Genomic DNA, 57,671 nt, shown 5'->3' with positions numbered 1-57,671 from the left:
TTTGCAGACGGGGTCGAACCCGGAGAGACAACGCGCATGGGCCAGCCATTTGCGAAATTGACTCAGGAACAACAAGACGCAGAATAAACGTCTTCATTTCATCACATATCCTAAAGCCGTATTTTGTTAAGATACGGCTTTATTTTTTAGCGGCTTGTAACTCATACGTTAAACATGACTTTATTTCATATAAATTCAAACAAAAGCCACATGTTATAGCCCCCTGCAACACCAAAAAAATAGAATATAATTTAGTAAATTTGTTACCATAACCAGACTCCAATCTGAGCCAAGTATTATGTTACGTTTAGCGTCTTCTTTACTGTGTTTTATCATTATCAACATCGTGTCGGCATCGACGTATGCCAACACGCCTATTACTCTAGATAAACGTCTTGGTCTGAACACTCAAGCTGATAATCAGCCATTGGATATTCAAACACAGATTGCTGAGCTCGAAAGCAGTATTAACGAGCTGCAAATTGAACAACAAACTTACAATAACGTTGAGCGTTCAAACACCGAAACCAAACTGTCGCTCAATCAACAATTACGCGATGCGCAAACAACACTTAAGCTCGACGCAGATATCGACCTTAATCAGCAAGCGTCGATGGCGTATTTTCACCTCTCTGAACTGAAAGAAACCGAGTCGTATTTAAATCAGCAGTTAAGGTTAATTACTCAGCGTCAAATCCAGTTACCAGACTTAATCGTCCAAGCTGAAAATGCATTATCACAACACAATAAAACCCAGCAAGCACCGGCAGATACACCGCTTGGTAAACGTAATAAGTTACAAGCTGAGTTACTGACTCAACATATTGCCACCTTGCAAGCTGAGCGCTTAGCCAATCCAAAGCAACTGGAAATAGCCCAGCTTCAACAACAAGTTAATCGATTATCATTAAGCCAACAAGAAAGCTTTATTGAATTAATTAATAAACACAATATTGAACATCGTCAGCAACAAACAGCCGATACCATTGCTAATAACTTAATTGATGAACAAGAACTAGCCGACCCATTATCGCAAGAGTTAAGTCAAACAAATCAACAATATGCGCAGCAATTACAAAGTTTAACCAGTAATCACAATTTGGTCATAGAGCGCCAACAACGGATTGAAAAACGCTATCAATCGCAAAATGCTCAGCTGTCAAATGTGCTTGAGCAAATTACGTGGGTTAAAACTAACTCTGCTTTTGGCGATCGTTTTTTACAAATGTTGCAGTCGTTACCTAAACCACCAAGCCTAGATAAACTGCAAACGGAACTTGCCGATGCACGGCTTAAACGTTATCAGTTAGAACAGCAGCAAGCGTTAAATACCCAGCAACTTGATAACAGTACCCTATTTAATGAAACCCAAGTTAAGTTGTTACAATCACAACAAATATTAATAGAACAACTGCTGCAAGGTTACGATCAATACCTCGCTGAATTTGCCAAATTACGTATTGGATATGAACAATTAAACCAACTGCACAACACCTTAAAAAACACCCTCAACGAACATCTTTTTTGGGTGCCAAATGCGCCTAGCATTGGAGGCTTATGGTTAATAGACCTAAGCCAAAGCAGCGTATGGTTAGTGCAACCTAGTCAGTATGAGGCGATTCAACAAGCTTGGTCTAGTCAAAGTCATTTATGGGCTTGGTGGGGTATTTTATTACTGTGCTGTTTAATGGCACAAGACATGCTAACGCCTAAGTTTAATCAAGCTATCGGGCGTTACTCGGTGTTTGTGGGTAACGTTACTCAAGACAAATTTAAGTACACTATCAAAACACTGATCATCAGCCTTGTTTATGCCTTAATTAAACCATTGCCGGTCATTATTGCCGGCGTTATTTTTATGCATTCTGAACAAAACGTGGTTTATGCAGTCGGTTCTGGTGTTACAGCGATAGGGATAAGCTACCTTATTTATCGTTTTTTCTACTTACTAACTGTCGATAAAGGTATATTAATTAGCCACTTTAGGCGACCGAAAAAAATTGTCCAACAAGCTCAAAAGACCATGGCGTCATTTGTGATGATTTCAGCACCGTTAATCGGATTAATGGGCTTTACAGAAGCACTAGACACCTCGCTGGTGCGTAATAGCCTTGGTCGTGGCGCGTTTATCATTTTTTGTGTGGTGCTGTTTGTACTCTACAAAGATATGATGTTATTAATTGGCCAATATCGTAAAAACAAACCGAATGCGAATAACCTTGAAATAGTACAAAAAGCAGTATGGGCAATACTCATTGTTACGCCTCTATTTAGCGCTATATTGGCGTGTATTGGTTATTATTTTACCGCATTCCAACTGTTGTTACAGTTACAAATATCTGTACTTTTAGGTCTAGGTTTTTTACTGACTTACCAGCTAATAAAACGTTGGATGCTAATCGAGCGTCGCTTAATTGCTTTTGATCGCGCTAAAGCCAAACGTGCAGAACGCCTAGCACAGCGTGAACGGGGCGAGCTTAATAATGAACCGATTGAAACTTACGAAGAACCTATAGTTGACTTAGAAACAATCTCGAGTCAATCGTTAGGATTAGTGAGATCCATTTTGATTTTGGCTTTTTTTGCTAGTTTGTTGGGTATATTGGCGCAAACTCATACTGCAGTCTTTTCATTTTTAGACGGCATCACATTGTGGACCACCACCAGCACGCTCAATGGCATTGAGCAACAAGTGCCCATCACCTTAAAGTCGATTTTATTTGGTATTGTTTTAGTAGGCTTCTCTGCAGTTATCGCTAAAAACCTTCCCGGCTTACTCGAACTAATGCTCTTACAACGACTTGATCTATCACCTGGTACTGGCTTTGCTATCACAACCATTAGCAGCTACTTAGTCGTGTTTTTTGGTATGTTGTTTGGCTTTTCGACATTGGGGATGGAATGGTCTAAATTGCAATGGTTAGTGGCTGCACTGTCGGTAGGTTTAGGTTTTGGTTTACAAGAGATTTTTGCTAACTTTATCTCTGGTTTGATTATCTTATTTGAGAAACCTATCCGCATTGGCGATACCGTGACCATTCGCGATCTTACCGGTACTGTGAGTAAAATTCAGATCCGCGCAACGACAATTGTCGACTGGGATCGAAAAGAAATCATTGTGCCCAATAAAGCCTTTATTACTGAGCAATTAGTTAACTGGTCTCTATCGGATCCAATTACACGAGTCATTGTTACTGTATCAGTCTCGCGCGATGCTGATCCAGCAAAAGTCGAAACGTTACTACATCAAGCTGTTCGTGAATGTGAGTTATCCCTTTCGACTCCAGAACCCGAAGTCTGGTTTGCAGGTTTTGGTCAACATACCCAAGATTATGAAGTACGCTCTTACGCTAAAGATATGTCTGTTCGTTGGCCACTTCGTCACAGCTTGCATAAGCAAATTAGCCAAAAATTAAAAGAAAACCATATTGAACTAGCGTATCCACAAATGGAAGTTCATATCAAACACGATTCAAGGGACTCATCAGAGCTCGTTAAAAGTTAATACAAGGAACTGCTATGCTTGTTTTTGCTCACCGCGGCGCCAGTGGCTACGCACCAGAAAACACATTAGCCGCAATGGATAAGGCTATAGAGTTAGGCTCAAAAGCCATAGAATTAGACGTACATTGTGTTGAAGGTGAATTAGTGGTTTTTCATGATCGTCGCCTAGAGGGCAAATCGACTGGACATGGCCTCATTCATCTCAGCACTAAAGCTGATTTGGACAAAATATCGGTGGGCGGGCAACCCATCCCTAGCTTGTGGGATGTTCTGGCGCGTATAAATACTGTCGCACAGGGTGACTGCACCGTAAACATTGAGCTCAAAGGCGTAGGTTGTGTTGCACCTTTTGTTGCAATGTACCCGCGAGTACTTAACGAGCTTGGTTTTAGTAATCAACAACTGTTGATATCATCATTTAATCACTTATATTTAAGCCAAGTAAAACAACACCTACCTCAGGTATTGATTGCGCCGTTGTTAGGAGGGATTCCATTAGATTTAGCGCAAGTTGTAACCGATTTGCAGGCTTACTCGTTGCATCTTGATGTGGCATTCATTAGCCAGGCTATTGTTGATGATGCTCATCGTCGTAACGCAAAGGTGTATGTTTACACGGTAGACAATAGTGATGATATCCAAACTTTAAAGGCTATGGGCGTTGATGGGATTTTCAGTAATTACCCAGATAAAGCCATCGTAGCAGCGACTTTACCCTTAACCAACACTCCGTTAGTTTGGTTTGATTAACACCAAGGTGACTTGTTAACAAGTATGAAAAATACACTGTTATTACTCACTCAACATAATCAGCAATACCGAGAGTTATTGGCGCACAAGCAACTGCCCAATTTAACCATTTTAGCTGATAGCGATAACCAACAACAGTATGTACAACAAGCTAATATTTGGCTCGCTGAACCTCATTTAGCCGCACCTTATTTGACATTACCCACAGCAAGCACAGCAAGCACAGCAACGAACACACTAACACTTAAATGGTTACAGTCTACCTTCGCCGGTGTTGACGCATTAATGTCACCACAACTCAGACAAGACTATGCTCTAACTAACATTCGTGGTGTATTTGGCCCACTAATGAGTGAATATGTGTTTGGTTATTTACTCAGCCATTATCGCCATCATGCGCAATATCAACAGCAACAGACACTTCAACTGTGGCAGCCCAAACCATTTTGCAGCTTACAAGGGTTGAATATGCTGATTTTGGGCACTGGCTCAATTGCCCTGCATATTGCCAGCACCGCCCGCCATTTTGCAATGTCAGTAACAGGACTTAATCGGCGTGGCCATCCTATTGATCAATTTGACCATGTTGATAACATCGATACTTTAAATGAACACTTACCTCTTGCAGATGTAATTATTAGTGTATTACCCAAAACGCCGCATACCACTCACCTATTGAACGACACCAACCTGCCTTTATTACGCCCTGCGGCAATGTTATTCAATATTGGTCGTGGCAATGCCATTGAATCTAATGCTTTACTAAGTGCATTGCGCCTATTCCAACAACGCCGTGCAATATTAGATGTCTTTGAGCAAGAACCATTACCGCCACAACATCCTCTATGGCATTGTCCAAATGTGATCATCACTCCTCATATTGCAGCCCCAAGTTTTCCAACTCAAGTTGTCGATATTTTTAGCCAAAACTATTTGCGATGGCATCAATCAGAGTCTCTACAGTATCTGGTAGACCCGGCTCAAGGCTATTAATCTAGTGGCTTAATTGAGAAGCTTTAACCAATACTTAACAATGAATTTGGCGACTAAAGATGCGAGACAGATCAAATCGCAGTAAAAATAATCAATATAATGACAAAAAGTAATTGCCAATGATAACTGTTTTCATTTAGAATTAGATTACTTTCTTTAGCATTGAAACTTTTGAGCGAAGAGGCTTTCTTTATGTACGTTTGTCTTTGTCATGCCATTACTGATTCTCAAATCAAAGCCGCTGTTAGCTTAGGTGACAGTTCATTGGCTGATGTAAAAAAACGTCTTGGCGTTGCCGATCAATGTGGTAAATGCGCACGTATGGCCAATCAAATTATTCAAACACAGCTTGAGTATGAACCTAATTTTTATGAAGTTGCGTAAGTATTACTTAAATATATTTAGGTGTTTAATCGCTTTACGCTTCATAAAAAAATGCTGCTCATTGAGCAGCATTTTTTTATCCAAACTAAACTAAGAGCTTAGCGACTTAATCTTGAGTCTCGATATTATCATCTTGAATAACATCATCGGCTAACGCCCCAAGTTCAACATCAACGCTGTCAACACGTTGCAACCCTCTTGGTAATTTTGCACCTCGTCTGCCACGTTCACCGCGGTAATGCTCCAAATCACTTGGTTTTAAGGTTAGCTTACGCTTACCAGCCCACAAGGTTACAGCCGTATTGTGCGGCACAACATTAAGATGCAGCAGCAGCTCTTCACGATTTTTTGCACGCTCTGTCGGAATACCAATAATCTTATTGCCCTTACCTTTTGATAACTGCGGTAATGCATCAACGCTAAACATTAGCATTCGCCCTTCCGAGGTAATCGCTAATAAAGACTGTTCACTGCCTTTGCTAATTAGCTTAGGCGTTAATGCCAGTGCGTTAGTCGGCAAGCTTAATAATGCTTTACCCGCTTTATTACGGCTGACCATATCTGGGTAAGTACAAATAAAACCATAACCTGCATCTGTCGCCAATAAGAAAAACTGCTCGTCGTTACCCATCAACACATGTTGCATTGTTGCGCCTGGCGCCATATTAAAGCGTGTAGTAATCGGCTCACCTTGGCTTCGTGCAGACGGCAGCGTATGGCTGTCGGTGGCAAAGGCGCGGCCTGTAGAGTCTATAAATACCGCAGCCTGGTTACTTTTACCCATCGCGCTGCACAGGTAACTGTCGCCCGATTTATAAGACAAGCCCTCGACATCGATATCGTGACCTTTGGCACAGCGTACCCAGCCTTTGTCAGATAACACCACGGTTACCGATTCTGTAGGGGTAAGTTCTTGCTCTGTTAATGCCTTAGCATCAAAACGTTCAATGATAGGTGAACGACGATTATCGCCATAGGTTTCACCATCTTGAAGTAACTCTTTTTTCACTAATGTCTTTAAGCGACGATCTGAACTCAGCAATAATTCTAACTTGTCACGCTCAGCGGCTAACTCGTCTTGCTCAGTCTTAATCTTAAATTCTTCAAGCTTAGCTAAATGACGAAGTTTTAACTCTAAAATCGATTCAGCTTGCTTATCTGACAGATTAAAGCGCGCCATTAGCTCCGCTTTAGGCTCGTCATGAAAACGAATAATTTCAATTACTTCATCAATATTTAAAAACGCAACCATTAACGCTTCTAGAATATGTAACCGTGCTAATACCTTGTCTAAACGATACTGCAAACGGCGAGTCACCGTGCTTACTCGGTACTCTAACCATTCTGTTAATAACGTTTTCAGGCCTTTAACTTGTGGGCGGCCATCTAAACCCAGCACGTTTAAATTAACTCTAAAGCTTTTTTCTAAGTCGGTTGTGGCGAATAAATGCGTCATTAACTGTTCACAGTCAATGCGGTTTGAACGCGGCACAATCACTAAGCGAACAGGGTTTTCATGATCAGACTCATCACGTAAATCTGACACCATAGGCAGTTTTTTAGCCTGCATTTGGTTAGCAATTTGCTCTAAAATTTTACCGCTACTGGCTTGATGTGGCAAAGAAGTGATAACGATTTCGCCCTGCTCTTCTTTAAACACCGCGCGCATTTTAATCGAGCCTTTACCGCTTTCATAAATCTTTTCGATGTCAGCCTTTGGTGTAATAATTTCAGCTTCTGTTGGGTAATCAGGGCCTGGTACCAACTCCATTAACCGGCCTAATTCGGTTTTGGGGTTATCTAATAGTTCAATACATGCAGACACTAATTCACGCACGTTATGCGGCGGAATATCGGTTGCCATACCCACGGCAATACCGGTAATACCGTTTAGCAAAATATGCGGTAATCTCGCTGGTAAAGTTTTAGGTTCTTTCATGGTGCCGTCAAAATTGGCGCCCCACTCAACCGTACCCTGGCCTAATTCAGACAGTAATACTTCAGAAAATTTAGATAATCTTGCTTCGGTGTAACGCATCGCCGCAAACGATTTAGGATCATCGGGGGCTCCCCAGTTACCTTGACCATCAACTAGCGGATAACGATAAGAGAATGGCTGCGCCATCAGTACCATAGCTTCATAACAGGCGCTGTCACCATGTGGGTGATATTTACCTAAAACGTCACCAACAGTACGAGCAGATTTTTTATGCTTAGATTGAGCCGACAAACCCAGTTCACTCATGGCATAAATAATACGACGTTGAACCGGTTTTAACCCATCACCAATATGCGGTAAGGCGCGGTCCATAATGACGTACATTGAATAATTTAAATAAGCCTCTTCGGTAAAGCGCCTCAGCGGCATTTGCTCTACGCCATCAAGGCTTAATTCAATCGAATCACTCATTTAGTTAGATTCCTGTGATTGTTCGGGTGCGTTATAAAACAAGCGGTAAACATTACCTTTTAAGTCGTCTGATATGTACATTGCACCATCTGGCGCATTGATCACATCAAACGGACGAGCGACGGGAAATTCTCCGTCCAAAAAACTCACCACAGTTTCACGTTGATTAATTTTGTTGTTTTCAATGTCGAGCATCACGATTTGATAACCCACTTTACTAGAGCGATTCCACGAACCGTTTTCTGCGACAAAAATTTTATGTTGATAACGCTCAGGGAATTGCTGCCCACGGTAAAAACTAAGCCCTGTTGGAGCAACATGTGCTGGTAATTCAAACTCAGGCACTATGACGTTCAAATTTTTAGGTTTGTCGTAAGCGGGCTCAACTACGTCGGTGCCATGCAAGTAGGGAAAACCAAAATGGCTGCCTTTAATATCAACACGGTTGATCTCATCCGCGGGGATATTATCGCCCATCCAATTACGGCCTAAGTCAGCAAACCATAATTTTTTATCGTCTGGTGCCCAATCAAAACCGGTCACACTGCGTAAACCAAACGCGATTTGTTCGCTGGCGCCTGTATCGACATTGATGGCAACAATACTACCAAAAGGTGATGATGCTTCACACACGTTACACGGAGATCCAATTGACACATATAAGCGACCATCGGGACCAAACCGCATTGAGCGAGAATACTTTTTATCTAAATTGGGTAAATTTGAATACACTTCACGTGCCCGGCTAGGGCGGCGTAAACGAGACTCAATGTCTTCGAAGCGAATAATACGATCTTCTTCAGTGACATATAGAGCACCATCATGAAACGCTAACGCTTCAGGGTATTCTAAACCGCGGGCGATTAAATAACGTTTGTCTACTTGGCCATTTTGATCGGTATCAACAAGCGCGTACACAGTGCCGCTTTTTTGTGACCCAACAAATAACGTGCCGTTGTCACCCATCGTCATTTGTTTAATATCACCTAAATCAGAGGCATATAAGCTAAGCCCAAAACCTTTAGTGACGGTGATCATCACCGACTGAGAGGCTAGCGCTATCGAAGCAGGAAACAGCCCTAAAAGCATCATTCCGACAAATGCCAACTTATTGCCTATATTCAAATAAGATCGGAGTTTGAAATACTGCATGTTAATTCTCTTTTGCCTTATCTTCATATCGTTATTGGCATTTAACTGCGTGTCTTGTTGATAATTTGCTTAAAGTAATGCTAAATCACCTTTGCTTTCTAACCAAATTTTTCTGTCTGACGCACGTTTTTTTGCCAAAAGCATATCCATTAGTGACCATGTTTCATCGGCATCATCGATTGTCAATTGCACTAAGCGGCGCGTATTTGGGTCCATCGTAGTTTCGCGCAATTGCAATGGGTTCATTTCGCCCAGACCTTTAAATCGTGTAACTTGCACTTTGCCTTTTTTATTTTCAGCGGCAATTCGATCTAAAATAGCGTTTTTTTCTGCTTCATCTAACGCATAAAAAACTTCTTTACCAAGATCGATACGAAACAGTGGCGGCATGGCGATATACACATGACCTTTTTCAACTAACACACGGTAATGTTTCAAAAATAATGCACATAACAACGTGGCAATATGTAATCCATCCGAGTCAGCATCGGCTAAAATACATATTTTGCCATAACGCAGTTCTGAAATATCTTCACTGTCGGGATCACAACCAATCGCAATTGAAATATTATGCACTTCTTGCGAGCCAAGTACCTGTGAAGCATCGACTTCCCAAGTATTTAAAATTTTGCCACGTAGCGGCATAATGGCCTGAAACTCACGGTCTCGAGCTTGTTTCGCACTGCCACCAGCAGAGTCTCCTTCTACGAGAAATAACTCTCCACGCATTGGATCTTGACCACTGCAATCAGTTAATTTCCCTGGTAAAGCTGGGCCGGACACGACTCTTTTACGAGCAATTTTCTTAGCGGCTTTTAAACGCCGCTGGGCATTATTAATACATAATTCAGCTAATTGTTCGGCTAATTCGGTGTTTGAGTTCAACCACAGAGAAAAAGCATCGCGGACAATACCAGACACAAAGGCAGAGCTTTGACGGCTAGAGAGCTTTTCTTTAGTTTGTCCGGCAAATTGAGGGTCTTGCATTTTGATCGATAAAATAAATGCTGCGCGATCCCAAATATCATCTGGCGATAATTTAATACCACGGGGGATCAAGTTGCGGAATTCGCAAAACTCACGCATAGACTCAAGTAAGCCTTGTCTAAAACCATTAACGTGAGTTCCACCAAGTGGAGTAGGAATTAAGTTTACATAGCTTTCATTGAGGCTTTCACCCCCTTCAGGAAGCCAAGTAATCGCCCAATCTGCTGCTTCTAAGTCGCTTTTGAAGCTGCCGACAAAAGGCTCTTCTGGCAACATTATTGAGTCTTTAACCGCTTCTTGCAGATAATCAGTTAAACCGCTTTCATAAAACCATTCATGGACTTCACTGGTGTGCTTATTGGTAAATTTAATTCGCAAACCTGGACACAACACAGCTTTGGCACGCAGTAAATAAATCAGCTTACTGACTGAAAAATTAGGTGAGTCAAAATAGCTCACATCTGGCCAAAAATGGACTCGTGTGCCAGTATTGCGGCGCCCACACGTTCCTGTTACCACAAGTTCTTCAACTTTAAAGCCATTTTCAAATGCCATATCGTACACTTGAGCATCGCGGCGTACGGTAATTTCAACACGCGTAGACAAGGCGTTCACAACAGAGATACCGACCCCGTGCAAACCACCAGAGAACTGGTAATTTTTGTTTGAAAACTTACCACCGGCATGCAGCTTAGTTAGAATAAGTTCTACTCCAGGAATGCCTTCTTCCGGGTGAATATCCACAGGCATACCACGGCCATCATCGGTCACTTCCAATGAGTTGTCAGTATGCAGAATCACTTCGATTTTAGTTGCATGGCCAGCCAACGCCTCATCGACGCTATTATCAATTACTTCTTGCCCAAGGTGATTTGGTCTGGTGGTGTCGGTATACATACCAGGACGGCGCTTTACCGGGTCAAGTCCGTTAAGGACCTCAATAGCATCTGAAGTATATTGGTTGGTCATAGTCCACACATTTGGAGTTAAATGGAGCCAAAGTTAGCTCAAATTGATCATTATTTATAACGTAAAACGTTACAGCTGAATAAAATTACAAATTTTGTCTAATTGTTGTTCATAGCCGACAAAACTGTGATCGCCATTGGGCTCTAGATGTAATTCGCAGCTGTGGTACTTATGTAATGCTTGTCGATAATCTAACACTTCGTCGCCAGTTTGCAACAGCACTAGAAAACGATCAGGGTGTTGAATCACGTTAGTATCAAACAGCGCAACATCCTCTCGATGTTGAGGCAACACCTGATAATGTTCATTGGTATAGGGATTATATTGAGGCCCGATAAACTGTTCAAATAATTCGAAGGGTTTTACTGCAGGATTAACCAAAACAGCCTTACCGCCATAGGTTTCGGCTAAATAACTGGCAAAATAGCCACCCAAAGATGAACCAATAAAGCGTAATACTTGCCCTTGTCGCTTAGCTTGCTCGGTTAATTCACATAAAAGTGTCATCGCGGCGTGCGGTGAAGAAGGCAATTGCGGTTGATGAAAGGCGACGTTTGGGTAATGTTGATTTATATACTGAGCGGTTTGAACGGCCTTATCCGACTGCGGAGAACTATTAAAACCATGTATATAAAGCAGCATATTTCCTCGCGAGTCGGTAAATTACATCTTAATTAGTACCCACTCGCTTCATTATCTGGCGAAAAGCGATTTCCAGGCACACGGTAAACGTTAGTACGAATGCTACCATCGCCTGCCAACTCCAGCAAACGATAACCGGGTTGTACTTGGTCTAATGCAAAATAAGATGAAAGCGGTTTAAATTGAATACACGTAGAAGGTGTTGCCATTAATGGGATATCACCATGCGGTCCAACATGAACTTTATCGACTTGCTGATGAACATGACCCCATAATATGCCTTTGACTTGCGGATAGCGGCTGGTACGCGCTAAGAAGTCAGCACCATTCATCATGCAATGCTGATCAAGCCACGCGCATTCCATCATTATTGGATTATGATGCATCACTAACAGTACATGTTTGTTTGGGTGAGCTTTTATGGCCGCATCAATCAGTGCAAATTGTTGCTCGCCCATATAACCACCGGGTTTGCCACGCACTGTAGAGTCGAGCATTAAAATAATCCATGGGCCTACTACAATAAGCTGTTGACCAAAGACTCTCTCACCTTGCATACGCACGGCCATTAAACGAGGGTCATCATGGTTACCGGGTAAATAATGACAAGGAAGATTAAGCGCCTCAATTCTATCAACGAAATGTTGATAAGACTCAGGCGAATAATCTTGGCTGATATCACCCGTAGCAAGTAATAAATCAGCGGGATATTTGGTTGCCATAAACGTATTTAACACTGCTTGAAGACTATTTGTGGTGTTAACACCTAATAGCTGACCTTCAGGATCGGCAAATAGATGCGGATCAGTCACTTGGACTAATCGCACAGGTTCATTTTCAGCAACAGAATAATGTACTGCGTCTTTAAGCACTAAAGATCCCTAACACAATAAAATAGTAAATAAACTATGATTGGCAAGCCACTCTCCGAGCGCCAATCTTCAATAAATCTTCAAGGAATGCATTCACTTGAAATTTCTCATCGCTATGATGCATATGTATATTAGGATAATCATACACTGGCTTTAATCGATAAATCTGTTGGCTAGTTAACACTTCTGCTAATTGAGCATCATGGTAGATGCGTACAAGTGCTTTTGGGCATTTAAAAAAATGTCCATTTGGTATAGGGCGAGAAATTTCGACTAACTGGGTATATTTAGTGTTTTCTATAATATTGACTAACAACGTGCCAAATTCACCCTCAACCTGCCAAGGCTCATTAAGGCTAAACTGTTCTGGTAACCATTTTAAAATATGTGCGTAATTACGACCGCATACAGCCAAAAAAGTGCTGACATTCGGTTGATACTTTTGCTTTTTATTGTGGTTTGACACTGTCACTCAATCGTTCCTATCTGTAAATCTCTGTCTCTAATACGGTTAAAGTGTATTGCGGATCATTTGGTAGTTCAGCATTAACCACTGAATACCCAGTACTGTAGAGGCATTGTCAATACGGCCATCGTTGACCCAATCGTAGGCTTGCTGACGACTAACAACGTGCACACGGATATCTTCATCTTCATGATCTAATCCATGTACCCCTGATGCTTTAGTTGCATCAACGTGTCCCCAAAACAAATAAAATCGCTCAGTAGTACCGCCAGGACTGACTAAGTAACTGTTTATTGGTGTTAAACTTTGTAACGTTAAGCCAGCTTCTTCTGCCAATTCACGTGTTGCTACTTGCTCTGGTGATTCGCCGGGCTCAATCATACCCGCCACTAACTCAAGAAGCCAGATTGATTTAGTAGTTGCTAATGCTGGTAGGCGAATTTGTTCAATTAACACGACTTCGTCACGAATAGGGTCATAGGGAAGCACAACAACCGCATTACCACGTTCAAAAACTTCACGGGTAACTTCACCGCTCCAGCCACCTTTAAATAATTTATGTTTAAAGGTGTACTCATCTAATTGAAAAAAACCTTTATAAAGCACTTTTTTAGCTATCAGTTCAAAATCGGAATCGGCATTAAAAGTCGATGTACTAGGATGGTCAGACATAATGTTCCTTGTCGCTTAAACAAATGCTTATATAAGCGTATTTTAACAGGTTAAATTCACATAATTAATAACTAAACGACACACAGATTACTTACACAAACGGATTTAAATAAAATAAAATCTGTTACACTTCAAATTTGACTTGAAAAACAAAAAATCAATACTATTTAGAATGCATGGTAGATATAAAAATAGTGCACAATGCAATTGAGTATTGTGGAGTATTTTTACAACATTGAGCATTGAAAATATTGAGCACTAAGCTCCGACAGATTGCTACGTTAAGTTTGCTTTACTATCTACCTTAAACTTTACCGTGCGACATGACCAAATTAATCAGTTATTTAACACCTCAAATTGATGAGGCATTGTCTAAAAGGGCAGCAAATGAAATTCAAAATTGGTTCATTATACGCAGCATTAGCTTTTGCTATTGCCGCACCAGCAGCACAGGCCGACGATTTATTGCAAATTTATCAGCAAGCGCTGACTAGCGACCCTATCGTTTTACAAGCCAAAGCACAACGTGATGCGCTTTACGAAAGTATCGAGGAAAATCGTGCACCATTACTACCGACTATTAGTGCTAATGTCGGTTACGCAAAAGCATGGAACGATCCTGCAGATGACACCGACGGACTCATTGGCGGTGTTAGCTTAACCCAAGTGATATACGATCATAGTGCATGGGTTGGTTTAGATTTGGCTGAAATGGCGGCATCACAAGCCGATTCAGCTTATGCTTCAACCTTACAATCACTGATTACTCGTGTCACTAGTGCATACTTTGATGTATTAACGGCTAAAGATAACTATGAGTTCCAGGGTGCAGAAAAAGCTGCAATTGAACGCCAACTTGAGCAAACTAAGCAGCGCTTTGCTGTAGGCTTAACAGCCATTACTGACGTACATGAAGCGCAAGCACAATATGATCTAGCCTCTGCACTTGAAATCCTTGCGCAAAATACTCTAGACAACAGCTATGAAGCATTACGTGAAATTACAGGTATCGACCACAAGTCAATCAATGTACTAGACACCAACCGTTTCTCTGCGGGCTCTCCTGCACCTACATCATCAGCTGAATGGTTGAAAATGGCAGAGACCAACAGCATTGATTTAATGACTCAGCGTATTGCTAAAGATATCGCTAATGAAACTATTAGCTTGTACAAAGCCGGTCATATGCCGTCTTTGAACTTTAATGCGGGTTATAATAAAGGCATGGACCAAACTCCAGGTCCAGATTATGACAACACCAACATTGGTGTGACATTAAGCATTCCATTATTTGAAGGTTTTGCGGTTTCTTCACAAGTTAAGCAAGCGCAATTTGCTTATGTTGAAGCAAGCGAGTTGTTAGAACAAACTCACCGTAGTGTAACTAAAAATGTCCGTAATAACTTCAATAACGTTACCGCATCGATTAGCTCTATCAAAGCATATGAGCAATCAGTTATTTCATCTGAAAGTGCATTAAAAGCGACTCAAGCAGGTTTTGAGGTAGGTACTCGTACCATCGTTGACGTACTTAACCGTACTCGCGACTTATACGATTCAAAACGTCAGTTGTCTGAAGCGCGCTATGGCTACATTAACTCAATCCTAGCGCTAAAACAGGCTGCAGGGACGTTAAATGAAGATGACGTTATTGCAATTAACAACGGCTTGATTGCACAATAATCACTTTTTGTTAGCAATAAAAAAACCGCCGAAAGGCGGTTTTTTATTAGCAATAGTTTTTCATATTGACAAGATGATTGTTTCAACTTAGAAACGCAGTTCAACCCCAGCAAAAGCGCCTTTAAATTGAGTGTTTTGAGACACATCAGAAAAGTCACTTACATCAAAGTTAAAATCACGGTAGCCCACACGTACTAAGGTATCGACGGCTAGATTGTCAAATTGCCAACCTAAACCTACGCCGTAGTCGTAAACATTAGACTCATCAACACCGAACAATACGTCAGCAAAACCAAATAGACCTAAGCCAACCATGCCGACTTGCGCACTGGCATAACCCATAAAAATACCACTATCAATATCAACTTGCTCAGGATGACCCGAGTCAGCAACACGTAACGAGCCATTCATTTTCTTATAGGCGGCACCTAAATCAACCGACACTAAATCGTTGTCTAAAATTTCGTAATACAGCACAAAATCAGTGTTATTTAGCTCGTTGGTTACTGACACTTCACCTTCAAATGCATTACCATTGAACGTAAAATCGACATTATCTAAACCTGAACTTGATTCTAAACGGTTTTCACGAATTTTGACGTTAGGTACAAACGGGAAAGGATGCTCAACCGCAATCCAAACACTGCCCTGGGACGAGTCGTCAGAAAAACTGTGCGCGACACCATCGTCATCATTAAATGAGTTCGTGGTGTCTGCTAACCAATAATCAGCACCGACTTTAAAACCCACAACAGTTGCCGCATGTGCAGATGACATGCTTAATAACCCCACTACAGCGGTGGCAAGAAGAGTCTTTTTCATCATTATCCTTGAGAAATTAAGTTTGTTAAATCAATAACCGCAGCGTTAGCACGCGAGATATAATTCGCCATCACTAACGAGTGATTAGCCACTAAACCAAAACCGTTTCCATTGAGCACAATTGGGCTCCATACTGTCTGCTGAGTCGCTTCTAGTTCACGAATAATTTGACGTAAACTTACTTCAGCATTTTTCTTTTCTAACACATCAGCAAAATCAACTTCAATCGCGCGCATAAAGTTCAGTAATGCCCATGCAGAACCGCGGCTTTCATAAAATACATCATCAATTTTCCACCAGCTCGTTTTAATTTCGCTACTAGATGCACCTGGGGTTGATTGACGAGCAGAACTATCGCCTGCTAGATCAGTATTCAAACGTTCTTGACCAACACTCGCTGATAAACGCTGTGACATACTGCCTAAACGCTTTTGCACTTCTTTAAGCCATTCGTTTAGGTTGTCGGCACGAGCATAAAACTGCGCGTTATTGTTGTTTGGGTCACTAATCTTAGCACGGTAAAGCTTCAGTAATTTGACCGCCTCACGGTATTCACCCTCAGCACTAGGGACAAGCCAGCTGGTGTTTTCGATATTCAACTTAGAATGCGCAGCGAGCAGGTCGTTATCAGCAGTCGATTGAGACTGTGAGCGGCTAAACTCTTTACGCATAATTAATGCTAAATCACGTACTTGCTCTAACGCACCAAATTCAAATGCTGGCATGTTATCCATCATCAATGACGGTGGCATAACATCATTTGATAACCATCCACCAGGTTTATCTAGCAAAGCTTCCATGGTTAAAATTAATGAGCTTGTTGTACTGTAACCGATAATTTTTTTGGCATTATCCGTTTGCGCAGAAACCGGTTTGATTGGATCGGGCTCAATACTCCACCAAACACTCACAAAATAAAGTACTAAAGAAAGTACTCCAACCACGCCTAATATTTTATTCCTTGTAAATTGCATCAATATCACTCCTTAATGATGGTGATGATGGTCAGCTTGCTCACCTTCTTGAGGAGCAGCCTGCTTTAAGACAGGTAACTCAATCATAAGTTGCTGACCATCTTCAAAAATTAATTCTAATGGTACTTTATCATCAACTACTAATGGGGCTGTTAACGACAATAACATGACATGGTCGCCAGTAGGTTGCAGTGTTAACGAGCCATGAGACGGTATTGAAAAACCGTCAACTTGGCGCATTTTCACCATGCCATTTTCTTCAATGATCGTATGTAACTGTGCTTCTTTAGCTGCGCGAGTATTGACCGCAACTAACTTCACTGCGTTTGCTGTATGGTTTTCTAGCGTAAAATAAGCTGCAGTATTTGGCACACTCGCAGGCATAGCTCTGACATGTCCATCAACAAGAACAATGCTAGCAGATGCCGCGAATGACAATGATGATAACACTAAAAAGTTAAACAGGTGTTTGAATATTACTTTCAATGTCTTAAACTCCATGTAAACCACACTCGCATTCACTATAGGAAATCACGAATGAGTTATATTCAGGTAAGAGATGATCAAGGCGTACGTATCATAGGTTTTAATCGTCCAGAAAAACGTAATGCCTTCAATCTAGAAATGTATCAACAGCTAACAGAATACCTGATCCAAGGTGAAGCCGACAACGACATTCGTGCCTTTATGTTTCATGGTACTCATGACTGCTTTACTTCTGGTAATGATATCGTAGATTTTCTGCAAAGTGGTGCATTAGATGATAATCATCCAACGGTTAAATTCTTGTTTTGTTTACTGGATCTGAAAAAGCCAGTCGTGGCTGCAGTAACAGGAGCCGCAGTCGGGATCGGTACTACTTTATTGCTGCATTGTGACTTAGTGTATGCCGACAATAAAGCGAAGTTCCAAATGCCTTTTGTCAATTTAGCCTTAGTACCAGAAGCGGCTTCAAGTATATTGTTGCCACTGATCGTTGGCCAACACAAAGCCGCTGAATTAATTTTATTAGGTGACGCATTTGATGCTGAAACAGCTGCAAAATTAAATTTGATTAATCGTGTGGTTGCCGCAGATGAATTAATTAGTTTCAGTCTAGCCCAAGCAAAAAAATTGGCGGCTCAACCACCTTTGTCTATGCAAGCATCAAAACAATTGTTACGTCATAATCAGGCTCAAGTAAAAGCTCAAATGAAATTAGAACTCGTGCAGTTTGCCAAGCGTTTACAAAGTGATGAGGCTAAACATCGTTTTAAAGCCTTTTTAAATAAATAACCATCAATCAGAGCGCGGGGTTAATTACTCCGCTCACCCCATACAACTTAACAAGGGGTGAACATTAAAAGCGTGAAGTTTTTTGGCTCATCACTACAGCCACAATAAAGTACGCAGCTAAGCTAATGCTCGGATTAGTTACAACTAAGCCAATGGTCACAATACGAGTCCATAATAGCGACCAACCGTATTGCTTTGCTAAGTTAGCCGATACACCACACACAATCCGTGCTTCATCTTGTAATCGACTGATTAAACGATTCATATTTTTATCTCCTGCAACATTGCCTATTGGCACATTGATATTCTGTATTGGTTTTATTGACCACTTTCATCATTTGCGTATGGCTAATAAAAGACTTCTCTTACTGCTATCTCTTAAGCTTGGTCATTAATATCTGGCCATATCAGCCCGCTGACTCACACAGCCGACTAACGTAGCAAACAATGCAAAACTGATTACCGGCATTAATAGCAACAACATTAACGGCAGCACCAAGCCTATATTTAACACCCAATCCATTACTTGTTCTCTGCAGTTTGGCCTGCAATTGCCGTTTTGTTCAATTCAGGTTCAGCAAATGTAACTTCTGCAAAGCTTGAGTTGATTTCAAAAACTTGCTGTGCAATTTGAGTCTGCACAGACAACATAAACTCATGCTTAGCTGTTGAAATCATTTCTTGGCTTGCTTGAGTGATATTTTGCTCAAGTGCATTAAGAGTATTATTTACCGAAATCTCATCTGCTTGAGCCGATACACTTGCAGTAGCCAGTACAACAGCAGCAATAGATAATTGAACAGTACGACGAACTAATTTATTTGAAGTTAATGTAAACATGATGGCATCCTTTCTTGTGTTGGTTAATGGCAACTAAACACCCGTCTAGTTGATTACACTAAAGGTATTACAATCTACGTGCCAACTTTAAAAACACAACAAAAACCATTGAAAAATAAGTACTTTCACATTTAAAGCCAAATATAAAAGATAAAAGCGTCGAGAGCAAAAAACCAACAGATAGTAAAAATAACCACCAAGTTGGCGAAAATGACTAGTACATTTAATCAACAAGAAATGTAAAAGAGAAAACAATATTAATGACGAATAATCGAAAGCAAAAAGCGCCTAAATAAAGGCGCTTTTAAAGGAGAGTTGAGCAAATGGGTAATCGAATTAAGCCTGTGACTCTGCTAATGCTTGGGTATCCACAAATTCAGCTGCATTTAGCACTACATTAATATCAGCGTTAGGTTTATGGGCATTTTCACTTAAATGACGACGCCAACCACGAGAACCTGGCAACCCTTGGAATAAACCAATCATATGACGGGTAATATGGTTTAAACGACCACCTTGGGTTAAATGTGCCTCAATGTAGGGGATCATCTGCTCAATTACTTGTTCGCGCGTAATAATAGGACTATCAAGGCCACACAATTGTTGATCTACCAACGCCAAAATATATGGATTTTGGTACGCTTCACGACCAACCATCACACCGTCTAACTGCGTTAAATGTAACTTTGCTTCTTCAAGTGTTTTAATTCCGCCATTAATACTAATATTCAGCTGCGGATAGTCACGCTTTAATTGATACACACGCTCATAATCCAACGGAGGAATTTCACGATTCTCTTTTGGGCTTAGCCCCTGTAACCATGCTTTGCGTGCATGAATCGTAAAAGCAGTACACCCTTTAGCATTTACTGTCTCGATAAAATCGGTTAAAAATTGATAACTATCTTGCTCATCAATACCAATACGGGTTTTGACGGTAATAGGGATATCAGTAGCCTGCTTCATAGCATCAACACACTCTGCAACTAATGAAGGTTCGGCCATTAAGCAAGCCCCAAAACGACCATTTTGAACTCGATCTGACGGACACCCTACGTTAAGATTGACTTCATCATAACCGCGATCAGCAGCCAATTTGGCACATGCGGCTAAATCTACAGGATTTGACCCGCCCAATTGTAAGGCTAATGGATGCTCAGCAGTGTTATAGGCTAAGTAATCGCCCTTACCTTGTAATATCGCACCAGTTGTCACCATTTCAGTATAAAGTAGCGCCTTAGCAGACATTAACCGCGCAAAGTAACGATAGTGACGATCAGTCCAATCCAGCATCGGCGCGATTGAAAAAGTACGATCGAGGGTATCTGTTGAGGTCATTATCTTAGGCGTTGTATTCACTGAATTATTTTACTCGTAATTTGGGTTGTTTTTACACGTTTTTAATTGCATGGGGAAACCTTAAAGGCACCATAAAGTATTGAGCTACAGTATATAGAGCATCGGTGAATGAGCCCTAATCCTTTGATGTGAGATTATACACAGGACAACGATTCTTTACCAAAGCGATAAACACACAAACCTTAATGGAGCAGATTAATTAACATAAACCAAGTGCTGATAATGTCATTTCAGCCCAAAAACCTTAATTAGATATTCTTCTGATAAGGATGTGTTTATCATCTCAGCAACGACTTATAATCTTGGTTTGCTCGTTCTCACTTTCAATAGATGAACATGGAACTGACAGGTCTTTACAACATTAAATCCCTGTATAAAAATTGCTTTTACGAGCAATGTCTCTTTCAATTTCATTTTTGTGTTCTAAGCTTTAACGTGTATTTAACTTTACTGATATAGTGTGTATTCACTTGAATTAGCCTAAATATTGTTCGGTGCATATTTAACCTAATATGCAGATATAATACCGGGTAAACACCGATAATTAACATTAAACTGATTTAGTATTTTTAATCTAGAAGGACATCTTTGCCTATGAACGTTGAATTCATTAACCCATTTCTTGTTTCTTTGATCAATGTAATCTCAACTATGGCGACAATGGATCTTAAACCCGGTAAACCCCAACTAAAAAATCATGATCTTGCTAAAGGCGATGTATCTGGCTTGATTGGTATGGTGGGACCTAAAACCCGTGGCTCGCTGTCTATTACTTTTGAGCAAAGCTTAATTCTTGAAATTATGAATAAAATGCTAGGTGAAAAACCTAATATCATCAATGATGAAGTCACTGATTTAGTTGGTGAAATCACCAACATGGTGACTGGCGGTGCTAAGAATCTACTAAGTGAAAAAGGTTATGATTTTGATATGGCAACACCTGCTGTGGTGTCAGGTAAAAACCATACTATTTCTCACAAAGCACGTGGCAAAAAAATTATGATGCCTTTTACGCATGAGCACGGTAATGCTTTTATTGAAATTTGTTTTGAAGATGCTAAATAACGCCAACTAGCCCACGTCCAGCTTAAGTATTGTATTAACACATACACCTTAAAGAACGCATAAAAACGCCCAACTATTGCTATAAGTTGGGCATTTTTTATAACATTTATGTGCTTATTTACGCTAAAAACAACAATCAACAGCTAATCGAGCAACTCAACCAACACTCTTGGGGTTAATTTAGTCACTAGCTCGTATGCAATAGTGCCAATATGCTCAGCAACTTCTTCAACTGCCAATGCTTTACCCCATAATTGTACGCTGTCACCTACTTTATCTTGAGCATCAGCACCAAGGTCTACCGTTAACATGTCCATAGACACGCGGCCAACAATTGGCACTCTACGGCCATTAATCCAAACGGGTGTGCCTTCTGGGGCATTACGTGGGTAGCCATCACCATAGCCAATTGCAACGACACCCAATCGAGTATCTTGCTTGGCGGTCCAAGATGCACCGTAGCCAACGCTGTCACCGGCCTTGTGCTCACGCACTGCAATAATATTAGACACTAACTCCATTGCCGGAATAAGCCGATGATTTGTGCCTTTATCGCCAACAACAGGAGATACACCATAAAGGGCGATCCCAGGTCTAATCCAATCTGCCTGGCTCGATGGCCAAAATAATGTACCTGCTGAATTAGCCAAAGTACGATCACCGTCTAAACCACTTATGAGCTCTTCAAACGCATTCATTTGTGTTTGCGTCATCTTGTTATCTGGCTCATCTGCGCAGGCAAAATGAGTCATTAAGTGAATAGGCTTAGCCACCTGTGGACATTGCAATAAACGTTGATAAATACTGTCAAATTGATCCAGCGTAAAACCAATGCGATGCATGCCAGTATCAATTTTTATCCACACGGTTACCGGTTTATCAAGCTTAATTGTCTCAAGCATTTGCAACTGTGATTCGTGATGAACCACAGTATCAATATTATGAGTGACCAGTATTGGCAAGTCGGATTGACGAAAAAAGCCTTCCAATAATAGAAGTTTACCTTCAACACCGCCTGCTCGCAGCTGCAATGCTTCTTCAAGTCTTGCTAAACCAAAACCATCTGCACCACCATGATATTTGCCAACGCTTTCGACAAAATTCAATATACCGACGCTTTCGGCCACATTTAACAAACCATGGCCATAACCATTGGCTTTTACAACCGCCATAATTTTACTTTTAGGGGCGATAAGACGCAGCTGCGCCAAATTACTTTGTAATGCGCAACGGCTGATTTCTGCACGAGGAAACGGTTTCAATAGGGAGCCTTATTTAAACAATAAAAACATGACGCTGGTTACGAGTAAAATAAAATATTATATCGCTAACTGAAGATCGTAAATAACCGCGAAGTAAAATTAAATATTTGATAATCAATAATTAATCTTCTTCAAACTGAGGCCCTGCATAGTTATCAAATCGTGAGAATTGCCCTTGGAATACTAACCGCACACGACCAATAGGGCCATTACGCTGCTTACCAATAATGATTTCAGCAGTGCCTTTATCTTCAGAGTTGTCGTTATACACTTCATCGCGATAAATAAACATAATTAAGTCGGCATCCTGCTCAATCGCGCCAGATTCACGTAAGTCTGAGTTAACAGGACGTTTATCTGCACGTTGCTCTAACGAGCGGTTAAGCTGTGAAAGTGCAATAACTGGAATTTCGAGCTCTTTTGCTAATGCTTTTAACGAGCGCGAGATTTCTGAAATCTCTAACGTACGGTTATCTTTTAATGATGGCACCTGCATTAACTGTAAATAATCGATCATTATCATCGACAAACCGCCATGCTCTCGGGCAATACGTCTAGCGCGACTGCGCACTTCGGTTGGGGTTAATCCTGAACCATCATCGATGTACATTTTACCTTGTTCAAGCATAATCCCCATGGTTGATGACACACGCGCCCAATCCTCGTCATCCAATTGACCTGTACGGATTTTTGTTTGATCAACACGGCCAAGTGAAGCCAGCATACGCATCATAATTTGTTCTGACGGCATCTCGAGACTGAAAATAAGCACAGGCTTATCTTCATTCATTGCGGCTTGTTCACACAAGTTCATCGCAAAAGTGGTTTTACCCATAGATGGACGAGCCGCAACAATGATTAAATCGCCCGCTTGGAAACCAGCAGTCATTTTGTCTAAATCGCCAAAACCACTTGATACGCCAGTGACACCATTATGTGGGTTGTTGTAAAGCTGTTCGATTTTATCGACGGTTTTTTCAAGAATACTTTTGATGTTTTCAGGGCCTTCATTAGCGTTTGTACGCATTTCGGCAATTTTGAAAACTTTGCTTTCGGCTAAATCTAACAACGCACTTGAATCTCGACCTTCTGGGTTATAACCGGCATCAGCAATTTCATGTGCTACCCCAATCATATCCCGAACAACGGCTCGTTCACGCACGATATCAGCATAAGATAAAATATTACCGGCACTAGGGGTGTTTTTAGCGATTTCGCCTAAATAAGCAAAACCGCCAGCGTCGTCTAATTGGTCTTCTATTTCGAGCTGCTCAGATACGGTAATTAAGTCGAGCGGCTGCCCAGACTCCATTAACTTTTGCATCGCATTAAAAATCATTCGATGTGAGCGAGAATAAAAATCTTCAGGCACAACCGCTTCAGAAACACGGTCCCACGCTTCAGCATCGAGCATCAAGCCGCCCAAAACGGACTGTTCAGCCTCAATCGAATGTGGAGGCAGTTTTAATGCATTTACTTCTGCATCTTTTTGCCTATTTCTGGCTTTAAAAGCACCTTGTTGTGACATTAACGCTCCCAATTTACAACGACTTTATAAAATATGGTATAACACCGTGTCTAAGCTTAAATTGCTGTCATTTAGAATGAAAACGACACCTCAGTCAACGGTTAATAAATTATTAATTTAAGGAAAATACATGCGTATCGCACTTGTTGCAGCATTAATGCTGACATCCTGTTTTGCTTATGCTGATGAAGGACAGTGGCAGCCTTACCAGATGCTGTCTATTGCCGACAAATTACAACAACGTGGCATTGATATTCCTGCATCTCAGCTTGCAGATTTAGGACAATACCCAATGAACGCCGTCGTTAGCTTGGGCTATTGTACCGCCAGTTTTGTATCGCCCCAAGGCCTAGTTGTCACAAACCATCATTGTGCCTATCGTGGTATCCAATATAACAGCAAAAAAGAACATAATTATTTGGCAAATGGCTTTCTAGCGCACACCCAAGCAGAAGAGCCATCGGCGGGGCCGAATGAACGCCTTTATATTACTGAAGAAGTGACCGACGTCACGGAAAAAGTGCTCGCTAATTTAAGTGATGAACCGTTAACCCGTTTCGAACAGATCCAAACTAATAGCAAAGCATTAGTGAAAGAATGTGAAATCGACAGTAACTACCGCTGCGAAGTCGATGACTTTCACCATGGCCTCGAGTATTACCTCACAAAAAAACTGATTATTCGCGATGTACGGTTAGTTTATGCCCCGCCAGAAACGGTCGGTGGGTTTGGTGGCGACATCGACAATTACGAATACCCACGCCATTCAGGTGATTTTACCTTTTTACGCGCTTATGTCGGTAAAGACGGTAAGCCAGCTACGTTTAATAAAGATAATGTGCCATATCAACCTAAAAGCTACCTAAAAATTAACGCCGACGGCGTTAAAGCTGGTGACGGTATTTTTGTAGCTGGTTACCCAGGCTCAACCAGCCGTTATAACCTTACCAGTGAATTGCAATTTGCCAGCGATTGGATTTACCCTACTTACGCTAAACGCTATCAATTACAAATTGATACCATCAACTTTATGGGTGCGATTGATAAAGACATAGCCTTAAAATATGCCGGTACGATGGCATCAATGGCCAATCGCATGAAAAAGTTCAATGGCCTATTAGACGGATTTAATGCAACCGATATTGTCGGTATTAAACAACAACGTGAAAATGACTTTTTAGCCTGGTTAAAAAAAGACCCTACCGCCAACCAAGATTTGATTAGCAATCTTGAAGCATTACTTGCTGAACAACACGAACAATCACAAACAAATTACTTCTTTAAAAATGCCCAATCAAGCGAAATGCTCAATACCGCAAGTAAGCTTTATCGCTTAGCAAAAGAAAGAAAGAAACCCAACGACAAACGCGAACCAGGATATCAGCTTAGAGACATGAAAATGTTTAAAGCAGCGCTAAGACGTATTGATAGCAGCTTCGATCCTGCTGTTGATAAAACGCTCTGGTTACAAGATTTACAAGCGTATGTAAGACAGCCGCTGAGAAATGAAGTGTTTGATAGCGCACTAAGTATTACCGACAACTTTGAAGCCCTAGAAATTAAAGTTGAAGCCTTGTATGCATTAACAGAGCTCACAGACCAAACCAAGCGTCTTGCTTGGATGAAAAAAACAGCCTTAGATTTTGAAACCAGTGAAGATCCATTTATCCGCTTAGCTGTTGCAATCTACGACACCAATATGGCGTTAGAGAAACGTGAAAAAATACTCGACGGTAAGCTCTCATCTGCACGCCCTGAATACATGAAAGCTATTATTGACTATTACAAGTCTAATAATTGGCCGGTTTACCCAGATGCAAACCGAACCTTACGTATCACTTATGGCATGGTTGATGGTTATCTGTCTAAAGATGCCACCTATAAACAACCTTTTACCCGCTTAGAAGGGTTAATGGCAAAGCACACCGGTAAAGAACCTTATAATGTTCCAGCTAAATTATTGGCCGCCATTAAATCAGGTGATTTAGGTGATCATCGTGTCACATCTGTATATAAGCAACAGAGCAGCTGTCAGTTTATGTCGTGTTTAGACAAACCAGCAGATTTCAACTCTGTGCCGGTTAACTTTTTATCCAGCGCAGACACTACCGGTGGTAACTCAGGTTCGCCAGTATTTAATGGTAGAGGTGAATTGGTCGGGCTTAACTTCGACTCAACCTACGAAGCCATCACTAAAGACTGGTTCTTTAACCCAACCATCACCCGCGCGGTTCACGTCGACATTCGTTACATACTATGGATGATGGACAAAGTAGACCACGCAGATAACTTAATTAAAGAATTAGCACTTACAAGAAACTCAGACATACCAGATGTGACGACTACGACCACTATCATTGCGACAGAAATGATAACGGAAACACCAATTGAAGCTTCACTAGAAGCTCAAACCGAAAACACAATAGAAGAGCCTACCGGCGAGCCAACTGAAAATGCTATCGAAGCACTAACTGAAGTTGCTATCGACACATCAACTGAAGCAGCAGCCAAAGCGCCAACTGAAGCAGCAGCCAAAGCGACAACTGAAGCAGCAGCCGAAGCGACAACTGAAGCAGCAGCCGAAGCGACAACTGAAGCAGCAGCCGAAGCGACAACTAAAGCAGCAGCCGAAGCGACAACTGAAGCAGCAGCCGAAGCGACAACTAAAACAGTAGCCGAAGCGACAACTAAAACAGTAGCCGAAGCGACAACTAAAACAGTAGCCGAAGCGACAACTAAAACAGTAGCCGAAGCGACAACTAAAACAGTAGCCGAAGCGACAACTAAAACAGTAGCCGAAGCGACAACTAAAACAGTAGCCGAAGCGACAACTAAAACAGTAGCCGAAGCGACAACTAAAACAGTAGCCGAAGCGACAACTGAAGCAGCAGCCGAAGCGACAACTGAAGCAGCAGCCGAAGCGACAACTGAAGCAGCAGCCGAAGCGACAACTGAAGCGACAACTGAAGCAGTTACCGAAGCGAAAACTGAAGTTGCAGCCGAAGCGCCAAAAAAAGTCGTTACTAACAAAGCCGTTAATGTCACATCAGATACTTCATCTACAACCGACATTTCTACAGAAAAAATTACTGAAGAGCTAACTACAGTAGAAACCGAAATATCTAATGAAGTAACAGTTGAATCCTTAACTGGTAATACGACTGAAGCCACAGCTCAAGCGGACAAACAAAAGAAAGCTGATACCGAAATATCTACAAGCAATTTAAAGTTAAAAGCAAAACTTAAAGTTGAAGAAGATAAAGTATCGAACCAAGCGGTAAATGATGCTGAAGAAAAGCAATTATCAGAAGTCGAATGATCGATAAACAATCTATATGGAATGAGCATCGCAAGGTGTTCATTTCAATAAAAAGTATAGCCATACCGTGAAAATCACTTTATTGAAGCGATAAAAGATTGAAGGAAATAATTGTTAGTTTTTCTACACTAAAGCCTATTAACAATGGCATCGTAGGCGTTAAAAAACTAAACATAGCAATTCTGACATTGAATAGTATAAAAATCGCCCATAAAAAAACACCGCCCTGAGGCGGTGTTCTTTTATGGAGCTAAAGGTAATTAAGCTTCTGCAACAACAGAAACTTTAACTACTGCTTTAACTTCTGCGTGTACTTGTACTTCAACTTCGAAGTCACCAGTAGTGCGTAAAGCACCTAAAGGTAAACGGACTTCAGATTTAGCAAGTTCAACGCCAGCTGCAGTAACTGCATCAGCGATATCACGGTTGCCAACTGAACCGAATAATTTACCTTCATCACCTGCTTTAGAAACAATAACAACTGATTCTAATGCAGTTAATTTTTCAGCACGTGCAGTCGCAGTAGCTAATTCAGCAGCTAATTTAGCTTCTAATTCAGCACGACGAGCTTCAAATACTTCAGTGTTTGCTGCGTTTGCTACAACCGCTTTACCATATGGTAAAAGGAAGTTACGAGCATAACCAGCTTTAACAGAAACTTGGTCGCCTAAGCTACCTAAGTTTGCAACTTTATCTAGCAGAATAACGTTCATTATCAAATCCTCTTTATTCGATTAGGAATTAATACTGCAATATTACTGATGTAAATCAGTATATGGCAGTAGAGAAAGATAACGAGCACGCTTGATAGCGCGAGCTAGTTGGCGTTGGTATTTAGCACTAGTACCAGTGATACGGCTAGGAACAATCTTGCCGCTTTCAGTGATGTAGTTCTTTAAAGTAACGATATCTTTGTAATCAATCTCTGCAACACCTTCAGCGGTGAAACGGCAGAACTTGCGACGACGGAAATAACGTGCCATTTTGACAGTCTCCTAAGTTTTCAATTCGACATTTTCAGCATGCAAAACTAAACGGTTTTGACCATTTCGTCCTTGTTGTAGTGAAAGAAACCCTTCTACTTCAACTTGCACACCTGCTTGTAATTTATCTGTTACGCTATTAAAGCGTGGACCACTTAAAATCACCTGTATAATGCAGTATACGTTTCGTAATAACTCTGCTTCATAGCGTTGTGATTTATGCTCTACCGTAATAACCGTATGGTTTATCCCGCTAGGGCTGTTTAATCGTTTAGTTCGGGTAACCGTACCAAACAAGGTTAAGTGGTTATTCACAGAATAAATTATTCAGCGTTTTCTTCAGCGCTTTCTTCTTCATTGCTACGGTCATCAGAAGGTGAACGACGTGAATCACGTTCGTCTCTTGCTTTAGCCATAGGAGAAGCTTCAGTAACGGCAACTTTAGTGCGCATTACCATGTTACGCAGAACAGCGTCGTTGAAACGGAAAGCTGTTTCTAACTCTTCGATAGACTCTGCAGATGCTTCTACGTTCAAAAGAACATAGTGAGCTTTATGTAGGTCTTGAATTGGGTATGCCAATTGACGACGGCCCCAATCTTCTAAACGGTGAATTGTACCGTTAGCAGCGGTGATAACACCGGTGTAACGCTCAATCATACCTGGGACTTGTTCACTTTGATCTGGGTGAACCATAAATACGATTTCGTAATGACGCATTTATTGCTCCTTACGGTTAAGTAGCCTCTTTTCTGGCTCAGTCAGACCAATGTGGAGGCAAGGAACGAATTAAAGTGACTGATTTGAGCGCGCGATAATACATAAACATAGACTGAAACTCAAGTAATAACTCTCTTTTCAGCAAACTTGATTGCAGGTATGATGTCGGCAGTCAAAAACCTTGCGTTTACGCCATCACAGAATAAAGCAATTTAATGATGACCATAAAAAATTTAGTTACTACATGCTTCCTCTTCTTATTGTCTGCTCCAGCATGGGCTTTAGTTCCACCTGATTATCAAGAACCGACGACGAGTTTTAATGCCGAGGTTGAAGCTGGTTTACAACTAAACAGCGGTAACAACGAAACTAAAAACTTCAACGGCCGTACTTATTTAACTTATGACACGTTAAAAACAAAGCAAGAGGCGACAGTCAAAGCTTACTATGCAGCCGATGGTAGTGAGTCGACCGCAGAAAAGTATGAACTGTTTTTACAGTCAAACTATAAGTTAGACCGAGGTTATGTATTCGGCCGTGGCGAATTTACTTGGAACGAATTTGGCTCATATACTCGTATTACCACTATATCAAGCGGTTATGGTTTTGATTTAATTAAAAACAACAAAACTAAACTCAGCCTTGAAGCTGGCCCCGGTTATCGTTACGACCAACCCCAAGCGAGTACCGAAGAGCCTTTTCCAGATGAAAATCGTGATGTCATTATCCGTTCAGCAGCAAAATACACAGTAAAATTGCAAGAATATACCAGCTTTAATGCCGACGTGACTGCCGAAACCGGTTTAGACAACAATACGTTAACCCTTGATATGAGCTATAAAAATACCTTTATTCAAGATTGGGCATTTAAAATTGGCATGAACATCAAGTACACTGAGGTGGTCCCAGAAGACAGTAAAAATACCGATACAGTGACGACTTTCAACTTGTTATATACGTTTCAATAATTATTTAACCTAACCTGAGAAAAGGGATGAGTTAACGACATTGAAAATCAATACGTTAACTTAAACTCATTTTCAAGCTTGTCATTTTTACTAACAAGGCTAATTGACGCATCAATAGCTAACGCCGTTAGTAGGACAAAGGGATGTTTAAAGGCGTCTATTAACCCACACTCAGGTTATTTAGTTTAATTAAAATGAAGCGAAACAAGCCATTCATTTAGTAAGCTGCATAGGCTTTACTGAAACTATCGAGGCGCAGTTATGGACAGCCCGCTACGCAGTTTTGCATCATTATATAGCACCACTTTTTTGATGGTGCTCGCTGCTGGTTTACTCACCACTTATTTAGGCTTAAGCCTAACGAATATGAATGTGCCTCAAATATGGATAGGCGGCATGATGTCTGCCTACTATGTTGGCCTAGTCTGTGGGTCTAAAGTGGGCCATAAACTGATAGCACAAGTGGGCCATATTCGTGCTTTTGTCGCCTGTGCCGGAATTGTTACAGCTTCTGCGTTGGGCCACGCACTGATTGACAACTTAACCGTATGGTTAATATTACGTCTTGCTGTCGGCATGGGAATGATGTGCCAATATATGGTTTTAGAAAGCTGGTTAAACGAGCAAGCAGAAACCAACCAGCGCGGCACCGTATTTGCTAGCTATATGATTGTCTCTTATCTTGGATTAATGGCGGGTCAGGGAGCAATTAGTTTATATCCTGATCTGGGCATTGAACCACTGTTGTTAATCGCTATTTGTTTTGCACTGTGTATTGTACCGATTTCTATCACTCGCAGGATCCACCCAGAGCCACTGACGCCAGCGCCATTAAAAATGGGCCATTTTTGGCAACGTGCACCACAAGCATTATCAACGATTGCATTGGGAAGCATGATCGTCGGTTGTTTTTATGGTCTTGCTCCCTCTTATGCCACCTCAAAAGGGATCGATCCTGAACATGTCGCGATGTATATGTCTTGCACTATTTTTGCAGGCCTATTAGCACAATGGCCAATGGGTAAATTGTCGGATATTATTTCGCGCAGCCTACTGATTAGAATTAATTGTGGGTTACTTGGCGTGCTCGTATTAATTATTACCATAGTGCCGTTTCATTCAGTTTACTCGCTCATACTCACCAGCTTGTTTGGCATACTGGCCTTTACTCTATATCCATTAGCGACTGCATTAGCCAACTCTCGGGTAGAACAACACGAGCGAGTCGGTTTATCTGCCACCATATTGGTGACCTTTGGTATTGGTGCCAGTATTGGCCCATTACTCGCATCTGGGCTCATGCAGGTACTCGGAGATCAAATGCTCTATGGTTTTATGGCAATATGTTCATTTACCTTATTAGCAAGGTTAATGTGGGTTAATCTTCGTCAGAAAGCAGAACAACACTCCACAGGTGATTATGTGATGGCAGGCGGTGACCTAGTCAGCTCACCACTAGCAGCATCTCTGGATCCAAGGGTTAATATTGAAATGGTTAACGAACAGATGATTTATCCAGCTGATGATGCCTTTGATAGACTCGACGATATCATTGACGATGAGCAAGATGACGCAGAAGATCAACCGGACTATAACGCTGCTTATGCCAATACAATGGATGACGAAAATGACCACATTGATAAAGAAGATATTGATGATGAAGACGTTGATAACGAGATGAGTCGACGATAGCATTCAAACATAAAAAGTATTCAAGCATAAAAAAACGGCGATTATTATCGCCGTTTTTATTTGCACAAATTGCTTAAACGCCTAAACGTTGCCTTACTGCTTCAAATAAACAAATGCCTGTTGCAACAGACACGTTAAGGCTTGATACACTGCCAGACATTGGGATAGATACTAATGAATCGCAGCTTTCGCGTGATAAGCGGCGTAAACCTTTATCTTCTGCCCCCATAGCAATCGCTAATGGGCCTTTTAAATCAGCTTGATAAACATTGCCATCAGCCTCACCTGCAGTCCCTACAATCCACACACCTTTATCTTGAAGATGGCGCATAGTGCGAGCTAAGTTAGTCACCTGAAATAACGGAATTATTTCAGCCGCACCGCAAGCCACTTTGCTCACGGTAGAGGTAAGCCCTACTGAATTGTCTTTAGGCACGATAACAGCATGTACACCGGCTGCATCGGCGTTACGTAAGCACGCACCTAAATTATGCGGATCGGTTACACCGTCTAATATCAATAAAAACGGTACGTCAGTTTTATCTAATAACGCGTCTAAATCATTTTCAGTTAATGGTTTAGTCGCTTTAACACGAGCCACAATTCCCTGATGTTGTGAGCTACCGGCTTTTTCATCTAACACTTTACGAGCTGCACGTTGTAACGTAGTACCAAACTCTGAAGCGGTTTGAATTAATGGCATTAAACGCTCGTCATCACGGCCTTGTAATAACCACAATTCAATGACTCTCTCTGGGCTATTTGCTAATAAGGCTTGAACGGCATGAATGCCAAAAATGGTATCTTGTTTTTTCATTTAATTACTTTCTCTTGCTGCGCTTGGCAGGGGTTTTCTTAACACTAGCATTTGAGTTGGCAACATCAGCCTTTTTTTCACCGGCAGTCGATTTCTTAGCAATTGCAGGTTTTGCTGCTGGCGACGAAGCCTTGCCACTTGAGCGACGTTTACTGGTTTTAGGTTTATCTGACTTGGTTTTGTCAGATTTAGGCTTATCTGATTTAGCAACAGGTTTACCTCGAGCTAATTTAGCCCCTTCAGCATTGACACGTTGGCGAGCCGTTGTGGGCTTGCTGCCTTTACGCGCAGTTTTACCCGCACCTTTACTGTTGTCACCTACCATTAATAAATCAATTTGGCGGTCGTCTAAATTTACTGCGGCAACTTTAACCGTGACTTCGTCACCGACTTGATAGACTTGGCGAGTATTCTCACCAATTAATCGTTGACGCATTTGGTCAAATTGGTAGTAATCACTGGCTAGACTTGAAATATGCACTAATCCATCAATAAATAACTCATTTAGACGGACAAATAAGCCAAAGCTCGTGACCGATGCGATAACGGCTTCAAAGGTATCGCCAACATGGTCTTGCATGTATTCGCACTTCAACCAATCACTGACATCACGAGTTGCTTCATCAGCTCGGCGCTCAGTTGTTGAACACTCTTCCCCTAAAAGATCTAGCTCTTCAATCTGGTAGAGATAACCGCCGTCTTGAGTCCACTTATCACTCACCTCGCCTTGCTCTTTTGCGAGTAAATATTTAATCACCCGGTGCAAAATCAAATCAGGATAGCGACGAATAGGCGAGGTAAAATGCGAATAAGCTTCTAACGCTAAACCAAAGTGGCCTTCATTATCAGGACTATAGATAGCCTGGCGCATTGATCGCAGTAACATCACTTGAATGAGTTCAAAGTCTGGGCGATCTGCAATTTTCAACATGATATTTTGGTAATCAGTGGGCGTAGGCTCTAAACCACCATCCATGCTTAACCCGCGCTCAGCTAAAAACTCTTTAAAGTTTGCTAGTTTTTGTTCAGATGGCGCTTCATGTACACGATATAGCACTTCACCTTTATGCTTTTTAACAAACTTAGCAGAGGCTACGTTGGCTAAAATCATGCACTCTTCAATGATTTTATGTGCTTGGTTACGACCTCTTGGCACAATCTTATCAATTTTACGATTTTCATTGAAAATGAACTGTGTTTCCAATGTTTCAAACGCAATTGCGCCACGTTCGGCTCTGCGTTCATCTAGGGTTAAATACAACGATTGTAAGCACAATAAATGCGGGAATAACGCTTCGTGCTCAGGTGCAATCGAGCCGCCTTCAAGCATGTCGGCAACTTGAGTGTAGGTAAAACGTGCATGCGAGTGCATAACCGCTGGATAAAACTTAGTACCAGAAAGCTTGCCCGCGGCAGAAATGGTCATCTCTGCGACCATACATAGACGGTCTACATGCGGTTTTAAAGAACATAAACCGTTAGATATTTTCTCTGGCAACATTGGAATAACTTGCGATGGGAAATACACCGAGTTACCACGTGAACGTGCTTCTACATCCAGTGCAGAATCGGTTCTAACATAATGACTGACATCTGCAATCGCGACCCATAAACGCCAGCCACCACTTGGTTTAGCTTCAGCGTATACAGCATCGTCAAAGTCACGCGCATCTTCACCGTCAATCGTCACAAGCGGTAAATGACGTAAATCAACACGACCGAGTTTATCTTCTTCAGTGACTTCGTCAGGAATACGTTTTAACTTTTTCTCGATAATTGCGGACCAAGTATGCGGTAAGTCGTAATTACGCAATGCAATTTCGATTTCCATACCTGGCGCCATGGTTTTACCCAGTACTTCAGTCACTTTTGCAGCAGCTTTAACAAAACGCCCGGGACGACGGGTTAGTTCAACCACAACAACATCGCCAGCTCTAGCACCATTACGGTCGTTGTTATCGATTAAAATTTCTTGAGTAATACGGCGGTCATCAGCAACAACGAAACCCATACCACCATCAACATGGTAACGGCCAACGAGTGCAGCAGTTCGCTCTTGTACTAAGCGCACAATGCGTGCTTCCCGACGCCCACGGCGATCAGTACCTGCTTTTTGAGCCAATACTTTATCACCATGAAAATACATCAGCATGTCACGGTTATTTATAAATAAGTCATCGCCACCCTCGTCTGGCTTGAAAAAACCAAAGCCATCACGATGTCCAATGACACTACCAGACAACAAATCCATGCGCTCAGGTAGGCCGTAACTTTGGCCTCGAGTAAATACCAATTGACCGTCTCGTTCCATAGCACGCAAGCGACGACGAAGGGCCTCTAATGGCTCTTCTTCGGTTATTTTTAATGCTTCAGCTATTTTGTCACGGGTAACAGGAGACTTTTGCGCGCGCAAGTATTCTAAAATATACTCGCGGCTAGGAATAGGGTTGTCGTACTTGTCTTGCTCTCTCTCAAAATGAGGATCGTTGATCATTCAATTTCCAAATAATTTGCTCCATACTGTGGAGCCTTAACGTTTGTACAGCTGAGACTGCTGAGCCCTGGCCACTACACTGGCAGGCATTTTTGCAGCTAACATCTGCAATAAAGACGAAGCCTTTTTCTGTTCGGCATCGTTATCAAATATACTGTTATACAACCAGTGATAACCCATTTCATAATCGGTCGGGCTACCATAACCTTCGCCAAATAAACGAACTAACATCATTTTAGCGTTTAAATTACCATTTGCCGCTGCTGGCAATATATATTGCACTGCGCGATTAGGATCTTTCACTACTAGTTTACCGCGATAATAGTAATCCGCCAATTTTACCATGGCTTCTGAGCTACCCTGCTCTGCTGATGTTTGTAATAACATCATACCGCGCGACGGGTGCGCCTTTACGCAAACGCCATTAATCAACATTTCACCCCATAAAAATTGATATAAGGGTTGTTGTAAGACTTCTGCTCGAGCCTCAATATCTTGCACTAATTGGCAATCATCTGCTTTAACACGTTGTAAATACTGGTTCGATTGGATAAGTGATATCAGTTGTTGATCGCTATAAATATCGACAGCCTCAGTTAATGCAAATGCATTGGTCGAGATTAGGCTAAAAAGGACTAAAGATATACGCAACATAAGGATTCTCAATAACACAATGATGACTTATCCATCGGCAGTATAGCGTATTTCTTGAGTGTTTCCCCTCAGAGAAAAGGCGCGACATGATCAATACTAATTTAACTGTACTTATAAAAAAGGCCGCTTATCGCGGCCTCTTAATCTTTACTTGAACGGATTAACCAAAATCATGGTTTCATTTCGGTCCGGACCAGTAGAGATAATATCAACAGGCGTTTCTAAAAGCTCTTCGATACGCTTGATATAATTAATTGCCGCTTCAGGCAACTGTTCAATTGAAGTAGCACCATAAGTGACTTCGCTCCAACCAGGCATAGTTTCGTAAATTGGTGTCACTAGCTCATAACCTTCAGCAGCTAAAGGAGTAACCTTTGATACTGTTCCGTCAGGATATTCATAGCCAACACAAATTTTAACTTCTTTTAGGCCGTCTAAAACGTCCAATTTAGTTAAACAGAAACCGCTTACGCTGTTAATTTGAACTGCACGGCGCATTGCCACTGCATCTAACCAACCAGGACGACGTTTACGACCGGTAGTTGCTCCAAACTCTTGACCTTTTTCACCGATATAATCACCGATTTCATTAGCAAGTTCTGTTGGGAACGGGCCAGCACCTACGCGAGTAGTATAAGCTTTCATAATACCAAGCACATAATCTAAGTGACGAGGTCCAAAACCAGAACCAGTCGCTACACCACCTGCTGTAGTATTTGATGAAGTTACAAATGGATATGTTCCATGGTCGATATCCAATAATGTACCTTGTGCGCCTTCAAATAAGATTGGCTCACCCGCTTTACGCGCAACATCTAACATTTCTGTGACGTCAGTACACATGCTCTTCAGATAATCAGCAATTGCTAATGCATCATCAAGTGTTTGTTGGTAATCAACTGCTTCAGCTTGGTAGTACTCAGTTAGCATAAAGTTATGATATTTCATGACTTCTTGTAACTTAGTCGCAAAAAGCTCTGCGTTAAACAAATCACCGATACGTAAACCGCGACGAGATACTTTGTCTTCATATGCAGGACCAATACCGCGACCTGTTGTACCAATGGCTTTATTACCACGCGCTTTTTCGCGAGCGATATCAAGTGCACAATGGAATGGAAGAATAAGCGGACACGCTTCAGAAATAAGTAAACGCTCTTCTACTGGTACACCGCGGCCTTTCAGCATGTTGATTTCTTTCATCAACGCATCAGGAGCGACAACCACACCATTACCGATAATGCATTTTACGTTATCACGTAAAATCCCTGACGGAATAAGATGAAGAACGGTTTTTTCACCATCAATTACCAAAGTATGACCGGCATTGTGACCGCCTTGGTAACGAACTACGTATTTTGCCTGTTCTGTTAAAAGGTCGACAATCTTACCTTTGCCTTCGTCACCCCATTGAGTGCCGAGTACGACTACATTTTTGCCCATTATTAGCTGCAACGTCTTGTGGTATAAAATAGAATTTTAACAGATTTTAGGGGGTTATAGGCAAGTGTTTTATTAAAAAATAATCAATAAAACGATCCCAGCAGTAACAAGACTTCCACCTAAGCGTCTGAGAACATTTTGCTTTTGTGTAGAAAGCTCAAATAAATATTTTTGCCATTTGTTAGGAAACAGTAACGGCCCTAGGCCTTCAATAATTAAAACTAAGCCAAAAGCGGTCATTAGTAACTGTAAACTCATGCTAAAAGCCTCCTATAAAGATAGTATTGTCATTAATCAATTCATCTACTGACAACGATTATGCGCCAAACCGTACAATTTATTATGTTTATTTTAGGCAATAAAAAACCCAGCATATGCTGGGTTTTTTGAATCCAAAAAACGAATTAACGCTTAGAGAACTGTGGCTTACGACGTGCTTTACGTAGACCAACTTTCTTACGTTCAACTTTACGAGCATCACGGGTAACAAAACCAGCGCTACGTAGAGTAGGACGTAAAGCTTCATCTAGTTGCATAAGTGCACGAGTAATACCGTGACGAATTGCACCAGCTTGGCCAGTAGTACCACCGCCCTTAACAGTTACATAGATGTCTAATTTTTCAGTCATTTCAACTAACTCTAATGGTTGACGAACAACCATACGAGCAGTTTCACGACCAAAATATACATCTAAAGGACGTTGGTTTACGATGATATTGCCACTACCTGCTTTAGCGAAAACGCGAGCTGTAGATGTTTTGCGACGGCCAGTGCCGTAGTACTGAGTTGCAGACATTTGCTTACTCCTCCCGTTTAGATATCAAGAACTTGTGGTTGTTGTGCAGCATGGTTATGTTCTGTGCCAGCGTAAACTTTAAGTTTACGGAACATAGCACGGCCCAAAGGACCTTTTGGTAACATACCCTTAACTGCTTTCTCGATGATCATTTCAGGCTTATGAGCTTGAAGCTTCTCAAAGCTGATTTGCTTAATGCCACCAATGAAGCCTGAATGAGAGTAGTAAATCTTACCAGCAGCTTTATTACCAGTTACAGTCACTTTCTCAGCATTGATAACGATGATGTAATCACCAGTGTCAACGTGTGGAGTGTATTCTGGCTTATGCTTGCCACGTAAGCGAGTTGCGATTTCAGTTGCGATACGACCCAAAGTTTTGCCTTCAGCGTCAACAACAAACCAGTCACGAGTTACAGTTTCTGGTGTAGCAGTAAAAGTCTTCATTATTACAAAAACCCAAAGTTAATTTTCTGTCTCACATGCTGACTGCAGGTTGCAATCAACACAAAATTACCGATTCTTGCCCCTTCGAACATGAATATTGGCTTACAACTTCCGCCCAAATTGGCGGATTAACGCGGGCAGGTCGCAGATTATACGCAAGAAGAAACCAAAGATCACCTGCTTTTTAAGAAATTTCAAAATAAATTACTCTATTCAAATTCACGTCGAAATCCCACGGCACTTGAATGTGGAGAACATCTTTAAGGTAAATGTTCTAAGGCCAAATAATCTCTTGATTGCATTTCGATTAAACGTGATCGGCAACGCCTAAACTCGAAAGTCAGCTGCCCATCGGTATATATATCTTCAAGCTCAATTTGAGCAGATACAATCAGTTTGACATTTCGCTCATAGAACTCATCTACCATGGCTAAAAATCGTCTGGCAATATCGTCGCCTGTTTGCTGCGCGCCCATTTGTTCTATACCACTAAGCAACACAGTATGGTAAAGGCAAGCTATTTCCATATAGTCACGCTGAGAACGCGGTCCATCACACATGTCTCTAAAGTTAATCAGTAATACACCTTGTGATTGCTGACGAATCTTAATAGCCCGGCCATCGATATCAATCGCAGTGGTTTGCACTTCAGATTCTGGCGCTAATTGGGCAAAATAATGTAGCAAGTTAATATCTGCTTGCTCATCTAGCGGATAGTGATAAATCTCGGCTTGCTCTAATGTACGTAAACGGTAATCAATACCAGAATCAACATTAAGAATTTCACAGTGCTGGTTAATTAATGCTATAGCAGGTAAAAAACGCGCTCGCTGTAAGCCATTTTTATAGAGTTCATCGGGAATAATATTTGATGTGGCTACTAGCGCGACCCCTTGCTTGAACAATTCTTGAAATAATGTGCCTAGCAACATAGCGTCGGTAATGTCTGACACAAAAAACTCATCAAAACAAATCACCTGATACTGGCTTGCCATTTTTTTCGCTATACTAATAAGCGGATCTTGCACTCCTTTGAGCCCGTCAAGATCGTGATGAATTTGATGCATAAAGCGATGAAAGTGAGCTCGCAGTTTACGCTCGCCAGGCAATGCGTCGTAAAACGTATCCATAAGATAGGTTTTTCCGCGTCCGACTCCGCCCCACAAATACAGGCCTTTAACCGGGATAGATTTGCCTTTTACGCCAACAGCCGAAAAAAGCTTAGACAATCCAGACGCCGGTATATTTGCGTTAATCAGTTCATCATAAACTCGTTGTAATGATTTAACCGCCTGTTCTTGTGCGGCATCATGTGAAAAATCATCTCGGGTAAGGTCTTGCTGATAATGCTGCCAAGGAGTTAACTGCGACACGATTACGACTCTCTTACATCAAATAATTGCTGCGGATAATAACATTAAACATTCAATACGAGTAACCGCTATAAACGATCAAATTAAGCTTTGTTAATCAATATGGAACTAACGTTTAGCGCTTTACTCTGAATAATTAACTCAGCATATCCGAATTTATTTACTGTTGTTAAAGCATCGCGATTAAAACCGCTGGTACAAACAGCTGAAATACCAATAACCAAATTGATTAACGATATTTAACTTTGAAATCATGCTTTCAAACCACATATTTTAGATATCAAACTGAAGGCATCTAGGAGCTACCAATACATGAAAACCAAATTAAGCTTACTTTCTGCAGCATTATTAACCGCATCGTTAACAATGTTTCCAGCAGTATCTCAAGCCGCGATTCCACAATCAGTTGACGGCCAGGCAATGCCAAGTCTTGCCCCTATGTTAGAGCGCACCACACCTGCGGTGGTATCTGTTGCGGTATCAGGCACCCAAGTATCTAAACAACGAGTGCCTGATGTATTTCGTTATTTCTTTGGGCCTAATGCTCCACAGGAGCAAGTACAAGAGCGCCCTTTTAGAGGATTAGGCTCTGGAGTCATCATCGATGCGACTAAAGGCTACATTATTACCAATAATCACGTTATTAATGGCGCGGATGATATTCAAATTGGTTTACATGATGGCCGTGAAGTAAAAGCAAAGCTGATTGGCGCAGATAAAGAGTCTGATATTGCATTGCTGCAAATCGAAGCAAAAAATCTGACCGCAATTAGTCAAACTGATTCCGACAATATTCGTGTTGGTGATTTTGCCGTAGCCATTGGTAATCCATTTGGTTTAGGACAAACCGTTACATCAGGCATTGTTAGTGCTTTAGGTCGCAGTGGCTTGGGCATTGAAATGCTCGAAAACTTTATTCAAACAGATGCCGCTATTAATAGTGGTAACTCTGGCGGCGCATTAGTGAACTTAAAAGGTGAGCTCATTGGTATCAACACGGCCATTGTTGCACCTAATGGCGGTAATGTCGGTATTGGTTTTGCGATACCTGCGAACATGGTCAACAACTTAGTTGAACAAATTATTGAACATGGCGAAGTACGTCGTGGCGTATTAGGTGTTTCAGGCCGAGATCTTGATAACGAACTTGCTAAAGCTTTTGGCCTAGACACGCAACATGGCGGCTTTGTTAATGAAGTTATGCCAAAGAGTGCTGCTGATAAAGCTGGGCTAAAAGCGGGTGATATTATTGTCACACTCAATGGGCGCAGCATTAAAACCTTCCAAGAACTTCGTGCTAAAGTTGCCACCATGGGGGCTGGAGCAGAAGTCGAATTTGGTATTATCCGTGATGGTGATAACAAAACGATTAAAGCTACTCTGGGTGAGGCTGATAAGGTAGAAGCTGAAGCTGGCAATGTGCACCCTATGTTACAAGGTGCCACATTAGAAGACAGCAAGAAAGGCATTGAGATCACTGATATTGCCCAAGGATCACCCGCTGCAATGAGTGGATTACAAAAAGGAGATTTAATTGTCGGCTTAAATCGCAGTAAAATTTCTAGCTTAAAAGTATTAAAAGAAGCCCTGAAAGAAAATCAAAGTTCAGTGGCATTAAAAATACTGCGCGACAATAATCTACTGTATCTAGTGTTACGTTAGTCTTAATAAACTGACACAAATGTAGCACACACGTTTCTGCCTACAGTCATTAACTATCAAGGTGTTAATGACTGTGACATGACTTGAATAATTAAGCATCGGTCCTAGTTTGGTCGATGCTTAATTTTTTGAGTTATGTTAATATAAAGTTCATTTTCTTCAACAAATCTCAGGCCATGAATTTTAAAGACACATGCATCTATATAGTTAAAGCTGCGGTATTTGGCCTGATCATGGCAGCTGTTTTTTTAGTTATTACCTCAATTTTACCAAATAACGCCCTCAATAGTGGTTTATCAACGGTACACAATGGCGGCTCAGAACTGTCATTTGCCAAAGCGGTTCGCCGCGCGGCACCAGCAGTAGCCAATATTTACAGTCTAAGCATAGATCAACGTAACCCTTTGAATTCAAGTTCACTGCAGGGCTTAGGTTCTGGGGTTATTATGAGTAAAGATGGTTACGTACTAACCAATTATCACGTGATAAAAAAAGCCGATGAGATTGTTATTGCGCTGCAAGATGGCCGTAAGTTTACCGCTGAAGTTGTGGGTTCAGATCCCGTAACAGACTTAGCTGTGCTCAAAATCGAAGGTGACAATTTACCTGTCGTACCATTTAATCTTTATAACCCCGCTCAAGTTGGTGACGTGGTATTGGCCATTGGCAATCCATACAATATCGGCCAAACCATCACTCAAGGCATTATTAGCGCGACGGGTCGTAACGGCCTAAGTTCAGGTTATTTAGACTTCCTACAAACTGATGCCGCAATTAATGCCGGCAACTCTGGCGGTGCATTAATTGATACTAGCGGAGAGTTAATCGGCATCAATACTGCTGCATTTCAGGTGGGCGGTGATAATGGTGGTAATGGAATTAGTTTTGCTATTCCGATAAAGTTAGCTCACAGCATTATGGATAAATTAATTAAACATGGACGCGTAATTCGTGGGGCCTTGGGTATTTCTGGCGAGCCATTAAATCCAGTAGTAGCGCAAATTCTTAACTTGCCTGATTTAAAAGGTGTGTTAGTGACAGGTATTGACCCTGATGGGCCAGCAGCCCGCGCACGTTTAGCACCAAGAGATGTCATTACTCAATATAATGAAGAAGATGTACCCGGTGTTGAAATGCTACTAGACCGTATTGCTGAAACCACTCCAGGTACAAAAGTAAACATGACAATTATTCGTGAAGGGAAAAAGCAGACTTTACCTGTAATTATTGCCGAGAAGGCTGACGAACCAGAATAATTGCAACCATTGCCCTAGCAATAAAAAAGCCATTCACTTTCTGTGAATGGCTTTTTTATTGCACTTTGAGTACTGCTTTTAAAGCAGTAATCTAATAACCCGTTACTTCACACGTACGACTTCAGCACCAAGACCTTGGAACTTAGCTTCAATATGTTCATAGCCGCGGTCGAGGTGGTAAATACGATCTACCGTTGTCATCCCATCAGCCATTAACCCTGCAATCACTAGACTTGCAGAGGCTCGTAAATCGGTTGCCATCACTTGAGCGCCATTTAAACGTTCAATACCATGGATGATACAAGTATTGCCTTCAAGCTCGATATTAGCACCCATGCGGCTCATTTCAGGAACATGCATAAAACGATTTTCAAAAATCGTTTCAGTGACTCGCCCAGTACCTTCAGCCAGAGCATTTAATACGCAAAACTGTGCTTGCATGTCAGTAGGAAAAGCAGGATAAGGTGCAGTTTTAATGTTCACGGCTTTTGGACGCTTACCGTGCATATCAAGCTCAATCCAATCTTCGCCCGTTGTAATACTCGCGCCAGCATCTTCAAGCTTAGAAAGCACAGCTTCTAAGGCACTTGGATCTGCAGACACACAACGAATTTTACCACGAGTGACAGCTGCGGCAACCAGGAAAGAACCTGTTTCAATACGGTCTGGCATAACACGGTATTCACAACCCGATAAACGCTCAACACCCTCAATTTTTAATGTTGCTGTACCTATGCCAGTAATTTTAGCGCCCATAGCAATTAAGCAATTGGCCAAATCTGTCACTTCAGGTTCGCGGGCAGCATTTTCAATTACAGTGGTACCATCGGCTAGTGCCGCTGCCATTAATAAGTTTTCAGTGGCGCCAACACTCACCATATCCATAAAGATATGAGCACCTTTAAGACGACCATCAACACGCGCTTTAATGTAACCTTCTTTAACTTCGATTTTAGCGCCCATAAGCTCTAAACCGTGTAAATGAAGGTTGACCGGGCGAGCACCAATAGCACAACCACCAGGTAAAGATACATCTGCTGTACCGTAACGGGCTAATAATGGCCCTAAAATAAGGATTGAGGCACGCATGGTTTTGACTAGGTCATAAGGCGCGCAATACTCATTTAAATTGGTCGTTGAAATACGAACGCGGCTTCCCTCTAATTGCTCAACCTCTGCACCTAGACAGCGCAAAAGCTCACAACTGGTATTGACGTCACGCAAGTTAGGCACGTTTGAAACAATAAAATCTGTTTCAGCCAATACACCGGCCATCAATATTGGTAAGGCTGCATTTTTTGCGCCAGAGATCACGACTTCACCAGCAAGCGGTTTGCTGGCTATAATTGTTAATTTATCCACAGTGAATCTCAGTACTTACATGTTGAAAAGTTTTTCACGCTTCCACTGGGTCGGCGTAAAAGTTTTAATCGTGAGTGCGTGTAATTCGCCACTAGAAATTTGCTCTGATAATGGAGCATAAATCGCTTGCTGTTGCTTAACTCGGCTCAGGCCATCAAAGCATTCCCCAACAGCAACCACTTTATAATGGCTTCCGTCTGAGGTTACATGAGCTTCTGTCAACGACAGTGCCTCTGTCAAAATTTGTTCAATAACTTTGCAATCCATGAAATCTATTACCTTTACTTATAAAACTCTTGTTTATAAGACTAATCTTATAAAACTAATATTTATCAGACTGGCCAGGTGTATAACTGATTATTCAACAATCATTGCTGACCAACTAAGCTTTGCCAAAAAAAGCGTCTAAGTCATATAGCTCTATCATTTTGATGAGCTGCTCACTGGGATTAACCAGTTGGCGAGATGCGCTTTGTTCGTTATTGCCAGAGTGATTTAATCTAACAAATGCCAGCAGTAATGCTACCCCAGCACTGTCTACGTATTCTAAAGCGGCCAAGTCTATCACTTGGGTTGAAGCAGTAAACAACTCTTGGCGTTTTGGCCATAATTGTTTTACTTCAACCTGCGTTAAGCGGCCGCTAACAAAGCACTGTTGCTCTTGTTGATTAAAGGTAATCACGCTGCAGCGGCTTCTTTAACTGGTTGACGGTCAATTTGTTGCTTGGTTTTGTCATTCAACATTGAAATAACGGCTTCAATACCCTGTTGGCGGATCAAGTTAGAGATCTCAGATTGCTTTGAAGCAAGCAAGCTTACGCCCTCGGCAACTAAATCAAATGCTTTCCAAGAGTTGTCTTTTAAACGACGAGCTTTAAATTGAATTTTGATCGGTGGACGACCTTTTTCAATAATTTGCACATTAATCTCAACGATTTTTTCTTCGCTGAAATCACTGGCAGGGTCGAACTCAACAGCTTGGTTGGTATATTCAGTCAAAGCTTGAGCATAGGTTGCCACTAAATAGCCTTCAAATGCTTCAACAAAACGATCACGCTGATCTGGCGTCGTATCGCGTAAATACTGTCCCATCACTTTATATGCGGCATATTTATAATCAACATATGGCATTAATTCTTCGTTAACAATCACCTTAAGGTGACCTAAATCAGCGTCAATAAGTGCTCTATCCGTTTTAAAACGATCAAAAGTTTTGTTAGCAACTTGCTTGATCATTTCATATGGGTTTGTGGTATTTATCTCGTCATTGGCTGCTACTGCTACAGAACTTATAACAGCACTGCCCACCAAACATAACGTAATTACACGACTAAAAAGTGCTTTCATTTATAGAGCTCCTATTTATCTTTAGACGACATACTGTACAAAAGCTGACCGATTAAATCTTCTAAAATCAATGCACCACGAGTGTCATGGACTTTATCGCCATTAGCAAGCATGGCAATGTCATCATCCATAAAACCTGGGGTTAACCCAATAAATTGCTCACCTAATAGCCCTGATGTCAAAATAGCTAAACTACTGGTTTCAGGAAACTGATCGAAGCGCTTATCCATGGTCAATGTGACCACAGGGATCAATTTACGGGTATCGAGGGTAATGTCTGTTACACGACCGACTACAACACCACCGACTTTCACAGGAGAACGTACTTTTAACCCACCGATGTTATTAAACTCGGCAACCAATGTATAAGTTTGCTCATTTGACTTTACTTCTACATTGGCAACGTTAAATACCAACCCACAAAAAGCCAACAAACCAGATAATAAAAACACGCCTACTAGTAACTCAATTTTCCGTGTCAACATACTCTTAAACCACTTCAATTAAACTAAACAATGAAAAAACCTTAATTTCCGAACATGATTGCGGTTAGCAAAAAGTCCAGCGCTAAAACAGCTAAACTGGCCTGTACAACGGTAGATGTTGTTGCACGGCTAATGCCTTCTGGGTTTGGTTGTACTTCATAACCTCTGTACAAGGCTATCCAAGTAACTACTACGCCAAAAATGACACTTTTAATCAAGCTATTAACAATATCTTGTTCCCACTCTACCGATGCTTGAAGAATAGACCAAAATGCACCGCTATCGATGCCTTTCCATTCAACACCCACAAGATGGCCACCAAAAATACCCACTAAGCTAAACATTAATGCAAGCAGAGGCATACTGATAACCCCGGCCCAAAATCGCGGTGCGATAATCTGCCTAAGTGGATCTATAGCCATCATTTCTAAACTTGATAGTTGTTCAGTGGATTTCATTAGGCCAATTTCTGCAGTTAGTGCAGACCCAGCACGACCAGCAAACAACAGAGCAGCAACAACCGGGCCTAATTCACGTAGTAAACTAAGCGCAACCATTGGACCTAAGCTTTCTTCAGTGCCAAAGCCAACAAGAATGTTGTACCCCTGCAGTGCCAGCACCATACCGATAAATAAACCGGATACCAAAATGATCACCATTGAACGAACACCAAGTACATAAATTTGCTTGGTCAGTAGTGGTAAACCTTTCTTGATATTAGGTACTCGTACAATAGCCCCCCATAGCATTAAGCCTGCACGGCCTAAACCAGAAACCATTTTTAGTGCGTATTTGCCTATGTCGGCAATGTTATCAATTACGCCCACGCAATAACTCCTCTTGATAATCCTCGGCAGGATAATGAAATGGCACCGGGCCATCTGGCGCGCCTTGGATAAACTGAATTAATTGCGGGTTATCAGACAAACGAAGTTGCTCTGGTGTTCCGTGTGCAATGACTTTTTTCTCTGCGATAACGTAAACGTAATCAGCGATCCCCAATACTTCATCTACATCATGCGATACCACAACAGAGGTAAGCTTTAACGTATCAGAAAGCTCACGAATTAATTTCACCAGCATCCCCATAGAAATCGGGTCTTGTCCAGCAAAAGGCTCATCATACAAAATCATTTCTGGCTCAAGCGCAATTGCACGAGCCAATGCTGCTCGACGTTGCATACCACCAGACAATTCGTTAGGCATTAAATATGCTGCGCCACGTAAACCTACCGCTTGCAGTTTCATCAATACAATTGAACGAATGATGTCTTCAGGTAAACCGGAATGCTCCCGCAATGCAAATGCAACGTTATCGAATACATTAAGATCCGTAAACATGGCACCACTTTGAAATAACATACTCATACGCTTGCGCAGCTCAAAGAGTTCTTCGCGCTTTAACTTATGAACATCATGGCCATCAAATAAAATTTGGCCGCTATCAGGTCTGAGTTGCCCACCAATCAATTTTAATAAGGTAGTTTTACCTATCCCACTTGGGCCCATAATGGCCGTCACTTTACCTTTGGGTATCGTTAGCGAAATATCTTTATAAATCACTCGCGAACCATGGCTAAACGCCAAATGGTTTATTTCGACCAAAGGGGAATTATTTGATTTACTCATATCAGGCATCGGTGTTGAGGAGATAACGACCTTCCTTAGAAAAAGATGAAGCGCAAATTGTACTGTAATTGTCCATTAAGCTACAACTATATCCATATAACCAATGCTCATTGTTAATACAATTAGTGTGCAATGCTTTCAATTTAGTGAAAATCCAGCGAAAATGCCCGTTAATTATTTACCATCGTAGGAATCTCATGCTAGTTAATATCCTAATGTTAATTGCTGGCCTTGCTGTTTTAGTGTGGAGCGCGGATCGATTTGTATACGGAGCAGCAGCATTTGCACGTAATTTAGGCTTGCCACCCATGCTGATTGGACTGACTATCGTTGCGATGGGCAGCTCAGCGCCAGAAATGTTTGTGGCAGCAACGGCCTCAATGGACGGCATGCGCGATACTGCTGTCGGTAACGTTTTAGGCTCAAACATTGCCAACATTACCTTAATTTTAGGATTAACCGCATTACTAGGCGCGATTAGTGTCGATTCCAAAACGCTTAAACGTGAAATTCCATTGATGCTAGCTGCCACCGCTTTTGCCGGTTATACCTTACATGATGGCTTATTAACTCGTGCAGAAGGCATCATGCTCACGATATTATTTTTCGCATTAATGGGTTATTTCATTTGGCATGCTACTCACAATAAAACCAAAGATGCTTTAGATGACGATCTTGAATCTGAGATCCCTAAAAACGTCCCAACCTTTCATGCTATCATTTGGCTGGTAGTTGGTATTATATTACTACCACTATCAGCAGGTTGGATGGTTGATGGCGCAGTCGGAATTGCCAAGTTTTATGGCCTATCGGATTTGGTCATTGGCTTAACCATTATTGCAGTGGGTACCAGCTTGCCAGAACTTGCTGCCTGTATTGCAGGGGTATTAAAAAAAGAAGATGATTTAGCCATAGGTAATATCGTTGGCTCTAACTTATTTAATATTTTAGCCGTACTTGCGATACCAGGGCTTATCGCCCCGGGAATGATTGATGCGCAAGCCAGTGGTAGAGACTTCTATATGGTATTAGGCACAAGCGCAGCGCTAGCCGTTTTAGTGTTATCAAGTGGCGCCAAAAAACAACTTACTCGTTGGCATGGCGTCCTATTATTAATCACCTTTATTGCGTACCAAATTGTTGTATTTCAATCCCATTAAGTTGGAGCATCAAAGGTTAAGTATTAAGCCAAAAGAGAGATACGCATGGTAGATCAAACTCAGTTTCGCCAATGGGGCCGCAAAGTTATCGATATTGAAAAAGCGGCATTAGATAATTTATATCAATATGTTGATTCAGTAGAGTTTGGCCAGGCTTGCGAACTAATTATGCAATGCAAGGGCAAAGTCATTGTCATGGGCATGGGTAAATCAGGCCATATTGGGAATAAAATATCGGCAACGTTTGCCAGTACCGGCACACCAGCCTTTTTTGTACACCCTGGCGAAGCAAGTCATGGCGATTTAGGCGCATTGGATAAAAATGACATCGTGCTTGCCATCTCTAACTCAGGTGAATCAAGCGAAATACTCACCTTACTGCCTGTTATTCAACGTATGGGCGTTCCTGTCATCGCGATTACCGGTAAACCAGAATCAAATATGGCAAGATTGTCGAAAATCCATCTTTGCATTCAGGTACAAGAAGAAGCTTGTCCGCTTGGATTAGCACCAACGTCTAGTACCACAGCGACCTTGGCGATGGGTGATGCACTTGCCATTGCATTACTGCAAGCAAAAGGATTTACCCGAGACGATTTTGCTCTATCACATCCGGGAGGATCATTAGGCCGTAAATTATTATTAAAAGTCGAAGATGTGATGCATCAAGGTGAAAGCTTACCGAGCGTAAGCGACGACATCTGTATTACTGAAGCACTGTACGAAATATCGAAAAAAGGCCTCGGCATGACAGCCATTGTCGATAAAAAAAATACCCTAGTCGGTATTTTTACTGATGGCGATTTGCGCCGCATTATCGATGCTGAAGTAAACTTACGCACCACGCCTATTTCACAGGTAATGACCAAAAATTGTGTCACGAGCCCTAGCGGTATTTTGGCGGCACAAGCACTGCAAATCATGGAAGAGAGAAATATTAACGGACTGATTGTCGTTAACCCACAACACCAACCGATCGGGGCGCTAAATATGCTCGATATGGTTAAAGCAGGAGTTATTTAACCATGACAGATACAAGCACTCATCCAGGTTTTTACGGTCCAATCAGTGACGATATTTGGCAACGCGCTAAAAAAATCAAATTGTTAATATGCGATGTCGATGGCGTATTTTCTGACGGTCGAATTTACCTAAGCAATGCCGGTGAAGAATTAAAAGCCTTCCACACTCGCGATGGATATGGCGTTCGCTCTGCCCTAACAAGCGGAATTCATGTTGCCGTTATTACGGGGCGTAAATCAAAAATTGTTGAAACCCGTATGACAGCACTAGGGGTTAAACACATTTATCAAGGCATCGACAACAAATTTGAACCATTTGAGGCATTATTGTCTTTATATAATGTCACCTCAGACGAAGTGGCTTACATTGGTGATGATATGGTCGATTTACCTGTAATGAAAGCCGTTGGGCTTGCGGTTTGTGTGGCCGACGGTCACCCATTTGTTAAACAACATTGCCATATGACTACCAGTATCAATGGTGGCCATGGTGCGTTGCGTGAACTCACTGATTTACTATTATTAAGCCAAGATAAATTTACCAGTGCTCATGGTATGAGTATATGAATAGGGTCTCCATCGCGATTGCGGCATTTTTCGGTCTTGCCCTTGTGTTGTACTGGCAAACACAAGTAAAACGCAGTGAAATGGATGCCGTTAAAGTGGTCGGTATTGAGCGACCAGATTTTGTTGCCGACGACTTACGCACTACCGAATACAATGAACAAGGTTTAATTGCCAGTAAAGTAACGGCGAAGCATATGGAGCATTATGCTTCCAGTGATATCACACACTTTACTGATCCAGTTTATTTAATTTACCCAGAAAATGGTAAAGCACAATGGCAACTCAGTGCAGATAAAGGGCAATTAAATAAACAGAGCAATAAAGTCAGCTTAGAAAATAATGTTATTATCGATGCCATTGATATTGAGGAACCTTTACAGTCAGTGACCACACAAGCTGTTACCCTAGATTTATCAACCATGATAGGTAGCTCACAAGAGATGGTGTATATCAAAGGTAAAGGGTTTATGATTCAAGGTTTAGGCCTACATGCTGACTTGAATTCGCAAAAATTATCGCTACTAAGCGAAGTAGAAGGAACATATGAGTCACAATAATCGACATCCTCGCGCCAATGCCGCATTACTATTAAGTGGCTTACTTTGCATGCTGAGCATTCCAGCAATGGCAAAGCAAGGTGATCTCAAACAAGAATTGAAAATTGCTGCTGTCAGCCAGTCTGCCGACATTAAAAACAATCAAATTGTCTTTAATGGTCCCGTCACTATTGTGCAAGGCACCATTAATATAAATGCCGACGAATTGCGCGCATTTACGCCACAAAACGGTGTGTCAAAACGCTTAATTGCGACAGGTAAACCCGCAACATTTTCGCAAGAACTCGACGACGGTAACATCGGTACCGCCAGTGCCAACGAAATCAGTTACGATCTCGCGACGACAACACTTACATTAACCGGTAATGCCAAGCTAGACCAAGCAGGCAGCCAGGTAACGGGCAACTTAATTAAATACAACATTAAAGCCCAAGAGTTAATCGCAGAAAGTACAGGTAAAGGCCAAGATCGCGTCATCACGATTATTCAACCAGAAAATTTCCAAGACGAGTCAGCACCAAAGCAAAAGCTACCTGAGATCCCAGTCAACAAGCAGATAAAACCATGACCCAAATTACTTTAACAGCTGAAAATTTAGCCAAAAGCTATAAAGCGCGCCAAGTAGTAAAAGACGTAAGCTTAACAGTAAAAACAGGGCAAATTGTGGGTTTGCTTGGCCCTAATGGTGCAGGTAAAACAACCACTTTTTATATGGTTGTCGGGTTAGTAAAAAGCGATAAAGGCCGTATTTTAATTGATAACGACGACCTCACCTCTGACCCAATGCACCTTAGAGCACGTAAAGGCATTGGTTACTTACCGCAAGAAGCCAGTATTTTTCGCAAACTAACCGTGCACGACAATATCATGGCGGTATTACAAACCCGCAAAGAACTCACTAATGACGAGCGTATTGAACAACTCCAACATTTACTCGAAGAGTTTCACATTACCCACATTCGCGACAGCCAAGGTATGTCATTGTCTGGTGGTGAACGCCGTCGAGTCGAAATAGCTCGAGCACTCGCCGCCAATCCTAAATTCATATTGCTTGATGAACCTTTTGCAGGTGTTGATCCGATTTCAGTTATCGACATTAAAAAAATTATACAACAGCTAAAAAGTCGTGGATTAGGGGTACTGATCACCGACCATAATGTTCGCGAAACACTCGATGTATGTGAAAGAGCTTACATCGTTAGCCAAGGTAATTTAATTGCTGAGGGTACACCTGATGAGATCTTAAGCAATCAACAGGTTCGAGCTGTGTACTTAGGTGAACAATTCAAGCTATAGTTAGGTTATAAGCCTTTTAGCCTATCTAATTCATTCCATTGAACGATACCTAAATTGCGTGAAATGTCATTGACGTACGAGACAATCCATTACAGTTTTTCGAAATTGTCATTTTTATGGAAATCATCTAGGGATAAGCGGTAAATGAAAGCGTCACTCCAACTTAAAATGGGTCAGCACCTCACTATGACCCCTCAATTGCAGCAAGCCATCCGCTTGCTGCAGTTATCTTCATTGGAGCTACAGCAAGAAATCCAACAGGCATTGGATTCAAATCCATTGCTTGAAATAGAAGATGAATTTTCTCAAGCTAAAGATCCGTTAAAAGAAAGTCGCGATCAATCAGACACCGACTTCAGTGACAACAGTAATGTGAATGTCGAAAAAGATACTTCAACCGTCGACACCACCGAATCCATCAGTAAAGAAACCATGGATGACATGCCCATGGACACGACTTGGGATGAAGTATATACAGCCTCCCCCATGTCAGGTTCTGGCAGTGCAAGCATGCGTGACGATGACATGCCTTTTCAAGGGGAAACCACTGAAGGCTTATATGAGCATTTAGAGTGGCAAAAAAACTTAACGCCATTTTCAGACACAGACCTTGCCATAGCAACGGCCATTATTGATGCGATAGATGAACGCGGCTATCTGACCCAAAGCACAGAAGAAATACTTGAAGCAATGGGCGATGAAAATATTGAGCTTGATGAAGTTCAAGCTGTATTAAAGCGAATTCAACATTTTGATCCGGTAGGTGTTGCAGCACGCGACCTTAGTGAATGCCTATTAATTCAACTTGCTCAATATGCTGAATCAACCCCGCACATTGATAATGCGCGAATGCTCATCAAAGACTATTTAGATTTAATCGCTAGCCGTGACTTTAGGTTATTAATGCGTAAAACTCGGTTAAAAGAAGATGAGTTACGTGACGCCATTACCTTGATTCAATCTCTCAATCCACGTCCTGGGTTATTGATCACAGCTACCGATGACGAATATGTCATCCCAGATGTTACTGTATTTAAAAAGAATGGCCGTTGGGTTGTTGAACTCAATCCAGATAATATGCCAAAAATTGGTGTTAATCAGCAGTATGCTGCAATGGCTCGTAGCAGTAAAAATCCATCTGATACTCAGTTTATTCGAGGTCATTTACAAGAAGCAAAATGGTTTATTAAAAGCATTGAAAGCCGTAACGATACCCTGTTAAAAGTGGCCAATTGTATTGTGCAATTTCAACAAGGTTTTTTCGAGTATGGTGAAGAAGCCATGAAACCTATGGTATTAAACGATATTGCTGAAGCCGTAGAAATGCATGAGTCGACGATCTCGCGTGTTACTACACAAAAATACATGCACACCCCGCGAGGTTTGTTTGAATTAAAATACTTTTTCTCTAGTCATGTCAGTACTGACGATGGCGGAGAATGCTCATCGACAGCAATCCGCGCTTTTATTAAAAAATTGGTTGCTGCAGAAAACCAGAAAAAGCCACTTAGCGACAGTAAAATGGCTCAACTACTGGCCGAACAGGGCATAAACGTTGCTCGTCGTACGATAGCAAAATACCGTGAGGCAATGCTGATCCCACCCTCAAACCAACGTAAGAGTTTATAATTCACTCAACAATGGAGAAGTGTAATGCAGATCAATTTATCTGGGCATCATGTTGAAATAACCGAATCTTTACGTGAATACGTTCAGGAAAAGTTTTCAAAGCTTGAACGGCACTTCGATCAGATCAATAATGTTCACGTTGTACTCAACGTTGAAAAGTTACAACAAAAAGCAGAAGCTAAAGTCAGCCTAAAGGGCGGAGAGATTTTTGCAATGTCAGAACATACAGACATGTATGCAGCAATAGACGCCCTGATAGATAAGCTCGATCGTCAGGTAATTAAACACAAAGAGAAGTATACAAAACACTAACGATGGAACTTTGTACCATCCTGCAGCCGGAATGCACTACCTGTGCCACACCGGGCAGTAAGAAAAAGGTACTGGAACTTATCAGCGATTTAGTCGCTGCCCAGTACCCAACCCTGTCTTCGCAAGAGGTGTTTGAAAGCCTACTCGCAAGAGAAAAAATGGGTAGCACAGGTATAGGTAATGGTATTGCAATACCTCATGGCCGATTAACCACAATCGATCAACCTATTGCGATCTTTGTAAAATGCGAAGAACCCATTTCTTTCGATGCCATCGATAAACAACCTGTCGATATCTTATTTGCGCTATTAGTGCCTGCAGATCAGTGCCAACAGCACTTGAGCACTTTATCATCGATGGCCCAAAAACTCAGCGACAAACAAGTACTAAAACAGCTACGTAAAATCCACGACTCTACAGAACTCTATCAGGTAATTACGGCATGAAACTTGTCATCGTATCAGGACGGTCAGGCTCAGGTAAATCAGTTGCATTAAGAGTACTAGAAGACCTAGGCTACTACTGTGTTGATAACCTGCCATTACCGCTAATAGGCACCTTACTGGCTCAACTAAAAGGCAGTAATGACCTAGTAGCGATTAGTGTCGATGTGCGCAATATTGCAGAACAAGGTAAAGTGCTACAAGAGCAACTTGAAATACTGCAACCTGATACCGAAATCACTAGTTTTTTCTTAAACTCTAGCGACAAAGTTTTACTTAAACGCTACAGCGAAACCCGCAGATTACACCCGCTATCTAAAAACCATATTTCATTACAAGAAGCGATTAAATTAGAAGGTCGTTTACTCGAACCTATCGCTAAAATGGTTGATCATTACGTCGATACGTCAGCACTCAATATTTATGAGTTAAGCGATCAAGTCAGACAAATATTACTTGGCAGTGTGGATAAAGAGTTAGTGATTAATTTTGAATCGTTTGGCTTTAAACACGGTATGCCAACCGAAGCAGATTTTATGTTCGATGTGCGCTTTTTACCTAACCCACATTGGGAGATAGAATTAAGACCATTTACTGGTCTAGACGAGCCGGTACAAGAGTTTCTAGGCCGTCAGCCTCTGGTGAATAAGTTTATTTGGCAAATTGAAAATCTATTCGAAACCTGGATGCCGCACTTAGAGCGTAATAATCGAAGTTATTTAACCATCGCTATCGGCTGTACAGGTGGACAACATCGCTCTGTTTATATCACAGATCAACTCGCAAAACGGTTTAGACAAGGTAGTAAACACATTGTCAATGCCCGCCACAGAGAGCTAAATATCAGTGAAGAAACACTATAGCCCTACGTGGAGTGCCGGCCATGCTTGAACGTCAAGTAACCATTTCAAATAAATTGGGTTTACATGCCCGTGCAGCAACAAAGTTAGCTATATTGGCTGCTGACTTTGATGCTGAAATCACCTTAATTCAAGCAGATAAACAAGCCAGTGCGGCTAGTGTATTAGGGTTACTCATGCTAGAAAGTGGTATAGGAAAAATGATCACCGTCACAGCAACAGGACCAGATGCAGCAACGGCATTAGATGCGGTATGTAATCTAATTAACGATAAATTCGATGAAGGATGCTAAGGCAGAGCGCCGATCATCTAATCAAACGCCGGTTAAACGTTTTCGAGTTTTTTAATGTTAATTTTTTACAGCTAACAGCCTATAAACTACGATTAATCATTCACTACTCATATTTCACAATCAATCGTTTACCGCTCAAATTAAGTGTAACGCCTTAAAAAATTACTCTGCTGTCGTGCGCTGACTAAAAGGCACTTGCACCTCAAGGTTGAAAATACATTTTCAATGCATAATACATTGTAAACAACAGCTTGTACCTTCTCAGTAAAGCACTGTGATTTAAACTTAAAAATCAATTGTTCAAGTTAATTAAAGCAAAAAATTAAAATGAATCATTTAATATTCTCCCTCTGCACGATCCATTTAAGATAGCTTACAAAATATCATGGTATGCCACAAACCCTGCTATTTTAGCGCCTCAGTAAACTCATCCAAAAACTCACAATAATACTGCGTAACACAGTGCTTTAATGCTAGCCCAATCACTTTTAGGGGTATTTAACGCACAACTATTTATCTTCTGCAAAAGTGACAAACGCAATGTCCTCATTTTGTCATTAACATGACCTTTTATTGCCATAAATTATCGCCATACTGCTTCGAAATAAACAGAAAGAGCGCAATACTTGGTTCACCAAATTAGTGCAATTGCACCAATTAAAACAAACAGCCTAATATTTAGAAATATCAAAAAAACGGTAAGGTATTGTTATATAACAATTTTAAATAGATTTAAAAGTTGGCACACACTTTTCATATAGACAAACAGATACCTACTAAGTAGTAGTTTGATTTTTAAGCAGTCCATTGTCATTTGTAGGAGATAGCGATGAGTAAAATGAACCTAGGTCAGAACATCAAAACAGTTAATAGCATGGTTGCTAAACTGGTTGAACAATGCCGTCAAAACATTTTTTTCTTAGCGCATCTTGGTTGCAGTCAATGGGATGAAGTTGAATCCCGTTCAAGCAAATACAAATAAAGCATTAAGGAATCAATAAGATGAGTATTTCAACTGCAAGACAATATCCAGTGGACTTTCAACATCAGGTGATAAGCGAAGTCAAAGTGCATAATCGCCTCTTATCTGACGTAGCCAAGCAATATGGTGTGTCATCAAAAACAGTATATAAATGGGTCAAGCAAAGCGAAAGCCATAAAACTGAAAAACGTGGTGCAATTGTGTCAGAGATCGCTCTTTTACAGCAAAAAATTACTCAGTTAAGTCAACAGTTACAAACAATGGCAAGTTAAGCCACAACCGTTTTGGCAAGGATGTATGAGTGTATTATTGGTTGGTCCCCCAGCGAACTGATAATACAAAGCAAATAGCAACAACATCATACTAATAATAAGCGCACAACATCTTGCATCCTTGCCGCTTTATTTTTTACCGTTAATTGCACGTTTATTCAGGACGAGTAGCGAGGCGTTAACACAATAGTTCAGGCGTTATTGGGTCCCCAGACTCTATATC

Annotated in this window: 60 protein-coding genes and 1 pseudogene (1 of these 61 running past the window's edge); 26 read left to right on the top strand and 35 right to left on the bottom strand. The window is 41.4% G+C overall.

Going from position 1 to position 57,671, the window contains the following annotated elements:
• The 5 genes from asd to IEY40_RS04015 all read left to right on the top strand — a co-directional run.
• On the top strand, positions 1-87 hold the 3' portion of the coding sequence (gene asd / locus IEY40_RS04035) for an archaetidylserine decarboxylase (RefSeq protein WP_188953621.1). The gene continues 795 nt to the left of window position 1, outside the view; 87 of the gene's 882 nt are visible here — the last part of the coding sequence; its start codon lies off the left edge, out of view; it ends in the stop codon at positions 85-87.
• 211 nt (positions 88-298) lie between these two features.
• A complete protein-coding gene (locus IEY40_RS04030; RefSeq protein ID WP_188953619.1) occupies positions 299-3,505 on the top strand; it encodes a mechanosensitive ion channel domain-containing protein in 3,207 nt (1,068 codons plus the stop codon).
• Positions 3,506-3,519: 14 nt separating this feature from the next.
• On the top strand, positions 3,520-4,254 hold the full coding sequence (locus IEY40_RS04025) for a glycerophosphodiester phosphodiesterase (protein ID WP_188953617.1): 735 nt from the start codon (positions 3,520-3,522) through the stop codon (positions 4,252-4,254).
• Between the two features lie 24 nt (positions 4,255-4,278).
• Positions 4,279-5,247, top strand: coding sequence for a D-2-hydroxyacid dehydrogenase (locus tag IEY40_RS04020; RefSeq protein ID WP_188953615.1), 969 nt, complete (start codon positions 4,279-4,281; stop codon positions 5,245-5,247).
• Between the two features lie 192 nt (positions 5,248-5,439).
• Positions 5,440-5,631, top strand: coding sequence for a bacterioferritin-associated ferredoxin (locus IEY40_RS04015; protein WP_160052643.1), 192 nt, complete (start codon positions 5,440-5,442; stop codon positions 5,629-5,631).
• Positions 5,632-5,737: 106 nt separating this feature from the next.
• Here IEY40_RS04015 and parC read toward each other — a convergent pair whose 3' ends face one another.
• The 7 genes from parC to nudF all read right to left on the bottom strand — a co-directional run bounded on the left by parC (position 5,738) and on the right by nudF (position 13,801).
• The gene (gene parC / locus IEY40_RS04010) at positions 5,738-8,041 is read right to left on the bottom strand and encodes a DNA topoisomerase IV subunit A (RefSeq protein WP_188953613.1); all 2,304 of its coding nucleotides are present in this window, start codon (positions 8,039-8,041) and stop codon (positions 5,738-5,740) included.
• Positions 8,042-9,133: a PQQ-dependent sugar dehydrogenase gene (locus IEY40_RS04005; protein ID WP_229777025.1), complete on the bottom strand. Its 1,092-nt coding sequence runs from the start codon at positions 9,131-9,133 to the stop codon at positions 8,042-8,044.
• 129 nt (positions 9,134-9,262) lie between these two features.
• A complete protein-coding gene (parE, locus tag IEY40_RS04000) occupies positions 9,263-11,149 on the bottom strand; it encodes a DNA topoisomerase IV subunit B (RefSeq protein ID WP_188953609.1) in 1,887 nt (628 codons plus the stop codon).
• A 69-nt stretch (positions 11,150-11,218) separates the two neighbouring features.
• Entirely contained in the window at positions 11,219-11,791 is a 573-nt protein-coding gene (locus IEY40_RS03995; RefSeq protein ID WP_188953607.1) for a YqiA/YcfP family alpha/beta fold hydrolase, read from the bottom strand.
• Positions 11,792-11,823: 32 nt separating this feature from the next.
• Entirely contained in the window at positions 11,824-12,663 is an 840-nt protein-coding gene (gene cpdA / locus IEY40_RS03990; RefSeq protein WP_188953605.1) for a 3',5'-cyclic-AMP phosphodiesterase, read from the bottom strand.
• A gap of 34 nt (positions 12,664-12,697) precedes the next feature.
• On the bottom strand, positions 12,698-13,135 hold the full coding sequence (locus IEY40_RS03985) for a DUF1249 domain-containing protein (RefSeq protein ID WP_188953604.1): 438 nt from the start codon (positions 13,133-13,135) through the stop codon (positions 12,698-12,700).
• 39 nt (positions 13,136-13,174) lie between these two features.
• The gene (nudF, locus tag IEY40_RS03980; RefSeq protein WP_188953602.1) at positions 13,175-13,801 is read right to left on the bottom strand and encodes an ADP-ribose diphosphatase; all 627 of its coding nucleotides are present in this window, start codon (positions 13,799-13,801) and stop codon (positions 13,175-13,177) included.
• A 387-nt stretch (positions 13,802-14,188) separates the two neighbouring features.
• Between nudF and tolC the strand changes: the two genes are divergently transcribed.
• On the top strand, positions 14,189-15,484 hold the full coding sequence (gene tolC / locus IEY40_RS03975) for an outer membrane channel protein TolC (protein ID WP_188953600.1): 1,296 nt from the start codon (positions 14,189-14,191) through the stop codon (positions 15,482-15,484).
• Positions 15,485-15,571: 87 nt separating this feature from the next.
• On the opposite strand, the gene IEY40_RS03970 is transcribed toward tolC, so the two are convergent.
• The 3 genes from IEY40_RS03970 to IEY40_RS03960 are packed head-to-tail and all read right to left on the bottom strand — an operon-like array spanning position 15,572 to position 17,781.
• Positions 15,572-16,306, bottom strand: a complete 735-nt coding sequence (locus IEY40_RS03970) for a TIGR04219 family outer membrane beta-barrel protein (RefSeq protein WP_188953598.1) — start codon at positions 16,304-16,306, stop codon at positions 15,572-15,574.
• A 2-nt stretch (positions 16,307-16,308) separates the two neighbouring features.
• Positions 16,309-17,280 (bottom strand): DUF2333 family protein, encoded by a 972-nt coding sequence (locus IEY40_RS03965; protein WP_188953596.1) that lies wholly within the window; start codon positions 17,278-17,280, stop codon positions 16,309-16,311.
• Between the two features lie 12 nt (positions 17,281-17,292).
• A complete protein-coding gene (locus tag IEY40_RS03960; RefSeq protein WP_188953594.1) occupies positions 17,293-17,781 on the bottom strand; it encodes a copper chaperone PCu(A)C in 489 nt (162 codons plus the stop codon).
• A gap of 36 nt (positions 17,782-17,817) precedes the next feature.
• Between IEY40_RS03960 and IEY40_RS03955 the strand changes: the two genes are divergently transcribed.
• Positions 17,818-18,555, top strand: coding sequence for an enoyl-CoA hydratase-related protein (locus IEY40_RS03955; RefSeq protein WP_188953592.1), 738 nt, complete (start codon positions 17,818-17,820; stop codon positions 18,553-18,555).
• Positions 18,556-18,619: 64 nt separating this feature from the next.
• Here IEY40_RS03955 and IEY40_RS03950 read toward each other — a convergent pair whose 3' ends face one another.
• The 4 genes from IEY40_RS03950 to dusA all read right to left on the bottom strand — a co-directional run bounded on the left by IEY40_RS03950 (position 18,620) and on the right by dusA (position 20,733).
• Complete coding sequence (locus IEY40_RS03950) at positions 18,620-18,820, bottom strand: PspC domain-containing protein (protein ID WP_188953590.1); 201 nt, start codon at positions 18,818-18,820, stop codon at positions 18,620-18,622.
• A 126-nt stretch (positions 18,821-18,946) separates the two neighbouring features.
• On the bottom strand, positions 18,947-19,078 hold the full coding sequence (locus IEY40_RS20245) for a hypothetical protein (RefSeq protein WP_268244194.1): 132 nt from the start codon (positions 19,076-19,078) through the stop codon (positions 18,947-18,949).
• Positions 19,078-19,395 carry a hypothetical protein gene (locus IEY40_RS03945; protein WP_188953588.1) on the bottom strand — a complete coding sequence of 106 codons (318 nt, stop codon included), beginning with the start codon at positions 19,393-19,395 and terminating at the stop codon, positions 19,078-19,080. The genes IEY40_RS20245 and IEY40_RS03945 overlap by 1 nt, the downstream gene beginning before the upstream one ends.
• A 336-nt stretch (positions 19,396-19,731) precedes the next feature.
• Positions 19,732-20,733, bottom strand: a complete 1,002-nt coding sequence (gene dusA / locus IEY40_RS03940; RefSeq protein ID WP_188953586.1) for a tRNA dihydrouridine(20/20a) synthase DusA — start codon at positions 20,731-20,733, stop codon at positions 19,732-19,734.
• Positions 20,734-21,348: 615 nt separating this feature from the next.
• Here dusA and IEY40_RS03935 point away from each other — a divergent pair.
• A complete protein-coding gene (locus IEY40_RS03935) occupies positions 21,349-21,819 on the top strand; it encodes a chemotaxis protein CheX (protein WP_188953584.1) in 471 nt (156 codons plus the stop codon).
• 143 nt (positions 21,820-21,962) lie between these two features.
• Here IEY40_RS03935 and alr read toward each other — a convergent pair whose 3' ends face one another.
• Positions 21,963-23,081: an alanine racemase gene (alr, locus tag IEY40_RS03930; protein WP_188953583.1), complete on the bottom strand. Its 1,119-nt coding sequence runs from the start codon at positions 23,079-23,081 to the stop codon at positions 21,963-21,965.
• A gap of 121 nt (positions 23,082-23,202) precedes the next feature.
• Positions 23,203-24,609: a replicative DNA helicase gene (gene dnaB, locus IEY40_RS03925; protein WP_160052665.1), complete on the bottom strand. Its 1,407-nt coding sequence runs from the start codon at positions 24,607-24,609 to the stop codon at positions 23,203-23,205.
• Positions 24,610-24,739: 130 nt separating this feature from the next.
• Here dnaB and IEY40_RS03920 point away from each other — a divergent pair.
• Positions 24,740-26,929, top strand: a pseudogene (locus IEY40_RS03920) (S46 family peptidase); the annotation flags it as partial.
• Between the two features lie 1,259 nt (positions 26,930-28,188).
• Here the strand turns inward: IEY40_RS03920 and rplI are convergent.
• Genes rplI through rpsF form a run of 4 tightly spaced genes read right to left on the bottom strand, consistent with a single transcriptional unit; the run spans position 28,189 to position 29,630 of the window.
• Positions 28,189-28,641, bottom strand: coding sequence for a 50S ribosomal protein L9 (gene rplI, locus IEY40_RS03915; protein WP_188953579.1), 453 nt, complete (start codon positions 28,639-28,641; stop codon positions 28,189-28,191).
• Between the two features lie 42 nt (positions 28,642-28,683).
• Positions 28,684-28,911, bottom strand: a complete 228-nt coding sequence (gene rpsR / locus IEY40_RS03910) for a 30S ribosomal protein S18 (protein WP_006083042.1) — start codon at positions 28,909-28,911, stop codon at positions 28,684-28,686.
• 12 nt (positions 28,912-28,923) lie between these two features.
• Positions 28,924-29,226, bottom strand: a complete 303-nt coding sequence (priB, locus tag IEY40_RS03905) for a primosomal replication protein N (protein WP_160052670.1) — start codon at positions 29,224-29,226, stop codon at positions 28,924-28,926.
• Between the two features lie 8 nt (positions 29,227-29,234).
• Positions 29,235-29,630: a 30S ribosomal protein S6 gene (gene rpsF / locus IEY40_RS03900; RefSeq protein WP_188953577.1), complete on the bottom strand. Its 396-nt coding sequence runs from the start codon at positions 29,628-29,630 to the stop codon at positions 29,235-29,237.
• 215 nt (positions 29,631-29,845) lie between these two features.
• Between rpsF and IEY40_RS03895 the strand changes: the two genes are divergently transcribed.
• Together IEY40_RS03895 and IEY40_RS03890 are read left to right on the top strand one after the other, a co-directional pair.
• Positions 29,846-30,598, top strand: a complete 753-nt coding sequence (locus tag IEY40_RS03895; protein WP_188953575.1) for a DUF481 domain-containing protein — start codon at positions 29,846-29,848, stop codon at positions 30,596-30,598.
• 261 nt (positions 30,599-30,859) lie between these two features.
• Positions 30,860-32,290, top strand: coding sequence for an MFS transporter (locus IEY40_RS03890; protein ID WP_188953573.1), 1,431 nt, complete (start codon positions 30,860-30,862; stop codon positions 32,288-32,290).
• 73 nt (positions 32,291-32,363) lie between these two features.
• Here the strand turns inward: IEY40_RS03890 and rlmB are convergent, their stop codons facing one another.
• From rlmB to zapE, 8 genes are all read right to left on the bottom strand, one after another.
• Positions 32,364-33,107: a 23S rRNA (guanosine(2251)-2'-O)-methyltransferase RlmB gene (gene rlmB, locus IEY40_RS03885; protein WP_188953571.1), complete on the bottom strand. Its 744-nt coding sequence runs from the start codon at positions 33,105-33,107 to the stop codon at positions 32,364-32,366.
• Positions 33,108-33,111: 4 nt separating this feature from the next.
• Positions 33,112-35,601 carry a ribonuclease R gene (gene rnr, locus IEY40_RS03880; RefSeq protein ID WP_188953569.1) on the bottom strand — a complete coding sequence of 830 codons (2,490 nt, stop codon included), beginning with the start codon at positions 35,599-35,601 and terminating at the stop codon, positions 33,112-33,114.
• 36 nt (positions 35,602-35,637) lie between these two features.
• Positions 35,638-36,255 (bottom strand): tetratricopeptide repeat protein, encoded by a 618-nt coding sequence (locus IEY40_RS03875; RefSeq protein WP_188953567.1) that lies wholly within the window; start codon positions 36,253-36,255, stop codon positions 35,638-35,640.
• Positions 36,256-36,402: 147 nt separating this feature from the next.
• Entirely contained in the window at positions 36,403-37,698 is a 1,296-nt protein-coding gene (locus tag IEY40_RS03870; RefSeq protein WP_188953565.1) for an adenylosuccinate synthase, read from the bottom strand.
• 72 nt (positions 37,699-37,770) lie between these two features.
• On the bottom strand, positions 37,771-37,956 hold the full coding sequence (locus IEY40_RS03865; protein WP_188953563.1) for a DUF2065 domain-containing protein: 186 nt from the start codon (positions 37,954-37,956) through the stop codon (positions 37,771-37,773).
• Positions 37,957-38,102: 146 nt separating this feature from the next.
• Positions 38,103-38,495: a 30S ribosomal protein S9 gene (rpsI, locus tag IEY40_RS03860; protein ID WP_188953561.1), complete on the bottom strand. Its 393-nt coding sequence runs from the start codon at positions 38,493-38,495 to the stop codon at positions 38,103-38,105.
• 17 nt (positions 38,496-38,512) lie between these two features.
• A complete protein-coding gene (gene rplM / locus IEY40_RS03855) occupies positions 38,513-38,941 on the bottom strand; it encodes a 50S ribosomal protein L13 (RefSeq protein WP_011638797.1) in 429 nt (142 codons plus the stop codon).
• A 260-nt stretch (positions 38,942-39,201) separates the two neighbouring features.
• Entirely contained in the window at positions 39,202-40,314 is a 1,113-nt protein-coding gene (gene zapE, locus IEY40_RS03850; RefSeq protein ID WP_188953559.1) for a cell division protein ZapE, read from the bottom strand.
• Positions 40,315-40,626: 312 nt separating this feature from the next.
• On the opposite strand from zapE, the gene degQ reads away from it, so the two are divergent.
• Positions 40,627-41,976, top strand: a complete 1,350-nt coding sequence (gene degQ / locus IEY40_RS03845) for a Do family serine endopeptidase DegQ (RefSeq protein WP_188953557.1) — start codon at positions 40,627-40,629, stop codon at positions 41,974-41,976.
• Between the two features lie 176 nt (positions 41,977-42,152).
• A complete protein-coding gene (gene degS, locus IEY40_RS03840) occupies positions 42,153-43,232 on the top strand; it encodes an outer membrane-stress sensor serine endopeptidase DegS (RefSeq protein ID WP_188953555.1) in 1,080 nt (359 codons plus the stop codon).
• Between the two features lie 102 nt (positions 43,233-43,334).
• Here degS and murA read toward each other — a convergent pair whose 3' ends face one another.
• The 7 genes from murA to IEY40_RS03805 all read right to left on the bottom strand — a co-directional run bounded on the left by murA (position 43,335) and on the right by IEY40_RS03805 (position 48,064).
• Positions 43,335-44,594: a UDP-N-acetylglucosamine 1-carboxyvinyltransferase gene (gene murA, locus IEY40_RS03835; RefSeq protein ID WP_188953553.1), complete on the bottom strand. Its 1,260-nt coding sequence runs from the start codon at positions 44,592-44,594 to the stop codon at positions 43,335-43,337.
• A gap of 15 nt (positions 44,595-44,609) precedes the next feature.
• Positions 44,610-44,861 carry a BolA family protein gene (locus tag IEY40_RS03830; RefSeq protein WP_188953551.1) on the bottom strand — a complete coding sequence of 84 codons (252 nt, stop codon included), beginning with the start codon at positions 44,859-44,861 and terminating at the stop codon, positions 44,610-44,612.
• Positions 44,862-44,976: 115 nt separating this feature from the next.
• Positions 44,977-45,276 (bottom strand): STAS domain-containing protein, encoded by a 300-nt coding sequence (locus tag IEY40_RS03825; RefSeq protein WP_188953549.1) that lies wholly within the window; start codon positions 45,274-45,276, stop codon positions 44,977-44,979.
• Complete coding sequence (locus IEY40_RS03820; protein ID WP_188953547.1) at positions 45,273-45,941, bottom strand: MlaC/ttg2D family ABC transporter substrate-binding protein; 669 nt, start codon at positions 45,939-45,941, stop codon at positions 45,273-45,275. Before IEY40_RS03820 ends, IEY40_RS03825 begins: the two co-directional genes overlap by 4 nt.
• 11 nt (positions 45,942-45,952) lie before the next feature.
• Positions 45,953-46,426, bottom strand: a complete 474-nt coding sequence (gene mlaD / locus IEY40_RS03815) for an outer membrane lipid asymmetry maintenance protein MlaD (RefSeq protein WP_188953545.1) — start codon at positions 46,424-46,426, stop codon at positions 45,953-45,955.
• A 41-nt stretch (positions 46,427-46,467) separates the two neighbouring features.
• Positions 46,468-47,307, bottom strand: a complete 840-nt coding sequence (gene mlaE / locus IEY40_RS03810; RefSeq protein ID WP_283107917.1) for a lipid asymmetry maintenance ABC transporter permease subunit MlaE — start codon at positions 47,305-47,307, stop codon at positions 46,468-46,470.
• Positions 47,240-48,064: an ATP-binding cassette domain-containing protein gene (locus IEY40_RS03805; protein ID WP_428848133.1), complete on the bottom strand. Its 825-nt coding sequence runs from the start codon at positions 48,062-48,064 to the stop codon at positions 47,240-47,242. Before IEY40_RS03805 ends, mlaE begins: the two co-directional genes overlap by 68 nt.
• A gap of 188 nt (positions 48,065-48,252) precedes the next feature.
• Here IEY40_RS03805 and IEY40_RS03800 point away from each other — a divergent pair, with 188 nt between their 5' ends.
• The 13 genes from IEY40_RS03800 to IEY40_RS03740 all read left to right on the top strand — a co-directional run bounded on the left by IEY40_RS03800 (position 48,253) and on the right by IEY40_RS03740 (position 57,448).
• On the top strand, positions 48,253-49,215 hold the full coding sequence (locus IEY40_RS03800) for a calcium/sodium antiporter (RefSeq protein WP_188953539.1): 963 nt from the start codon (positions 48,253-48,255) through the stop codon (positions 49,213-49,215).
• A 45-nt stretch (positions 49,216-49,260) separates the two neighbouring features.
• A complete protein-coding gene (locus tag IEY40_RS03795; protein ID WP_188953537.1) occupies positions 49,261-50,238 on the top strand; it encodes a KpsF/GutQ family sugar-phosphate isomerase in 978 nt (325 codons plus the stop codon).
• A gap of 2 nt (positions 50,239-50,240) precedes the next feature.
• Complete coding sequence (kdsC, locus tag IEY40_RS03790) at positions 50,241-50,804, top strand: 3-deoxy-manno-octulosonate-8-phosphatase KdsC (RefSeq protein WP_188953535.1); 564 nt, start codon at positions 50,241-50,243, stop codon at positions 50,802-50,804.
• Positions 50,801-51,361 (top strand): LPS export ABC transporter periplasmic protein LptC, encoded by a 561-nt coding sequence (lptC, locus tag IEY40_RS03785; protein WP_188953533.1) that lies wholly within the window; start codon positions 50,801-50,803, stop codon positions 51,359-51,361. The genes kdsC and lptC overlap by 4 nt, the downstream gene beginning before the upstream one ends.
• Positions 51,348-51,929: a lipopolysaccharide transport periplasmic protein LptA gene (gene lptA, locus IEY40_RS03780; RefSeq protein WP_188953531.1), complete on the top strand. Its 582-nt coding sequence runs from the start codon at positions 51,348-51,350 to the stop codon at positions 51,927-51,929. The genes lptC and lptA overlap by 14 nt, the downstream gene beginning before the upstream one ends.
• Positions 51,926-52,657 carry an LPS export ABC transporter ATP-binding protein gene (lptB, locus tag IEY40_RS03775; protein WP_188953529.1) on the top strand — a complete coding sequence of 244 codons (732 nt, stop codon included), beginning with the start codon at positions 51,926-51,928 and terminating at the stop codon, positions 52,655-52,657. The genes lptA and lptB overlap by 4 nt, the downstream gene beginning before the upstream one ends.
• Before the next feature lie 144 nt (positions 52,658-52,801).
• The gene (locus IEY40_RS03770) at positions 52,802-54,286 is read left to right on the top strand and encodes an RNA polymerase factor sigma-54 (protein WP_188953527.1); all 1,485 of its coding nucleotides are present in this window, start codon (positions 52,802-52,804) and stop codon (positions 54,284-54,286) included.
• A gap of 24 nt (positions 54,287-54,310) precedes the next feature.
• On the top strand, positions 54,311-54,598 hold the full coding sequence (gene hpf, locus IEY40_RS03765) for a ribosome hibernation promoting factor (RefSeq protein WP_188953525.1): 288 nt from the start codon (positions 54,311-54,313) through the stop codon (positions 54,596-54,598).
• 2 nt (positions 54,599-54,600) lie between these two features.
• Positions 54,601-55,044: a PTS IIA-like nitrogen regulatory protein PtsN gene (gene ptsN / locus IEY40_RS03760; RefSeq protein WP_188953523.1), complete on the top strand. Its 444-nt coding sequence runs from the start codon at positions 54,601-54,603 to the stop codon at positions 55,042-55,044.
• Positions 55,041-55,904, top strand: a complete 864-nt coding sequence (gene rapZ / locus IEY40_RS03755) for an RNase adapter RapZ (protein ID WP_188953521.1) — start codon at positions 55,041-55,043, stop codon at positions 55,902-55,904. The genes ptsN and rapZ overlap by 4 nt, the downstream gene beginning before the upstream one ends.
• A 20-nt stretch (positions 55,905-55,924) precedes the next feature.
• Positions 55,925-56,194, top strand: coding sequence for an HPr family phosphocarrier protein (locus IEY40_RS03750; protein WP_188953519.1), 270 nt, complete (start codon positions 55,925-55,927; stop codon positions 56,192-56,194).
• Positions 56,195-57,023: 829 nt separating this feature from the next.
• Positions 57,024-57,176: a hypothetical protein gene (locus IEY40_RS03745; RefSeq protein WP_188953517.1), complete on the top strand. Its 153-nt coding sequence runs from the start codon at positions 57,024-57,026 to the stop codon at positions 57,174-57,176.
• Positions 57,177-57,196: 20 nt separating this feature from the next.
• Positions 57,197-57,448 carry a transposase gene (locus IEY40_RS03740; RefSeq protein ID WP_188953514.1) on the top strand — a complete coding sequence of 84 codons (252 nt, stop codon included), beginning with the start codon at positions 57,197-57,199 and terminating at the stop codon, positions 57,446-57,448.
• Positions 57,449-57,671: the final 223 nt, after the last annotated feature.

The organism is Shewanella ulleungensis (assembly GCF_014648315.1).
Lineage (GTDB): Bacteria > Pseudomonadota > Gammaproteobacteria > Enterobacterales > Shewanellaceae > Shewanella > Shewanella ulleungensis.
This window is presented reverse-complemented; position numbering and strand designations above follow the sequence as displayed.

Coding starts and splice junctions, on each gene's coding strand:
- IEY40_RS04030 (WP_188953619.1), top strand. CDS start 299: ATGTTACGTTTAGCGTCTTCTTTACTGTGTTTTATCATTATCAACATC.
- IEY40_RS04025 (WP_188953617.1), top strand. CDS start 3,520: ATGCTTGTTTTTGCTCACCGCGGCGCCAGTGGCTACGCACCAGAAAAC.
- IEY40_RS04020 (WP_188953615.1), top strand. CDS start 4,279: ATGAAAAATACACTGTTATTACTCACTCAACATAATCAGCAATACCGA.
- IEY40_RS04015 (WP_160052643.1), top strand. CDS start 5,440: ATGTACGTTTGTCTTTGTCATGCCATTACTGATTCTCAAATCAAAGCC.
- parC (WP_188953613.1), bottom strand. CDS start 8,041: ATGAGTGATTCGATTGAATTAAGCCTTGATGGCGTAGAGCAAATGCCG.
- IEY40_RS04005 (WP_229777025.1), bottom strand. CDS start 9,133: ATGATGCTTTTAGGGCTGTTTCCTGCTTCGATAGCGCTAGCCTCTCAG.
- parE (WP_188953609.1), bottom strand. CDS start 11,149: ATGACCAACCAATATACTTCAGATGCTATTGAGGTCCTTAACGGACTT.
- IEY40_RS03995 (WP_188953607.1), bottom strand. CDS start 11,791: ATGCTGCTTTATATACATGGTTTTAATAGTTCTCCGCAGTCGGATAAG.
- nudF (WP_188953602.1), bottom strand. CDS start 13,801: ATGTCTGACCATCCTAGTACATCGACTTTTAATGCCGATTCCGATTTT.
- tolC (WP_188953600.1), top strand. CDS start 14,189: ATGAAATTCAAAATTGGTTCATTATACGCAGCATTAGCTTTTGCTATT.
- IEY40_RS03970 (WP_188953598.1), bottom strand. CDS start 16,306: ATGAAAAAGACTCTTCTTGCCACCGCTGTAGTGGGGTTATTAAGCATG.
- IEY40_RS03965 (WP_188953596.1), bottom strand. CDS start 17,280: ATGCAATTTACAAGGAATAAAATATTAGGCGTGGTTGGAGTACTTTCT.
- IEY40_RS03960 (WP_188953594.1), bottom strand. CDS start 17,781: ATGGAGTTTAAGACATTGAAAGTAATATTCAAACACCTGTTTAACTTT.
- IEY40_RS03955 (WP_188953592.1), top strand. CDS start 17,818: ATGAGTTATATTCAGGTAAGAGATGATCAAGGCGTACGTATCATAGGT.
- IEY40_RS03950 (WP_188953590.1), bottom strand. CDS start 18,820: ATGAATCGTTTAATCAGTCGATTACAAGATGAAGCACGGATTGTGTGT.
- IEY40_RS20245 (WP_268244194.1), bottom strand. CDS start 19,078: ATGGATTGGGTGTTAAATATAGGCTTGGTGCTGCCGTTAATGTTGTTG.
- IEY40_RS03945 (WP_188953588.1), bottom strand. CDS start 19,395: ATGTTTACATTAACTTCAAATAAATTAGTTCGTCGTACTGTTCAATTA.
- dusA (WP_188953586.1), bottom strand. CDS start 20,733: ATGACCTCAACAGATACCCTCGATCGTACTTTTTCAATCGCGCCGATG.
- IEY40_RS03935 (WP_188953584.1), top strand. CDS start 21,349: ATGAACGTTGAATTCATTAACCCATTTCTTGTTTCTTTGATCAATGTA.
- dnaB (WP_160052665.1), bottom strand. CDS start 24,609: ATGTCACAACAAGGTGCTTTTAAAGCCAGAAATAGGCAAAAAGATGCA.
- rplI (WP_188953579.1), bottom strand. CDS start 28,641: ATGAACGTTATTCTGCTAGATAAAGTTGCAAACTTAGGTAGCTTAGGC.
- rpsR (WP_006083042.1), bottom strand. CDS start 28,911: ATGGCACGTTATTTCCGTCGTCGCAAGTTCTGCCGTTTCACCGCTGAA.
- rpsF (WP_188953577.1), bottom strand. CDS start 29,630: ATGCGTCATTACGAAATCGTATTTATGGTTCACCCAGATCAAAGTGAA.
- IEY40_RS03895 (WP_188953575.1), top strand. CDS start 29,846: ATGATGACCATAAAAAATTTAGTTACTACATGCTTCCTCTTCTTATTG.
- IEY40_RS03890 (WP_188953573.1), top strand. CDS start 30,860: ATGGACAGCCCGCTACGCAGTTTTGCATCATTATATAGCACCACTTTT.
- rlmB (WP_188953571.1), bottom strand. CDS start 33,107: ATGAAAAAACAAGATACCATTTTTGGCATTCATGCCGTTCAAGCCTTA.
- rnr (WP_188953569.1), bottom strand. CDS start 35,601: ATGATCAACGATCCTCATTTTGAGAGAGAGCAAGACAAGTACGACAAC.
- IEY40_RS03875 (WP_188953567.1), bottom strand. CDS start 36,255: ATGTTGCGTATATCTTTAGTCCTTTTTAGCCTAATCTCGACCAATGCA.
- IEY40_RS03870 (WP_188953565.1), bottom strand. CDS start 37,698: ATGGGCAAAAATGTAGTCGTACTCGGCACTCAATGGGGTGACGAAGGC.
- IEY40_RS03865 (WP_188953563.1), bottom strand. CDS start 37,956: ATGAGTTTACAGTTACTAATGACCGCTTTTGGCTTAGTTTTAATTATT.
- rpsI (WP_188953561.1), bottom strand. CDS start 38,495: ATGTCTGCAACTCAGTACTACGGCACTGGCCGTCGCAAAACATCTACA.
- rplM (WP_011638797.1), bottom strand. CDS start 38,941: ATGAAGACTTTTACTGCTACACCAGAAACTGTAACTCGTGACTGGTTT.
- degQ (WP_188953557.1), top strand. CDS start 40,627: ATGAAAACCAAATTAAGCTTACTTTCTGCAGCATTATTAACCGCATCG.
- degS (WP_188953555.1), top strand. CDS start 42,153: ATGAATTTTAAAGACACATGCATCTATATAGTTAAAGCTGCGGTATTT.
- IEY40_RS03830 (WP_188953551.1), bottom strand. CDS start 44,861: ATGGATTGCAAAGTTATTGAACAAATTTTGACAGAGGCACTGTCGTTG.
- IEY40_RS03820 (WP_188953547.1), bottom strand. CDS start 45,941: ATGAAAGCACTTTTTAGTCGTGTAATTACGTTATGTTTGGTGGGCAGT.
- mlaD (WP_188953545.1), bottom strand. CDS start 46,426: ATGTTGACACGGAAAATTGAGTTACTAGTAGGCGTGTTTTTATTATCT.
- mlaE (WP_283107917.1), bottom strand. CDS start 47,307: ATGGCCCGGTGCCATTTCATTATCCTGCCGAGGATTATCAAGAGGAGT.
- IEY40_RS03805 (WP_428848133.1), bottom strand. CDS start 48,064: ATGCCTGATATGAGTAAATCAAATAATTCCCCTTTGGTCGAAATAAAC.
- IEY40_RS03800 (WP_188953539.1), top strand. CDS start 48,253: ATGCTAGTTAATATCCTAATGTTAATTGCTGGCCTTGCTGTTTTAGTG.
- IEY40_RS03795 (WP_188953537.1), top strand. CDS start 49,261: ATGGTAGATCAAACTCAGTTTCGCCAATGGGGCCGCAAAGTTATCGAT.
- kdsC (WP_188953535.1), top strand. CDS start 50,241: ATGACAGATACAAGCACTCATCCAGGTTTTTACGGTCCAATCAGTGAC.
- lptC (WP_188953533.1), top strand. CDS start 50,801: ATGAATAGGGTCTCCATCGCGATTGCGGCATTTTTCGGTCTTGCCCTT.
- lptA (WP_188953531.1), top strand. CDS start 51,348: ATGAGTCACAATAATCGACATCCTCGCGCCAATGCCGCATTACTATTA.
- lptB (WP_188953529.1), top strand. CDS start 51,926: ATGACCCAAATTACTTTAACAGCTGAAAATTTAGCCAAAAGCTATAAA.
- IEY40_RS03770 (WP_188953527.1), top strand. CDS start 52,802: ATGAAAGCGTCACTCCAACTTAAAATGGGTCAGCACCTCACTATGACC.
- hpf (WP_188953525.1), top strand. CDS start 54,311: ATGCAGATCAATTTATCTGGGCATCATGTTGAAATAACCGAATCTTTA.
- ptsN (WP_188953523.1), top strand. CDS start 54,601: ATGGAACTTTGTACCATCCTGCAGCCGGAATGCACTACCTGTGCCACA.
- rapZ (WP_188953521.1), top strand. CDS start 55,041: ATGAAACTTGTCATCGTATCAGGACGGTCAGGCTCAGGTAAATCAGTT.
- IEY40_RS03750 (WP_188953519.1), top strand. CDS start 55,925: ATGCTTGAACGTCAAGTAACCATTTCAAATAAATTGGGTTTACATGCC.
- IEY40_RS03745 (WP_188953517.1), top strand. CDS start 57,024: ATGAGTAAAATGAACCTAGGTCAGAACATCAAAACAGTTAATAGCATG.
- IEY40_RS03740 (WP_188953514.1), top strand. CDS start 57,197: ATGAGTATTTCAACTGCAAGACAATATCCAGTGGACTTTCAACATCAG.